Below are 57110 nucleotides of genomic sequence, written 5' to 3'. Positions count from 1 at the left end.
GGGGCATTTGATCCGGCTTTGCCAGTGTCACGAATATTGCCGCTCAGTCAATGGCTGAACGGCTACTGGCCGGCCTGAACGGGCGAATGGGTCTTAGCGATTTTGAGCTATGATTTTGCGATTAACTGGATGACCGTAATCGGCCAGAAGCCGCCGCCAAAAGCGGACAGCAATATTGATAAGAAGGCTCCAAGAATAAATATCGTGCCCGTCGATCAAAATACGCTCGCTCATATAACAAATGCATTTCCCTCACATTTGAGGGAATACGCGGCATTGTTTGTGGAAAGAACTCTCCCAATAACTTTCTCAAGTGGATCTTTAATCGAGGTAAAGATCGCGGGAGAGAATCTCGAACTTCCTGTCCGGATTTATCAGCAAGTCGACGAGCGGGTGTTCAAGAGCCTTCCTGTGGAAGCAGGTACTTTGTACACATGCATACTAACGCGACACCACGATGGTTATCTTCGACAGCGTCAGCTGGCGAATCTTTTCAATCAGAGCCAACCGTGGATCGTTCCGTTTGTAATTTTGTTGGCAAGTGAATATGTCATCGAAATGCTTTATGACATAGAAAAGAATTTTGATCACTTCGATGCTGGAATGTATGCCCAATTCTTGAGAGAAAACCCGGCGTTTTATGCAAAGGCAAAAGCTAGAATGATTAGCTACTGGGATTGCTACTATCGATGGATCTTTAAATATAAGAACGACTACGTTGGATTCCGATTGTTTTCTCGCTGGGATAGGCTTCTCGAAGAGCCTAAAAAGATATTCGAATGACTGCGTCCGGCCAGAACAGGACATAGGCGTAACGGCGATGTGCGTTTTACCAAAACGTAGGGACGTGCAATACTTGCGGAACTCCGCGAAAAACGGTCCAGGATTTGGTTCTTTAACCACAACTCCGACGACCGCATACACGTCAACCAGCACCTACGGTTGACCAGCGTTTCCCCGACCTCTGTCGGATTTATTACGGACTGTCGTGCTTTGGCGCGACTCGCCGTATTGATAGGAACGCGCTATGTGCAAATCTCCCGGCTTATCAAAGTCAGCATTAAATTCTCGAATCGCAATCGTAGGTGCGGGCCTGGGCGGATTGACGCTCGCGCGTGTTCTGCACATCAATGGAATCCGAGCGACCATTTACGAAGCAGAGACATCGTCGCGTGAACGTGACCAAGGTGGATTACTTGATATTCACGAATACAACGGTCAATTGGGATTAAAAGCCGCAGGACTTTACGAAAAATTCCTTAGCCTCGTTCTTCCCGGTGAGGATGCTAAAAGAGTGGTCGATAGACACGGGAATGTTCTGCTTGATAAGCCCGGTTCAGGTGGTATCGCCAGGCCGGAAGTAGATAGAGGAGAACTTCGCCAGCTTCTCATTGAGTCATTGCCTGCAGATGCCATCAAGTGGAACCACAAAGTCGCAAAAGCCAAGCATTTGCGTGACGGGCGGCATCAACTGACATTCTCCAATGCTTCTTCCGTAACTGCTGACCTTGTGGTGGGCGCCGACGGCGCATGGTCAAGAGTGCGGCCGCTTCTTTCTTCTGCACAGCCTGCGTACATAGGTACCACGTTCATAGAAACCAAGCTTTTCGATGGTGACACTCGACATAAACCAAGTGCAGAAGCAATTGGCACCGGGACGCTGATGGCTGTAGAACCAGGAAAAGCCATCCTGGCACATCGTTACGCGAGTGGAAGCTTGCACGCATACATTGCGTTCAATAAGCCCGAGGCATGGATTAGCGGGATTGATTTCAGCAATGCGATAACGGCACTGCAACGCATTGCCGCTGAATTCGATGACTGGGCGCCGCAGCTGAAAGCACTGATTACGGATGGTGAAACAAGGCCGGTTGTGAGACCGATATATGCCCTACCAATCCAACATAGATGGGAACGCATACCTGGCGTCACGTTACTGGGTGACGCAGCGCACCTGATGTCGCCGTTTGCGGGGGAAGGAGCCAACCTTGCCATATATGACGGAGCAGAACTGGGTAAAGCCATTTCTGCCAATCCTGATGACATTGAGGCGGCGCTAGCAGAGTACGAGCAAGCATTGTTTCCACGAAGCGAAGCTGCCGCAGACCAGACGTTTCGGAATCATCAGCGCTTTTTCGGACCACATGCACCTCAAAGCGTCGTAGAAATCTTTTCCGGGCACTAGTTTTCTTCAATGTCTGCTTTGATCGCAGACCTCCGCTACCGGCCAGAAACCGATTTCTCGTAGAGTGAATCGACATGGTCGCCATGTTCGAGTTTGGGGCCGAATCCTGCTCGGATGAAACCAAGCGACTCATAGTAGGCACATAGCCTGGTGTTTCTCGAATCGCAGTCCAGTCGGACAAAACTTCGGCCCAGACTGCGCACCTGATGAGCGCACCAATCGATCATAAAATTTCCAAGTCCAAGTCCGTTAAATCCATTCTTCACGGAAAGACCATGCGCATAGCCCGCGATCGGTTCTTGCGCGCCCCAGTGGGTTTCATCATCCCAATCCAGAGAAAACGTCGCCACGGGCAAACCTTCTTGCTCGACAACATAGACTTTTCTTAGAGAGAGGCTGTTTAGCACCCATCCTTCGGAAAATCCGTCGCCTTCCTGGCCCCATGCGTAATCACCGTGAGCCACCTTTTTTGCGTGAGCATCGTTCCGAATCTGAGTAAGAATCGGTACATCTTCTGCGCTTGCTCCGCGAATGCTTCTCAAGGCCATTGTTCTGCTCTCCATTGGGTTGAGGACACGGCGTGCGAAATTTCGCGGGGTCTCAACAGGTATCTGCGGAACGAGGAACGTCCGACCAGCTGTGATGAATTTTAAACCCGATGCGGAATCAATCACTCAGCTCATAACACGCTGGTCTCCATCGGCCGGTTGCTGTGAGGGGGTACACGCCAAAGGTGGATCAGTTTTGAATGCAACTCAAAAGCCATCAAGGACATTAAGTAGAGCAAAACGTGAACGCAGACCAAATTCATTATCAATACAAAAGTCCGCGCTATTCCTATAGCATTACTTCCGTGTCATTAAAGGACTGGCACGCTGATTTAGCAGATAGCTGGTGGTTTAAATAATCCACCAAGGTTTGATATTGGCTCAATATTCATAGAAAGTTTAGTTACTCTTTCCCCTCTATCGTTAGATGAAACGTCGCATGGAAGCAGGGCAACAACGGATCGACCTTCAATACTCCGATCTTGTTTTTTCTCGTCATCGATATCCGGATCGCTACAGACGATACCAAATGGTTTTATCTGGCTAGTAATATCACTATAGTGAAACACAGGGCCACCACTCATTCCAGAGTAGACCGGGATACTTGTCTCAACGCATGGCCCCTTACACAAGCGATGACCGTTAGGGTAATAGGCCAATACACGCCCAGCACGCAAAATAACGCGTCTTTGCACTTCAAAGCTAGCCGACTCGGGTTTTGTCTCCTCCCGAGTTGATACGCTCATGCGATCAAAACTTAAGATAGATATTAAATCACCTACTTCTGGAGTTCGTTCGCTTAAAACAAATTCGGTATCAAAAAAAGACGGATGACTCAAATCTTGCAGAGTTATATTGAACACAGCTATATCGCTTTGCTCATTGAACATGTAGCCGTTTACTCGGGCAACTCCCACTCTGGCCCCATCTAATCCAAAGGCAATTACCTTATTGGTGTTTAACTCAATTTCTTTAGGTAGCGGAAGGAATTCTTGCAAAGTTGAGGCGCTGTGGCGTGTTGGTGAACTCTGCAATTTACGAATTTCACTGAAAACATGTGCAGCCGTCACGCACGTCGCGGTATGTCCTCCGCCAAGAATTATGAAACCTGTACCTATAGCATGCATGCGATTTTGTTGATCAATCGCCACAATAGTGACAAGCCCCTTATTGAATTCGCCATTGAAATCAGCTTGATTCCAACAGAAATTAAAGAGTGGAGGTACCCTGCTATTCTCCATCGTATCCAGTTGAGTTGATTAGTTGGTAGTTAGTGGGCCATGATAGAGCGTCAGGCCTGCCTTATTCACGAACATCTATTCCAGCATCACATATTTGTGGAGCATCAACAAGGCAGTAAATATAAGCTAGATACGCTTCGTCGCTAAACAAAAAGCCGTTCAGTTAATACCTGATCGGCTTTTTGTTTAACGGTCAAATTGTGATTTACAAAAGTGCAATTTCAACTGCAAACGAGTTCAAAGCTACGTGCAAAGTTAGCGCTTAAAAAGCATTTGTGGAGCCAAGCGCATCACCGAATTCCGGACGCACAAAAGAAAACGCCCGCTTGCGCGGGCGTTTTCTTTTTTCCTGGCGTCCCCAGGGGGATTCGAACCCCCGTACTCACCGTGAAAGGGTGATGTCCTAGGCCTCTAGACGATGGGGACATATGTCCGGCACTGCTTGATACCTGTACTACTTTGAATCCGACGCACAGATATCTGAAATCTGGCGTCCCCAGGGGGATTCGAACCCCCGTACTCACCGTGAAAGGGTGATGTCCTAGGCCTCTAGACGATGGGGACTAACAGTACTGCAACTTCTTTTCTTCGCTTTGCTTAAGTCTTCCGACTTAATAACCACACTAGCTGGTGTGTGGTCGCTGGTGGAGGTAAGCGGGATCGAACCGCTGACCTCTTGCATGCCATGCAAGCGCTCTCCCAGCTGAGCTATACCCCCCTTGCGAAGAAGCGAGATTATGCAATAGTCATTTCCAAAGATCAAGCCTATTTTTAAAAATAAACCGTTTTTTATTACAAATAATTTTTCAGGCGTTGCTCGACCGTTGCGCGGCCGAACAATTGCAGCACGACGTCGATGGCCGGGGTCTGTAATTGACCTGCAACGATCAGGCGCAGCGGCATTGCCAGTTGCGGCATCTTCAATTTATGCGCGGCCAGCACTTCCTTGATCATCGGTGCGATGGCTTCCTTGGTCCACTCCACCGTCGCGCAGCGTGCGGCAAAATCGGCCAGCGCCGGTTTGATGGCGTCGGTGATGTGCTGTTCGACCAGCGCAGCCTCAGGCGCCGGCTGGCGATAGAACATCAGCGCGGCAGTCGCCAGTTCGTTGATGGTGTTGGCGCGCTCCTTGAGCAAGCCGATCACGGCCGGCAGATCGGGCGCATGGTCGAACACTGCGCCATCCTTTTCCAGCAGCGGACGCGCCAGATCGGCCAGACGCGCGTTGTCGGCCAGCTTGATGTAATGATTATTGAGCCAGGCCAGTTTTTCCGGATTGAACTGCGCCGGCGATTTGGAGAGGTGATCCAGATCGAACCAGCCGCAGAACTGTTCCATCGAAAAAATCTCTTCGTCGCCGTGACTCCAGCCCAGACGCGCCAGATAGTTCAGCATCGCTTCCGGCAGGAAACCCTGGGCCGGATAATCCATCACGCTGACCGCGCCGTGACGCTTGGACAGCTTCTCGCCGTCGGCGCCGAGAATCATGGGCACGTGGCCGTATTCCGGCAGCACGCCGCCCAGCGCCTTCAGGATGTTGATCTGGCGCGGGGTGTTGTTGACGTGGTCATCGCCGCGGATCACGTGGGTGATCTTCATGTCCCAGTCGTCCACCACCACGCAGAAGTTGTAGGTCGGCGTACCGTCCGGGCGCGCGATCACCAGATCGTCCAGCTCGCGGTTGGAGATGGTGATGGTGCCCTTGACCACGTCGTTCCAGCTGACGTCGCCGTCCAGCGGATTCTTGAAGCGCACCACCGGCTTGCGGCCTTCGGGAATCGCCGGCAAGGTCTTGCCCGGCTCCGGACGCCAGGTGCCGTCGTAACGCGGCTTTTCGCCGGCGGCGCGTTGGCGCTCGCGCATCGCTTCGACTTCTTCCGGCGACGAGTAACAGTAGTAAGCGGTGCCCTGCTCCAGCATCTGCGCAATCACTTCGCGATAGCGGTCCATGCGCTTCATCTGATAGAACGGACCTTCGTCGTGATGCAGACCCAGCCATTGCATGCCGTCAATGATGGCTTGCACCGCTTCCGGCGTCGAACGTTCCAGATCGGTGTCTTCGATGCGCAGGATGAAGGTGCCGCCGAAACGGCGAGCAAACGCCCACGAAAACAGCGCGGTGCGGGCACCGCCCAGGTGCAGATAGCCGGTAGGGCTGGGAGCGAAACGGGTACGAACGACAGGAGTTTGAGCAGTCATGATCTTCAGTAAAAACCAAAACGGCCTTGGAACGCCAAAGCCGTTGAAGGATAAAAATGCGAAAAGCGGTATTTTACCGGTTTGAAGCGCGCCACGCCATGCAGGGGCGCCGCGGGGGGGCCGGCTGAAACGCTGGTGAACCGGCTGAAAAACAAGCTGAATGAGAGGCCGCACAGGCGATACCCGCCGGCCTTCTTTGCAACTGGTTCAGCTCAATCGTTCTGCACCACGATGCTGGGGAATTTGTTGGTCATGTCGCGCGCCTTCTCCGCCACCTTGACCGCCACCCGGCGTGCAATGCTCTTGTAGATTTCCGCAATCTGGCCGTCCGGCTCCGCCACCACCGTAGGCCGGCCGGAATCGGCCTGCTCGCGGATCGACATGGTCAGCGGCAAGGCGCCGAGGAAATCCACGCCGAAGTCGGCGCACATCTTTTCGCCGCCGCCGACGCCGAAGATAGGCTCGGCATGACCGCAGTTCGAACAGATATGCATGCTCATGTTTTCGACAATGCCGAGAATCGGGATGCCGACCTTCTCAAACATCTTCAAGCCCTTGCGCGCATCCAGCAGCGCGATGTCCTGCGGCGTGGTGACAATCACGGCGCCGGTCACCGGCACCTTTTGCGACAGCGTGAGCTGGACGTCGCCGGTGCCGGGCGGCATGTCGACGATCAGGTAGTCCAGATCGCGCCAGTTGGTCTGATCCAGCAACTGCTGCAGAGCCTGCGTCACGATCGGGCCGCGCCACACCATGGGTTCGTCGGGATTGATCATGAAACCGATGGAGGACACTTGCAGGCCGTGGTTTACCAGCGGCTCCATGGTCTTGCCGTCCTTGGTTTCGGGCTGGCCGCTGATGCCCATCATCATCGGCTGCGAAGGGCCGTAGATATCCGCATCCAGAATGCCGACCTGCGCACCTTCGGCGGCCAGCGCCAGCGCCAGATTGACGGCGGTGGTCGATTTGCCGACGCCGCCCTTGCCGGACGCCACGGCGATGATGTTCTTGACATTGCTCTTGAGCTTGACGCCGCGCTGCACAGCGTGAGCAACGATCTTGAAGAAGACGTTGGCATTGACTGCCGTCACGCCCGGCAGCTTACCCAGCGCGCCGGACACCAGCGCGCGGATCGGCTCGATCTGGCTGTTGCCGGGATAGCCCAGCTCCACGTCCAGCGACACGACGCCGCCTTCCATCCTGATGTTGCGGGCGGATTTGCCGGCGATCAGGTCCTTGCCGGTATTGGGGTCGATCACCTGCAACAGGGTGGCCTTGATGTCATCCACGGTAATGCTCATTGAATCTCCTAGCTTGAATCCCGCAAGTCTAAACCAATCGCCTGCCGCCCGCCTCTGCCGCGCGGTCTCGCCCTTTCACAAAATTATTACTCTGACATCAGAACAGGCAGGCTTCGACCGCCCGCCGCCGGCATCGCTCGTCCTCATTGGCTGCGGCTGCTAGAATGTGTGCCTTTCCCATTTTGACTTCGTTCAACCTGCATCGCCAATGAGCACCTCATCAGCCCCAGCACGCCAACTGTTCGTCACCACCGCCCTGCCTTACGCCAACGGCGCGTTCCACATCGGCCACATCATGGAATATATCCAGGCCGACATCTGGGTCCGGTTCCAGCGAATGCAGGGCCATGAGGTTCATTTCGTCGGAGCCGACGACGCCCACGGCGCGCCTATCATGATTGCCGCCGAAAAAGCCGGCGTCACGCCGCAGGCGTTCGTCGCCAATATCGCTGCCGGCCGCAAGCAGTACCTGGACGGCTTCAACATTGCCTTCGACAACTGGAGCTCGACCGACAGCGAAGAAAACCATCAGCTGTCGCAGGAAATCTATCGCGCGCTGCGCGACGACGCCAAGCTGATCACTACCAAGACGATCGATCAGTTCTTCGATCCGGTCAAAAGCATGTTCCTGCCGGACCGCTACATCAAGGGCGAATGCCCGAAGTGCGGCGCCAAGGATCAATACGGCGATTCCTGCGAAGTCTGCAGCGCGGTGTACGCGCCGACCGACCTCAAGAATCCCTACTCGACCCTGTCCGGCGCGACGCCGGTGATGAAATCGTCGGAACACTTTTTCTTCAAGCTGTCCGATCCCAAGTGCGTGGCCTTCCTGCGCGAATGGGCGCTCGACCACCAGCGCCTGCAACCGGAAGTGGCCAACAAGTGCCGCGAATGGCTGGACGGCAAGGATGGAGAAAACACCGGTCTGGGCGACTGGGACATCAGCCGCGACGCCCCTTATTTCGGCATCGAAATCCCTGATGCCCCGGGCAAATACTTCTACGTCTGGCTGGACGCGCCTATCGGCTATCTGGCCTCGCTGAAAAACTATTTTGCCAAAACCGGTCGCGACTTCGACGCCTTCATGGCCGACGAAAAGACCGAGCAGTACCACTTCATCGGCAAGGACATCACTTACTTCCACACGCTGTTCTGGCCTGCCATGCTGAAGTTCGCCGGCCGCAAGGTGCCGACCAATGTGTTCGCGCACGGCTTCATCACCGTCAGCGGCGAGAAGATGTCGAAGTCGCGCGGCACCGGTATTTCGCCGCTGCGCTATCTGGACATCGGCATGAACCCGGAATGGCTGCGCTATTACATTGCCGCCAAGCTCAACGCCAAGGTGGAAGACGTCGACTTCAACCCGGACGACTTCGTTGCGCGGGTCAACGCCGATCTAATCGGCAAGTACGTCAATATCGCCAGCCGCGCCGCCGGCTTCATCGCCAAGCGTTTCGACGGCAAGCTGTCGACCGCCTGGGCCACCGCTGACGACGCCTTCCTGAGCAAGTTGCGCGCGGTCGCGCCGGAAATCCAGGCGCTCTACGACCAGCGCGAATACGGCAAGGCGCTGCGCGCGGTGATGGAACAGGCCGACGTCATCAATGCCTACGTCGATGCCAACAAGCCATGGGAACTGGCCAAGGACAGCGCCAAGGATGCGCAGCTGCATGAAGTCTGCAGCCGCCTGCTGGAAGCCTTCCGCGTGCTGAGCATTTATCTGAAGCCGGTGCTGCCGCAACTGGTGGCGCAGGTGGAAGCTTTCCTCAATGTCGCACCCTTCACCTGGTCCGATATTCAGACTGCATTGCCGGATGCTCACCTCATCAACGCTTACGCCCACCTGATGCAACGGGTTGATCCCAAGATGCTGGATGCGCTGTTTGATGCGCCCGCACCTGCAGCGGCCGCGGCTGAAGCCGCCGCACCGGCGGAAGAAAGCAAGGATGCCGGTATCGAAGAACTGGCGCCGGAAATCAGCATCGACGACTTCACCAAGATCGATCTGCGCATCGCCAAAATTGTGAACTGTGAAGCGGTCGAAGGCTCGACCAAGCTGCTGCGCCTGACGCTGGACGCCGGCGAAGGCCGCCTGCGCAATGTGTTCTCGGGCATCGCCTCGGCTTACAAGCCGGAAGAACTGGTCGGCAAACTGACCGTGATGGTCGCCAACCTGGCGCCGCGCAAAATGAAGTTCGGCGTTTCGGAAGGCATGGTGCTGGCGGCTTCGGCCAAGGATGAAAAATCCAGGCCGGGCATCTACATCCTCAACCCATGGCCGGGCGCAGAACCGGGCATGCGGGTACGTTGATCTGAATGAACCGGAGCGCCGCCATGGATTTGCTGATACGTGAAGCTACTGCTGAAGATGCCTTGCTGATCGCCGAACTCACGCGCGGCAGCTGGGCCAACAAGGTTGCGCCCAGCTCCAGCGGCCACCGGGAAGAACCGCAACACGTAGAAGAAGATCTGCAGCGCGGCGGCGGTTTCGTGCTGCTGCGCGACGAAGTCCCGGCCGGCTCGGTGCGCTGGCTGCCTCTGGACACCGAAGAAGACGTCTGGGAAATCCGCCGCATGGGCATCTCGCCAGACTACCGCGGCGAGCGTCTGTCGCAACATCTGATGGAAGCCCTGATCCACCGCGCCCAAAGCGCCGACGTGCGCGAACTGCGTCTGGCAGTGCGTACCGATCAGGCGCAACTGGTCGATCTGTACGCGGCCTTCGGCTTTGAAATCGCGCCGGAGCTGGAATACACGCGCGCCAATCCGAACGAAGCACCTCCGATTGTCATGCGCAGGATGGTGAGGCACTGAGGCTGGATTTTCAGACTGTGTTGCTTTGCTGATTGCCGGCGCTGCTTTTCGACCTCGATTTCACCTCGATTTCACCTCGATTTCACCTCGATTTCACCTCGATTTCACCTCGATCTCAGCTCGATTTCTCCCTCGCTCTCTGCTTTTAGCCGCGCTCTCCGCACTTGCCTGTCTTCTCATCCGGCGCTGCATACTCCGGCAGCTTCGGCTGATATTGCCTCCCCCTCCTCTTTGCACTTCCCTATTGAACACCGGGCACGCCGCGTCCTGAAGCGAGCATGGACGCGAGGTCGTTTTCCAACAGTCATCCCTCTTATACACAAAACAATATAAAAAAATAGTTTCTGCTGCGGCCATAAACGCAGCGGACCAGGCCTGTCCCAAATACCCCGTCCGGCCTGCATTTCAGCATGAACACTCGTTCATCAGCCTGTAACAAATGACCATTAAAGTAGACCCGCATGCTGCAAAGGCACATCTTTACTGCTTGCACGCTCGATTTATTTCGATTAACGTACAAACGTCCAAACACTATGATCATTTGTTCAGAAAGAAAAAATGGCTAACGGGGATCGTCAAGACACCGCCTACACCGCCGTCCGGGTAGCGCGTCTGTACTACTTTCAGAACATGACGACCGCCGCCATTGCCGAGGAAATCGGCACCTCGCGCGCCACGGTTTCGCGCCTGCTGTCCTATGCCATGGACCACGGCCTGGTGGAGATCCGGGTACACGATCCGCAGGAACTGTCAGGCAATCTCGAAGCAGCGATCAAGGCGCACTACGGCGTGCGCTCGATCCAGGTGGTCCCGGTGCCGGCCGCTGCCAGCGAGAAAGAGGCGATGGAACGCGTTGCCGCGCATGCCGCCGCCTACGTCAATTCGCTGGTGGTGCCGAAAACCGTGATCGGCCTGGCCTGGGGCAACACGCTGGCGGCGATTGCCGACAACCTCCTGCCCAAGCATGTGCACGACGTCGACGTGGTGCAACTGAACGGTTCGGGCACCGGCGAACACATCGTCAACACGTTCGGCGAATCGCTGGTGGCGCGCTTTGCGCAGAACTACGGCGCACGCGCCCACAGCTTTCCGGTGCCGGCCTTTTTCGACTACGCCGACACCCGCACCGCGCTGTGGCGCGAGAAGAGCATCAAGTCGCTGCGTGCGCTGCAGGACCGCGCCTCGATTCTGCTGTTCAGCATCGGCGCGGCAGAAACCGGCAGCCACGTACACACCGGCGGCTATCTGGACAAGCAGGACGTGCAAGGCATACGCAAAGACGGTGTGGTGGGCGACATTGCCACGGTGTTCTTCCGCAAGGACGGCAGCTGGCACGATGTCGCATTGAATGCCCGCAGCAGCGGCCCCGATCTCGACCTGTTCCAGCGCGCCGCGCACTCGATCTGCGTAGTCTCCGGCAAGGGCAAGATTCCCGGCCTGCAGGCGGCGCTGGTGGGTGGCTTCATCAACGAACTGGTGATCGACGAACCGAGCGCACGGCTGCTGGTGGAACAGCAGAAGACCGCGGCGCCGGCCCTCAACAAAGCAGGCAAACAGACACGATGAACGCGACTACTCCTTACGACCTGCTGATCATCGGCGGCGGCATCAACGGTGCCGGTGTAGCGCGCGACGCCGCCGGCCGCGGCCTGAAGGTAGCGCTGTGCGAACAGAACGACTTCGCCGGCGCCACCTCCTCCGCCAGCACCAAGCTGATCCACGGCGGCTTGCGCTATCTCGAATACTACGAATTCCGTCTGGTGGCAGAAGCGCTGGCCGAGCGCGAACACCTGCTCAATATCGCGCCGCACATCAGCTGGCCGCTGCGTTTCGTCATGCCGCACGTAAAAGGTCTGCGCCCGCGCTGGATGATACGCCTCGGCCTCTGGCTGTACGACCACATCGGCGGTCGCATCAGCCTGCCGTATTCGGCGGCCATCGCACTTGACCGCATGCAGCATCCCAGCGGCCTGCGCACCGACATCACCAAGGGCTTCGCCTATTCCGACGCCTGGGTCGATGATGCCCGGCTGGTGATCCTGAACTTGCTCAGCGCCCAGGAACACGGCGCCGAGATCATGGCGCGCACCCGCCTGGCCGATGCCCGTCGCGCCGGCGCCCACTGGGAGTGCACGCTGCAAGACATGAAGAGCGGCGAGCAACGCCAGGTGCAGGCGCGCGCCATCGTCAATACCGCCGGCCCCTGGGTGGCGCAGATGGATCGCCAGCTCAATGCCGGCGCCGCATCCGGTGGCGGCGAAAGCCGTCACGCCGCGGTGAAGCTGGTGCGCGGCAGCCATATCGTGGTGCCGCGCCTGTTCGACGGCGAGCACGCCTACATCCTGCAGAACAACGACAAACGCATCATCTTCATGATCCCTTACGAAGATGCGTTCACGCTGATCGGCACCACCGACGTGCCGCAAGAGAACATGGAGCATGGCGCGCAGATCAGCGAGGTGGAAGAAAAATATCTGCTGCGTGCAGTGAATGCCTATCTGGAAAAACCGATCAGCGCAGCAGACATCGTCTGGCGCTACGCCGGCGTGCGTCCGCTGTTCGACGATGAGTCGGACAACCCTTCCGCCGTCACCCGCGATTACACGCTGATCCTGCAGGATGCCGGGCAACTGCCCTGCGTCTCGGTCTACGGCGGCAAGATCACCACCTATCGCCGGCTGGCGGAATCCGTCATGGACAAGCTGGAGCCCTGGGTCAAGGAGCGCTCGCGGCGCGCTAGCTGGACCAACAAGGAGAAACTGCCCGGCGGCGGCTTCGACCGCAAGGAGCGCGCACAGGAGCTGGCGCGTCTGCAGCAGAAATATGCGCAGCTCGATGCACATTTCCTCGACAAGCTGTTCGCACGCCATGGCCTGAATGCGCACCTGATTCTGCGCGAAGCGCAAAGCCCGGCGGAGCTGGGCATCGACTTCGGCGGCGGCCTGAGCCAGCGTGAAGTGGAATATCTGGCGCTGGAAGAATGGGCTTGCGAAGCCGATGACGTGCTGTGGCGCAGAACCAAATGCGGTCTGCACATGAGCCCGGAGCAACGCGCCGAGTTCAAACGCTGGTTTCTGCAATTCAGCGACAAGCATTTCTGCAGCAGCCGCATGCGGAGCGCCGGCTGAAGCAAGGGCAGCACGCAACATCAATAGAAAATTACAAAAGCGCAACGAGACGAGACAAGGCAAGACAGGCACACGGGACAAGCCGGCGCGGACACACCCCGCATCAAGACCGGCTCCCTTTTTGAATCTTCCGGATCGTCTTTTCTGATTCGACCGAATCGACCAATCAGGCAATTGGATCGATTCGACTGATTCTTCTGATTATTTTCTGACCATCGAGGGGACCGCGAAAATGGCATCCATTTCGCTTAAAGGCATTACCAAAAACTGGGGTGAGGCCCAGGCCGTCAAAGGCATCAATTTCGACGTCAAATCCGGCGACTTCACCGTCCTGCTCGGCCCTTCCGGCTGCGGTAAGTCGACTACGCTGCGTCTGATCGCCGGCCTCGATACGCCTTCCGGCGGCAGCATTCACATCGGCGAACGCGACGTCACCCACCTGCCGCCGGCGCAGCGCAAGATCGCCATGGTGTTTCAGTCGTATGCGCTGTTCCCGCATCTGAACGTGCGCGACAACATCCTGTTCGGCGTGCGCGTGCGCAAGGAGCCCAGCAAGGATTTCGAATCGCGTCTGAAGCGCGTGGCCGACATTCTCGGGCTCTCGCATCTGCTGGATCGTCGCCCCGGTCAGTTGTCGGGCGGCCAGCAACAGCGCGTGGCGCTGGGCCGCGCCATCATCGCCGATGCGCCGGTGTGCCTGATGGACGAGCCGCTGTCCAATCTCGACGCCCAGCTGCGCCAGGAAATGCGTCGTGAAATCCGCGCGCTGCAGCAGCAACTCAACATGACCATGATCTACGTCACCCACGATCAGACCGAAGCCATGAGCATGGCCGATCAGGTGATTCTGCTGCGCGACGGCAAGATCGAGCAGAACGCGCCGCCGGCCGAGCTGTATGCGCAACCGGCTTCGGTGTTTGCGGCGCGCTTCATCGGTACGCCGCCGATGAACATCCTGCCGCTGGCCGCCGGCGACGCCGGTCAGATCATCGAAGGCAGCAGCGGCCCGGTGATTCTGCCGCGCGCCGATGGCGACGCCTGGCAACTCGGCATTCGTCCCGAGCATGTGCGACTGGCCGAGCGCGGCATTGCCGCCCGCGTCGAGAGCATCGAATACTTCGGCGCCGACACCATCATCGGCGCCCGCATCGGCAATGCGCCTTTGCTGGCGCGCGTGCCGGGACAATTGTCCTTGAAGGTCGGCGACCAGATCCAGCTCGGCTGGGATGAAGCGAACCAGTATTTCTTCGACCGCCAGAGCGGGCTGCGGCGCCATCTGGCGTAAGCAGCGCGCCTGAGCGCGCATCGTTTTCAGCAGCACGATCCGGCAGTAGCAAGCAGGCTGGCGGCAGTCCATGGCGGTGCAGCAAACCAAGCCGGGACTGCGGGCCAGAATCGGTAACCAAGAACAGCAATCTTCAATTGCGGTGCAAGTTTCAACCAATCTCAGGGAGACTCAACATGCGTAGAACCATTTTAAAATCCGTGGCCGCTCTGGCCGTCAGCGCCGCGTTCGGCAGCAATGCCTTCGCCGCCCAGCCGGTCGAGATCAGCTTCTACTATCCGGTCGCCGTCGGCGGCGCGGTGACCAAGACCATCGACACCATGGTGGCCGACTTCGAAAAGAGCAATCCCGACATCAAGGTCAAGGCGATCTACGCCGGCACCTATCAGGAAAGCATCGTCAAGGCGCTGACCGCATTCAAGAGCGGCACGCCGCCGACGCTGGCGGTGCTGCTGTCGACCGACCTGTTCACGCTGATCGATGAAAACGCAATCGTCCCGATCGACACGCTGGCCGGCAGCGCCGACGACAAGAAGTGGATCGACGGTTTCTACAAGGGCTTCATGGAAAACAGCCAGTCCAACGGCAAGACCTGGGGCATTCCCTTCCAACGCTCGACCATCGTCATGTACTGGAACAAGAAGCTGTTCAAGGAAGCCGGTCTCAATCCTGACAAGGCGCCGGGCACCTGGGCGGAAACCGTGGAATACGCCAGGAAGCTGACCAAGAGCGACGCCAACGGCAACGTCGCGCAATGGGGCATCAAGATTCCCTCGACCAGCTTCACCTACTGGATGTTCCAGGGCCTGACCACGCCCAACGACACCATCCTGATGAATTCGGCCGGCACCAAGACCTATTTCGACAAGCCGGGCGCAGTCGAGGCGCTGCAATACTGGGTCGATCTGGCCGCCAAGCACAAGGTGATGCCAAGCGGTTCCATCGAATGGGGCACCACACCGAAGGATTTTCTGGAACAGAAGGCGGCCATGATCTGGACCACCACCGGCAACCTGACCAATATCCGCAGCAACGCCAGCTTCCCGTTCGGCGTGGCGATGCTGCCGGCCAACAAGCATCCGGGCAGCCCGACCGGCGGCGGCAATTTCTACGTGTTCAACAAGACCTCGCCGGAACAGCAGCAAGCGGCGATGAAGTTCATCCGCTTCGCCACCGAACCGGCGCGCGCGGCCCAATGGTCGATCGCCACGGGCTACGTGGCGCCGCGCCAGGATGCCTGGGATACGCCGGAAATGAAGAAATATCTGCAAGACGTGCCGGCCGCCGGTGTGGCGCGCGAGCAGATGAAATACGGCGTGGCGGAATTGTCGACGCATGACAATCAACGCGTGACCAAGGCGCTCAACGACAACCTGCAGGCAGCCTTGTCCGGCACCAAGACGCCGGAAGCCGCACTCAAGGATGCGCAACGCGAGTCGGATCGCATCCTGCGTTCTTACGGTCGTTGATCGGTCTTGTGGCTTGAAGCGATGGCCGGTGCACACCTGCCATCGCTCATGGCTCATGGCTGAGTTCGTTCAGCCGTTTTTGTTTTGCATGGAGCGCGCTCCGTATTGCGCGCGCCTCAGTTCCGGCCCCGTATTCGCCGTCCGACGGCAAAAGGTTTTTTCATGAATCGCACTCACTCTTCTCTGACGCCCTGGCTGCTGCTGATGCCGGCGATGGTGCTGCTGGTCGCCTTCACGCACTATCCGGCGGTAGCGACCATCTGGCACAGTTTTTTTTCCACGCCCAAGGGCGCCAACCCGTCGGTCTTCGTCGGCATGGAAAACTATGCACTGATGGCCGACGACCCGGTGTTCTGGCGCGCCCTGTTCAACAATCTGTGGTTCGCGCTCGGCACCATTCCGGTCTCGATTGCGCTGGCCATCATGATGGCGCTATGGGTCAACGAAAAGCTGTTTGGCCGCAGCCTGCTGCGCCTGGCCTACTTCACGCCGACCGTGCTGCCGATGATCGCGGTGGCCAATATCTGGCTGTTCTTTTACACCCCGCAATACGGTTTGCTGGAGCAAGTGACCAACGCGCTCGGCCTGCCCTCGCACAACTGGCTGGGTAATCCCGATACCGTGCTGGGCGCCATGATGGTGGTGGCGATCTGGAAGGAAGCCGGCTTCTTCATGATCTTCTATCTGGCCGCGCTGCAGCAGATTTCGCCGGTGCTGGCCGAGGCCGCCGGGCTGGAAGGCGCATCGCGCTGGCAGTATTTCTGGAAGGTGCAGTTCCCGCTGCTGATGCCGACCACGCTATTCGTGCTGATCAATGCGCTGATCAATTCCTTCCGCCTGGTCGACCACATCGTGGTGATGACCAAGGGCGGGCCGGACAATGCCAGCTCGCTGCTGCTGTATTACATCTATGAAGTCGGCTTCAGTTTCTGGGATTCGTCCTACGCCGCCGCGCTGACCGTGGTGCTGCTGCTCATGCTGGCCGTCATCGCCTTCGTCAAATTCCGTATTCTCGACCGCAGGACTCACTACCAATGATCTCGCACACCACCAATCCCTTCGGCGAACGAAGCAAGTTTCTCGAAACCAGCGCCGCCTGGGTGCTCGGCATCCTCTGGCTGCTGCCGCTGATCTACGCCTTGTGGACCGCCTTCCACCCGGCCGAATTCGCCACGCGTTTTTCGCTGACGGCGCCGCTGACGCTGCAGAACTTTGCCAATGCCTGGAATGCCGCGCCCTTCCCGCGCTATTTCCTCAATACCTTTTTGCTGGTGAGCATGATTCTGGTGGCGCAGATGGTGCTGGCAACGATGGCGGCGTATGCCTTTGCGCGTTTCGAATTCCGCGGCAGCAACATCATGTTCATGCTGGTGCTGATGCAGCTGATGGTGATGCCCGACATCCTCATCGTGGAGAACTACAACACCATGAATCTGCTGGGTCTGCGCGACACCATTCTGTCGATCGGCCTGCCCTATTTCGCCTCGGCCTTCGGCATCTTCCTGCTGCGCCAGACCTTCAAGACGGTGCCGCGCGAGCTGGATGAAGCCGCCACCGTGGAAGGCGCCAGCGCCATGCAGACGCTGATGCAGGTCTACGTCCCGCTGGCCAAACCCATCTATCTGGCCTTCGGACTGGTGTCGATCAGCACCCACTGGAACAATTTCCTGTGGCCGCTGATCGTGACCAACTCGGTCGAGTCGCGTCCGCTCACGGTCGGCCTGCAAGTGTTTTCATCGACCGATCAGGGGGTCGACTGGTCCATCATCACCTCCGCCACGCTGATGACTTCAGCGCCGCTGCTGCTGGCCTTCCTGCTGTTCCAGCGCCAGTTCGTGCAGTCCTTCATGCGCGCCGGCATCCGCTGAAAGGGAAACATTCATCATGAAACTACTGAGCTGGAATATTCAATGGTCGCGCGGCATCGACGGCAAGGTCGATCCCAGGCGCATCCTGCGCGATGCCCGCAACATGGGCGACTTCGACGTGCTGTGCCTGCAGGAAGTGGGCGCCAATTTTCCGGCGCCCGGTCTGGCCGGCAGCGCCGGTGAAAATCAGTTTGAAGACTTCGCGCGTCTGTTGCCCGACTTCACGCCGGTGCCGGTGGCAGGCGTCGATGTGCTGGGGCCGGACGGCGGCCGCCGCTGCTTCGGCAACATGATTCTGTCGCGCTATCCGGTGCTGCGGGTACTGCGTCATCAATTGCCGTGGCCGTTCGACGCCAGCGTGATCAGCATGCCGCGCACCTTGCTGGAAGTGACCCTCGATACGCCGCTCGGTCCGATCAGGGTGATGAACACGCATCTGGAATATTATTCCGCGCTGCAACGCAAGGCGCAAGTCGAGGCGATCCGCAGCTATCACGAAGAGACCTGTCTGCGCGCCGCGCATGAGCGCGTCAAGGACACGCGCGGCTCGCCGTATCACGCCTTTCCCCACGCGACCAAAACCATTCTGACCGGCGATTTCAACTTCCGTCCGGAAGACGCGATGCATGCGCGATTGCGCGATCCCTTCCGCGCCGCCGACGGTTCCGCGTCGCCGCATGTGCCGCGCCTGCACGATGCCTGGCAGCACCTGCACGGGAACCAAGCCCATCCGATCAATGTCGGTTTATATGACCGCAAACAATGGCCCGAGGCATTTACCTGTGACTTCATCTTCACCAGCGAAGACCTGTTGCCACAGATCAGATCGTTCTCGGTCGACAGCCATACGCGATCCTCCGACCACCAACCACAATTACTGGAGTTGCAACAATGAAGCCCCTGACCCAGATGCCTCGCGCTCAGGTCACCACCGTCTTTACCGACATCGATGACACACTGACGACCGAAGGAAAACTCAGCGCCACCGCCTACGATGCGCTGGAAGCATTGCAGCACGCCGGCTTGCGCGTGATCCCCGTGACCGGCCGCCCGGCCGGCTGGTGCGACCAGATCGCGCGGCTGTGGCCGGTGGACGGCATCATCGGCGAGAACGGTGCGCTGTACATGTGGCACGACCATGCGTCCAACAAATTGCGCACCCGCCATCTGCTGGATGAAGCGCGCCGCGCCGACAATCGCGCGCGCCTGATTGAAGTACGTGAGCAGATTCTGCGCGAGGTGCCCGGCTGCGCCGTGGCCTCCGATCAGTTCTGCCGCCAGTACGATCTGGCCATCGACTTTTGCGAGGACGTGGCGCCGCTCGCCAGGGACGAGATCGACCGCATCGTGAAAATCATGGAAAATGCGGGGATGACAGCAAAAATCAGTTCCATCCACGTCAACGGCTGGTTTGGCGACTACGACAAACTCAGCATGGCGCGCCTCATGATGCAGGAGCGCTACGGCGTTGATCTCAGCGATGACGACGAAATCAATCGTTGCGTGTTTGCGGGCGACTCGCCCAACGATGCGCCGATGTTCGCCTACTTCCCCTTGTCGGTCGGCGTCGCCAACGTCATGGAGTTCGCCGACCGGCTGACGCATGCGCCCCACTTCATCACCGCTCAGCCCTGCGGCGCCGGTTTCGCCGAGCTGACCCAACATTTGCTGGCGCGCCAATGATCACACTGCTGCATCTGATGTCGGCGCTGGCATTGCTGGTGTGGGGCACGCATATTGTCCGCACCGATGTGCTGCGCGTGTACGGCGCGCAGCTGCGCCGTATTCTGAGCACCAGCATCACCCGCCGCAGCATGGCGTTCACCGCCGGCGTCGGCGTCACCAGCCTGGTACAAAGCAGCAACGCCACCGCCGTGATCGTCTGCTCGTTCGTCGCACAGGGATTGGTCGGACTAACGCCCGCGCTGGCCATCATGCTGGGCGCCGATGTCGGCACCGCGCTGATGACCGGCGTTCTGAGTTTCGATCTTTCATGGCTGTCGCCGCTGCTGATTTTCTCCGGCGTGGTGGTGTATCTGTCGCGCCGTCATACCTCCATCGGACGTCTGGCGCGCGCCGTGATCGGCCTCGGTCTGATCCTTCTGGCGCTGGAAATGATCAGCGCCGCAACACGGCCGATGATGGCGGCAGCCGGCATCAAGGTGCTGTTCTCCTCGCTGACCGGCGACATCATGCTCGATGCCCTGATCGGCGCGCTGTTCGCGATGCTGACCTATTCCAGTCTGGCCGCGGTGCTGCTGGCGGCGACGCTGGCCACCTCCGGCGTGATTTCGCTCAAGGTGGCTTTATGCCTGGTGATCGGCGCCAATCTCGGCAGCGGCATCATGGCGCTGATCAGCGCCGCCAGCCAGAATGTGGCGGGCCGCCGCGTAGCGCTGGGCAGCATGCTGTTCCGCCTGAGCGGCGCCGTCATCGCGCTGCCGCTGATCAATTTCCTCGAAGTCTGGATTGCCTATCTGACCACCGACCTGCGCTTCGGCGTGGTGGCCTTCCACGTGATTTACAACACCGTGCGCTGCTCGCTGCTGCTGATGCTGGTGGAGCCGATGTCGCGCCTGTGCGTGCGCCTGCTGCCGGATCGAGAGCTGGACGACGACGGTGTGCATGCGCGCCACCTCGACCCGGCCGCCATCGATACGCCGACGCTGGCGCTGGCGAATGCCTCGCGCGAAGTGCTGCGCATCGGGGACATCATCGAAAAAATGCTCAACAGCCTTTTGCTGGTGATTCGTGAAAACGATACCATCCGCGCCACCCAGATCCGCAAGCTGGATGACGACGTCGACAAGCTGTACACCGAGCTGAAAATGTACCTGGCGCGCGTCTCGCGCGAAGAGCTCAACGCCAAGGAAGTGCGGCGCTGGACCGACATCATCACGCTGACCATCAATCTGGAACAGGCCGGCGACATCATCGTGCGCATCGTCAAGGGCGTGGAAAGCAAGAAGATTGCGCCGCAGCGCACCTTTTCGGCGGCCGGCATGCAGGAAGTCTGCGAGATGCACGCGCGCCTGGTGACCAGCCTGCAGCTGGGCTTGTCGGTATTTCTGGAAGGCGATCTGCGCAGCGCGCAAAAATTGCTCGCGGAGAAGGAATCCTTCCGCGATCTGGAGCGTGCCTACGCCAAGACTCACCTGGTGCGTCTGGCCGGCCAGACCCAGCAAAGCATAGAAACCAGCTCGCTGCATCTGGACCTGATCAGCGACATGAAGCGCATGCATTCGCTGTTCTGCTCGACCGCCTATTCGGTGCTGGACGAAGCCGGCATGCTGCGCAGAAGCCGCATGGATCCCGGCAGCAGCGCCGCCGAAGTCATGCTCGATGAGCGCAGCGGCGACTATTCGCACCCACCTTGAATTGCCCTGTTTTTTGAAGGAAGCCTTGCGCCAACGCAGGGCGGGATGAGACCGCAATTGCCAGCCGCTTACTTAAGGCAAAGCCCCGATCAATGTCCCGAAATTTCGGAAATCGAGGTTCTTGCGACCTGTGTGCTGTTCAGGTCGAAATGCACGTTGAACAGACGTTGCTCGTGGACGTCGATATATTTCCAGTCCCAGACTTCTTCATTCTTGCGCGCGAACTGCATCACGCTGCGCGGCCGGCCCAGCAGACGCCGCACTTCGGCCTGACTCATGCCCGGCAACACTTTTGAAAAGTTGTCGCTCGTCAACACCTGGCGGTAATCGATCAGCGTACCCAGCGGGTTGATGGCGAACATCCAGGTGCGCACGCCCTCCGGCCCTTTCGGGTACTCCAGCGTGTGGGCGCCGTGGCCATCGTCCCAGACGGTATCGGGCTCGCCCATGATCTTGCGCACCTCGGCTTCGCTCGAAACACCCTTCTGCAACTGGTCCAAACCGAACTCCTCTATGGGGTTGCCGTTGCGGTCGCAACCGAACATTGTCACAGCGGCAAGCACAGCGCCGGCTGCCGAAAGCGTTTTTCGAATAAGGTCAGGGAGCTGTATATTCATGGCGGCTTGATTATCACCGATAAAGACAAGGTAAAATAAGGTCCGTTTCAATCCAGGCCTGAAAATATCATGTTCGCCAAGAAGATCACCTACGTATCCGAGATCACTCAGTTCATCGCCGAACTGAAGCAAAAGAATCCTTCGCTGGAAGAACAGCAACGCGCCGGCCGCGCCCTGCTGTGGGACAAGGCTCCGATCGATCTGGACAAGAGCGCCCGCGACAAGGACTCACGCGTGGCGCAACAGCCCTACGTTTATCAGAACCACTAAGACCTCCCAGGCATGACCGCACACGCCGGACATTCTTCCGACGCCTCCAGCATTTCCCCTGACGGACATCCGGACACCACGCCGGATGTCATCGATGGCGTCGCGCTCGCCAAGCTGTATGGCGAGCCGCTGTTCCAGATGCCCACCGATCTGTACATCCCGCCGGATGCGCTGGAAGTCTTCCTCGAAGCCTTCCAGGGTCCGCTGGATCTGCTGCTCTATCTGATCCGCAAACAGAACTTCAACATTCTCGACATCCCGATGGCGCAGGTCACCCTGCAGTATCTGGAATACGTGGAACAGATCCGCAAGCAGAATCTGGAACTGGCGGCGGAATATCTGCTGATGGCCGCGATGCTCATCGAGATCAAGTCGCGCATGCTGCTGCCGGCCAAGAAGGTCGACGCCGGCGAAGAGGCGGAAGATCCGCGCGCCGAGCTGGTGCGCCGCCTGCTGGAATACGAACAGATCAAACTGGCCGCGCAGGAACTGGATGCGCTGCCGCAGGTCGGCCGCGACTATGTGCGCACCCAGATCTATGTCGAACAGACCGTCGTCACGCGCTGGCCGGACGTCGACATGGACGACCTCAAATCGGCCTGGGCCGACGTGCTCAAGCGCGCCAAACTCACCGCGCACCACCACATCAGCCGCGAAGAACTCTCCGTGCGCGAGCACATGACCGGCATTCTGCGTCGTCTGCAATCGGCGCGCTTTGTCGAGTTTTCCGACCTGTTCGATCCCATGCGCGGCGTACCCGTGGTCGTGGTCAACTTCATCGCCCTGCTCGAACTGGCGAAAGAAACCCTGATCGAAATCACCCAGGCCGAGGCCTTCGCGCCCATCTATGTCAGACTTTCCTACTCGCCGAGCTGAGCGAGCGCCTGTCGGCATATCAGCCTGTTGCAGCCTGCCGAGCACGGCGACTGATACAGCCTGACCATCACCTATCCGAATACTCAAGAGACAGCAGAGACTCGCATGAAAATCATTTCCTCCATTGAAGAACTCCGCGACCATCTGCGCGGCCAGCTGCGCACCGCCTTCGTCGCCACCATGGGCAATCTGCACGAAGGCCATCTGTCGCTGATGCGCCTGGCGCGCACCCACGGCGATCCGGTGGTGGCTTCGATCTTCGTCAATCGCCTGCAATTCGGCCCCAACGAAGACTTCGACAAGTACCCGCGCACCTTCCAGAACGACGTCGAAAAACTGGAAAAGGAAGGCGTCTACGTGCTCTTCGCGCCGACTGAAAAAGACATGTATCCGGAACCCCAGGAATACCGCGTGCAACCGCCGGACGGCCTCGGCAACATCCTCGAAGGCGAATTCCGCCCGGGCTTCTTCACCGGTGTCTCGACCGTGGTGATGAAGCTGTTTTCCTGTGTGCAGCCGCGTGTGGCGGTGTTCGGCAAGAAGGATTATCAGCAGCTGATGATCGTGCGCAACATGGCGCGGCAGTTCGCGCTGCCGACCGAAATCATCGGCGCCGAAACCTTCCGCGCCGATGATGGCCTGGCGCTGTCCTCGCGCAATGGCTATCTGTCCAGCGACGAACGTGAAGAAGCACCGGCGCTGTACCGCGCATTGAATCAGGTCGCCGATGAAGTACGCGGTGGTCGCCTCAACACCTCCGACATCGAAAAAGCGGCGATGGACGTGCTGGCGCAGCGCGGCTGGCAACCGGATTACATTTCCATCCGCAAGCGCATCGACCTGCAGCCGCCTTCGGCCGGGGACATGGCGCAAGGCGAAAAGCTGGTGGTGGTGGCCGCCGCCAGGCTGGGCAAGACCCGCCTGATCGACAATCTGGAAATCTGATGCCGACGCCGGCCTTGCTCCGGCTTCAGTCCGCATCCGGCGGGCTGCGCACATCAGTTCAGCCGACTCTCCGCTGCTTGTTCAAGGCTTATTGGCGCAGGTCGCGCAGGTTGGCGCTGACACTGCTCTGTCTGACGAGCATGCTGGCAATGCCAGGTGCATGGGCTGAGACCGCGCCCATCGTGGTCACGGATGACCAGGGCAATGAAATCCGCTTGCCGCAAGCCGCGCAACGCATCGTCAGTCTCTCGCCGCACACCACCGAAATGCTGTTCGCGGCAGGCGCCGGTGCGCGTCTGGTCGGCGTCAGCAATTACAGCGACTATCCGGCCGCCGCCAGACAGATCGCCTCGGTCGGCAGCATCAATGCGCTCGACCTGGAAAAAATCCTCACCTTGAAACCCGACCTGGTGGTGGCCTGGCACAGCGGCAACAAGGCCAGCCAGGTGGCGCGCCTGCGCCAGTTCGGCATCCCGGTCTTTGAAAGCCAGCCACAGGATTTCGAGACCATCGCCAGCTCGCTGGAGCGCCTCGGCCGGCTGAGCGGCACGCAGGCGGAAGGTGCAACAGCCGCTGCCGGATTCCGCCGCCGCTGGCAAGGCCTGCGTCAGAAATACGCGGAGCGGCGCCCGGTCAGCGTGTTCTATCAGATCTGGAGCCAGCCGCTGATGACGCTCAACGGCCGGCACATGGTGTCCTCGGTCCTGCGCCTGTGCGGCGGCAGCAACATCTTCGCCGAGCTGCCGCAACTGGCGCCCACCATCAGTGTGGAAGCGGTGCTGGCGGCCGATCCCGAAGTCATCCTCACGCCCAGCGACGCCAAGGATCAGCCACTGGAACGCTGGCGCCAATACGGCCGCCTGCAAGCGGTTACCAAACAGCATCTCTATGTCGTGAATGCCGACTGGCTAAACCGCGCCGGGCCACGCATTCTGGATGCCACCGAGCAGGTTTGCGGTCTGCTGGAGAAGGTGCGCTAGGTCGGATTGCCCTGCAATCAGCGAGCGAGATAGACGGCTCCCTGCACCGTCTCCACGCGCTCAAACCCGCTACCGAAAACGCGCTCCAGATTGGCGACATTAAGCACATCCGCAACCCGGCCCTGCCAGCACTCGCCCTCGCCCAGCAGCAGCGCATGCGTGGCGAAACGCGCTGCGAGGTTGATGTCGTGACAACTGGCGATCAGCGCCTTGCCTTGCTGTTCGGCCAGCGTGCGCAGGAAGCGCATCATCGTCATCTGCGCCGGGATGTCCTGATGCGAGGTCGGCTCATCCAGCAACAATAGCTCCGGCGCTTGCGTGAGCAAAGTCGCCAGAGCGACGCGCTGGCGCTCGCCGCCGGACAAGTGCAGCACGTCGCGTTGCGCGTGCTGCTGCATGTTGAGCGCGGCCAGGGCGGCCAGCGCGACGCGGCGATCCTGCTCGTTGTTGCCCCAGGACGAACTGTCGCGCCAGGGAAATCGGCCGGCCAGCACGGTGTCGATAACCGAACTGGAAAAAGTATCGATCTGATGCTGTTGCAAGAGGCCACGCACACGCGCCAACTCGTGCGGCGTGATGGCGTCCAGCGCCTTGCCATGCAAATGAATGCGGCCGCCGGCAGGCTGAGCCAGGCCGGCCACCACATTCAGCAGACTGGTCTTGCCGGCGCCGTTGCGGCCGAGCACGCACCAGAACTGGCCGGCACTGACCTCCCAGTTCAAGGCCTCGATCAAGGGGCGCTGTGCGTGCTGAATGCGTAATTGCCCGGTGCGCAAAAGTGCAGTCTGGTGAAACTTGCTGGCGGAATTTATAACGGTGTTCATGCGCGGCTCCTCGCCAGCAGCCACAAAAACAACGGCACGCCCACCAGCGCGGTGATGACGCCCACCGGCAACTGCGTGGGCGCAACCACGGTGCGCGCGAGCAAATCGGCCAGCGTCAATGCGGCGCCGCCGCCCAGCACCGCAGCCGGCAGCAACAAGCGCTGATCATTGCCGACCAACAGCCGCAAAGCATGCGGTACCACCAGACCGACGAAGCCGATGGTGCCGGCCATGGCGACTGCGGCAGCGGTCGCCAGCGAGGCAATACACAGGCTCATCACGCGCAGGCGCAGGACCGGCACGCCGAGCAACTGGGCGAAACTCTCGCCGCGCGCCAGCAAATTCAGTTGCGCCGCATGCAGCACCGCCCAGACCAGCGCCAGCAGCAGCACGACGGCGGCAATCGGCAGCAGGCGCGCATCGTCCAGATCGCCGATCAGCCAGAACACCATGCCGCGTAGCTGACTGTCCGGCGCAATCGACAGCGCCAGCGAAATCAGGGCGCCGAAGCCGGCCGCCAGCATGACGCCGGTCAGCAGCAGGCGCTGGCTGCTCAGCAAAGGGGAAAGCGCCAGATGCCGCAAGGATTGACGCACCAGCCCGAACAGCAACAGCACCGCCAGCGCCGCGCCGATTGCGGCGCCGACGGCGGCAATGCCATTGCTGGAAATGCCCAAGCGCGCTGCCGCCAGCAAGGCCAGCAAAGCGCCTGCGGCGGAACCGCCCGACAAACCCAATACATAAGGATCGGCCAGCGGATTGCGCAGCAGCACCTGCATCAGCGCACCGGCCAGCGCCAACAGCGCGCCGACGGTGAATGCAGTCAAGGCGCGCGGTACGCGCAGGGACAGCAGCAAGCCGATCGAATCGGCTGACGACGACGGCCGCAGACATCCGGTGCTGCCGCATAGCGCGGCGGCACTCAAGGCCAGCAAAGCCAGCAACAGCAGCAGAGACAGCAGCCATATCATGCGTCGCATCGTGGGCCGATCATGGTGAAGGGGAGGATGAATGGCTGAAAGTCGGATGCTCGCCGACGCGGCGTGCGTGTGGAGACAATCAGGAGTCATCGCGGGCGCTGAATTTTACCGTGTGCCCGCTTTACGGATAAATGCTGGCGCGGCATGCGAAGGCCTGAGAATAACTGCTGCGGGCTCTCAGATAAGAAAAGTCTCGTGCCTGTCTTCCCGTCAATGGGCATGCTTCTTGCAAATGACTTCTTTGCAATAACTTGCCATTTCGACAGTGGTATCCGGGATGGTTTGCCAGCGCCGCGGCTGTCGATCGCAAAATGGCCGCCGGCATCAAAACGGCGCCATTGTATGCAACTGCCCAGACAGGAGCAACTGGACGGGCAATTGCCGATGGCAAAATGAAGTGCCATACAGTAATATTGCCCGCTACAAATATTCGAATACATTTGAGGGGTCGATTGCCGGGTAAATCGGAACAAATGGGGAAATTCAATCGCTTTTTACCCGATAGGGGCTTCTGGTCGCGGCTTATACTCCTCGCAACAGGATCGGTCCGCCCTTTTTTTGCTTCCCCGGGATGCGGCAACGCGCCATCGGGCAAGGTCGTTCCCAAATGTGCTTCAGACTTGGGAAGATTCTGCCGTTATGCATGTAATCAGTGAGTTCAGCCAGAAAGGAACTACCGCCCCAGCCGCCTCATAAGCCCATGCATTCCAAGTGACGACGACCATTTCCGCCGCCGGCGCGAACATATATAACGCATCCACCCGTAGGGAGAAACAGAGATCATGAGCGACGATCTAGATTTAGAGGCCTTGTTCGACGAAATTTCCGCCAAGAGCATTCCGGCGGCCACTGCTGACGGTGCAGCTGCTGCAACTCCCGCTGCAGCAGCCCCTGCTGCCGGCGATGATGAAGATCTGACTGCAAAACCGATGTACGAACGCCTGGGCGGCATCGTGCGTCTGCTGCACGATTCGATGCGCGAACTGGGTTACGATCGCTCGCTGACCGACGTCGCGCTGCAGATCGGCGACGCCCAGGGGCGCCTGGAGCACATCGCCACGCTGACCGAACAAGCGGCCAACAAGGTGCTCAATGCCTTGGATTCTGGCATGCCGGCGCAGGATAAGCTGTCGGCCCATGCCAAGGACATCAACGATCGCTGGGCCCGCCTGTATGCCGGCCAGATGAACATCGACGAATTCAAGAGCCTGGCCGGCGATTCGCAAAAACTCTCTGTAGCCGTACTGGAATCGACCGAAGTCGAAAAAGCCCGCATGCTTGAAATCATGATGGCGCAGGACTTCCAGGACATCACCGGCCAACTGATCAAGAAAATCGTCGCCATCACCAATATTGCTGAGCGCGAGCTGGCCCAGTTGCTGCGCGACAACGCGCCGCCTGAAGTCAAGGCGCTGATGGAAGAGAAGGCCGAAAAACCGGTTGAACTGATGAACGGCCCATCCGCGCCTGGCGCGGCAATGGCTCAAAACGATGTGGATGACTTACTCGACAGCCTGGGGTTCTAATGGATGACGAAATGCTCAAGGATTTTGTCGTTGAGGCGTTGGATCTGGCGACCAACGTTGAAGAGCATCTGCTGACGCTTGAACGACATCCCGACGATCTGGAAATTCTGAATGCGGTTTTTCGCGCATTCCACACCATCAAGGGCGGCGCCGGTTTCGTGAACCTGCCGGCCATGGTTTCAGCCTGCCACCTGACTGAGAACCTGTTCGATGCACTGCGCACCGGCAAGGCTCAGGTCACGCCGCTGGCCATTGAAGCGGCGCTGCAAGCCAGCGGTTTCGTGGCTGACCAGCTGACCGAATTGTCCAACGGCGCCGATCCGGCCAGCCTGGCCTCGATGCCGGCCGACCTGAAAGACATCCTGACCCAGGCCATCGAAGGCAAGGCTGAAGAGGCTGCACCCGCTGCTGCTGCTCCTGCTCCTGCGCCGGTTGCCGCGGCTCCCGTCGCCGCACCGGTAGCATCGGCTACGGCGGCGGTTGCCGGCAATGGCCCTGCCAATAACGCCAGCGTCATGAAAGACGGTCAACTGGATTGGGATGCCTTGTATCAGGCTGTGACGCAAACCGGCAGCACCGACAGCGCGGTCGCGAATGTGATCGCCGCCGCCGAAGCCGCCGCCGCCGAACCGGCTGCAGCATCGGCTTCAGGTCATCCGAAATCCTTGCCGTCCGCCGATCCCAAACCTGCTGCAGCTGCAGCCCCCGCGGCGGCGCCTCCAGCACCCGCCCGCCGCGCCAGCGATAACGCACCCGGCAAGGAAGAAAGCATCCGGATTGATGCCGGTAAACTGGACGCCCTGCTGGAAGTGGCCGGCGAATCGGTGCAGGCCGCCAATCAGGCTGCCGTGCTGCTGGAAAAACTGCAGCAGTTCAAGTTCGAAGGCACAGCCGCCGCGCTGATGTCGACGCTGGCCGAAACGCTGGGCCGCGCCTCGCGCTACTCCAGCGAATTGCAGCGCGCGACCTTGTCGACCCGCATGCAGCCGGTCGGTCGTCTGTTCCAGAAATTCCCGCGACTGGTGCGCGAACTGGCCAAGGATCTTGGCAAGGACGTGGATCTGGCGATCTCAGGCGCCGAAACCGAAGTTGACCGCGTGGTGGTGGACAGCCTCTACGATCCGCTGGTGCACATGCTGCGCAACTCGCTGGATCACGGCATCGAAACCGATCGCATCAGCGCCGGCAAGTCGAATAAGGCGACCATCTCGCTCAAGGCATGGCAGGAAGCCAGCAGCGTCATGATCGAAGTGTTCGACGACGGCAAGGGCATGGATCCTGAAATGTTGCGCAGCAAGGCACTGGCCAAGGGTCTGATCGGCGAGCATCAGGCGCTGACCGCAGATGAGTCGCTGCAACTGGTGTTCCTGCCCGGCTTCTCGACCAAGGAAGTGGCTTCCAGCGTGTCCGGCCGCGGCGTCGGCATGGACGTGGTGAAGACTGCGGTGGAAAAGCATCGCGGCACCATCCGCATCGATTCCACACTGGGCGTCGGTACCCGTTTCTCTATCCGTCTGCCGATCGAACTGTCGATCATCCCGACCATGCTGGTGCGTTGCGCCGGCGCAGCGCTGGCGCTGCCGATGGCGGTGGTCGAGCGTGTGGTCGAGCTGCCGGACAACTTCGACGAAGTCGGCGGCGCCCCGGTGCTGCGCGACCAGGGTCGTCCGTTGCCGGTGCATTCGCTGGCCGGCGTGCTTGGCTACGAGCCGGGCAATGAACGCGTCGGCATCGTGATGGCGGTTCCGCATCCTTATATTCTGGGTGTGGAAGCGGTGGAAGGCACTGCCGACCTGGTGATCAAGCCGCTCACGGCCATCCATACCAACGGCATCACCGGCACCGCCCGTTCCGCAGAAGGCGAACTGGTGCTGGTGGTCGGCCTGTCATTCCTGCTGGACGGCTGCCGTGCAACCAACCGGGCGGCGGCGGTGGCGCAGGTCTGAACGAAATGCGCTCAGGCGCAATCGTCGGATCCGGCCAGCGCGCTCGCGCCCCCATGAACATCCCGCAATGGCTCAGGCGTTGCGGGATGTTTTTTTATATCGCCCACCAACAGACCTCGCTGCTGCGCGGCGCAGGCTTATGTCTGCTGGCGCTGAGCGCACACGATCTCCACGCGCAAACACAGTCCGAAACGCTGCGCCACATGCGCGAAACGCGCACCATCGTGCTGGCGTATCGCGAAGGCCTGTTGCCGATTTCCGGCATGGATGCCAACCGCCAGACCACCGGTTATGCCCTGGAGCTTTGCCTCAGAATTGCCGAAGCCACGCGTCTGCAACTGAAGCTGCCGCAACTCAAAGTGGAGTATCTCGCGGTAGACGGCAACAATCGCTTCACCGCACTGACCGAACGCCGGGCCGACATCGAATGCGGCAACACGACCAATAGTGCACAGCGCCGCGAAAAATATGCGTTCAGCCAGCCCCATCTGTTCGCATCGACGCGCATGCTGGTGCGCGCCGACAGCGGCATCCGCAACTGGCCCGATTTGCTGAACAGACGCGTGGCCGTGCTCAAAGGCGGCACGGCCGTGCCGCAGGTGCGCAGGCGCAGCGAACTGCGCGCGCTCAATATCACGCTGGCGGAGGTGAACTTGCTGAGCGAAGCCATCGCCATGCTGCAGGATGGCCGTGTCGATGCTGTGGTTGCCAGCGATGTATCGCTGCTGGGCCGGCGCGCAGAAATGCCGCGGCCGGAAACCTATATCGTGACCGGCGAAGCGCTGTCGGTGGAGCAATACGGTCTGATGATGCGCAAGGAAGATGTGGACTTCAAGCAGATCGTCAATCGCGAACTGGTGCGTCTGTTCGACAGCGGCGAGATCTATCGCATCTACGACCGCTGGTTCATGCAGCCGATAGACGCGCGGCATGCATCGCTGAATCTGCCGATGAGCCCGCTGCTCAAGCAGGCGATACGTTTTCCGAGCGACAAGGCGCTGGACTGAGACGGATGCCCGCTTCAGCCAGCCGACTTCCGATCGGGGTCTGATGGAGATGCAGGATCAGTTGCCGGCGGATGCGCATATTTAGTATGCGCGGCATAGCGTTCCGACAGCGCCTCATACAAAGGCGGCGCAAAGAAGCGCGACACGCGGCTCGCCAGCAAGGCGGTCGCCATCAAGGAGATTACCAGCGCGTGACCGTTGATCATTTCCATCACGATCACGAAAGCGGTAATCGGCGACTGCGTCACGGCCGCCAGATAACCGACCATCGCCAGCGCAATCAGCAGCGGCAGCGAGATGTCGCCGAACAGCATGTGCAGCACATTGCCGAAGCCAGCGCCGATCGACAAGGACGGCGCGAAAATCCCGCCCGGTATCCCCGGCAGATAAGAACCGATCATGGATGCCAGCTTGGCCAGCGGATACAGCGCCGACAGGTGCTCCTGTCCGGTCAGCAAACCCTTGGCTTCGACATAGCCGCTACCGAAAGTGGCGCCGCCGGCGATGACGCCGATCACCGCTACGATCAGGCCGCACAGCGCGCCGAAGAGCACCGGACGTTCAGCCCGCAAGCTGCGCAGCGGCGCCGGAATCCAGCGCTGCGTATTGAGCAGCAGCCAGCAAAAGATGCCGCCGGCCACACCCATCAGGATGCCGCAGGTCAGTACCGCGATCACCATTTCGCGCATGGTGTCGGGGCCGGCGGTGATGGCGCCGAAATAGGTGTAATTGCCGTTGAGGCCGAGTGCGACCACGCCGGCGAAGATGATGGTGGTGATGACGATGCCGCTGGCGCGCTGCTCGAAACTGCGCGACAGCTCTTCAATCGCAAACACGATGCCGGCCAGCGGCGTATTGAAGGCCGCCGACAGGCCGGCGGCGGCGCCGGCCAGGATCAGGCGTTTTTCAAGGATGGCGCTGGGGCGAGGGTAAAAGCGCCGCATGTTGTACATCAGGGCGGCGCCGACCTGCACCGTCGGGCCTTCGCGGCCGATGGTGAAACCGCCCAGAATGCCGAGGAAGGAAACGCCGATCTTGCCGGCCACGATGCGCAGCGACAGCAACTTCGGGCCCAGCGTCGAACTGCGTTCGCCCTGCTCGCCCAATGTCGCGATGACTTGCGGAATCCCGCTGCCCTCGGCGCCGGGGAAATACTTGCGGGTCAGCCATACGCACAGCGCGCTCATGGCCGGCGTCACGATCAGCGGCAGCCAGGAATGACGGTGTTCCATTTTCTGGAACAGCTCGAAGCCGAGATCGATCAGGCGTGCGTACATGACGGCGATCAGCCCCGTGATCACGGCGCCGGTCCACAAAATACCGTATTGCAACCAGAAACGGCGCGCATGGCGCAGGGTTTTGCCATGCAGGCCGAACAGCAGGTTCTTCATCAGTGCATCTTCCTTAACGCCTCCCGGGCCTGCCCGGGAGGATTCTCTACATTTACTGTGACTACAGTTCGTACATATCCTTCTCGCCTTCCATCACCTGCCCGATCAGCTTGCGGTTGAGGGTCGGCGCCAGCAATTCGATGAAGGTGTAAACATAACTGCGCAGATAGGCGCCCTGCTTGAGCGCCACACGCGAGACATTGGTGCCGAACAGATGGCCGGCGGTCAGCATGCGCAGATTGCGGTCGCGCTCGGCGTCGAAGGCCATGCCGGCGATGATGCCGACGCCCATGCCGAGTTCGACATAGGTCTTGATGACGTCGGCATCGATGGCTTCCAGCACGATGTCCGGTTTCAGGCCGCGCAGCGAAAAGGCATGATCGATCTTGCTGCGGCCGCTGAAAGCGGCATCATAAGTGATCAGCGGAAAGCTGGCGATTTCTTCCAGCGTCAGGGTTTTGGCGCTGAGCAAGGGATGATCAGCCGGCACCACCACCACGTGTTCCCACTGGTAACACGGCAAGGAAACCAGGCCTTCGCCCGAGGCCAGCGCTTCGGTGGCGATGGCGATATCGGCCTGGTCGTTGCGCACCATTTCGGTAATCTGCTTGGGATTGCCTTGCAGCAAGGACAAATGCACCTTGGGATATTTCTGGGTAAAAGCCTGCACCACTTTGGGTAGCGAGTAGCGCGCCTGGGTATGGGTGGTGGCGATGGTGAAGCTGCCGCTATCGTGCGCGGCGAATTCCTTGCCGATGCGCTTGAGGCCGTCGACCTCCTGCATGATCAGTTCGACCGACTTCAATACCGCGCGACCGGGTTCGGTCAGGCCGCGAATGCGCTTGCCATGACGTGTGAAAATGTCGACGCCCAGTTCTTCTTCCAGTTCGATAATCGCCTTGGAGACGCCCGGCTGCGACGTATACAGCGCCTTGGCGGCTTCGGTCAGATTGAAATTCTGACGTACCGCTTCACGCACGAAACGGAATTGATGGAGATTCATGAAAGTCTTTCGGTAGCCGATTGCTCAGCAGCATGGCTCAGCAATCTCATTTGCATATGCCATAGGCGCATATAAGCAAATAAATACTATGTAGTTTGGTTTGAAACATTAGTTTATTACGATTCAACGTCTTATGGGCGAGGTGTTATGACTGTTTCTTATGTAGTGAGCGGATTTGCTGTCGGATTACTGGTCGGATTGACCGGGGTCGGCGGCGGCTCGCTCATGACGCCCTTGCTGACGCTGCTGTTCGGCATCCACCCCAGCGTCGCGGTCGGCACCGATCTGGCGTTTGCGGCAGCCACCAAGACTGCCGGCACCTTCGCCCACCGTTTCAAGGGCACCGTACGCTGGGATATCGTGCGCGCGCTGTCTTACGGCGCCTTGCCGGCAGCCCTGATTACCACTTTGTCGCTCAAGCATTTCGGCGCGATCAGCGACGAGATCAGCGGCATCATCCGTTATTCGATTGCCATCTCGGTGTTCCTCACCGTGATTGCATTGCTGTTTAAAGCTAAACTTCAGGCTTGGCTGAATGCCCACCCGGAACGGCAACTGCAAGGCGCGCAACTGCGCAATGCAACCATTCTGGCCGGTGCAGTGCTCGGCACGCTGGTGACGATCTCTTCGATCGGCGCCGGCGCAGTCGGCGCAACCTTGCTGGTGCTGCTCTACCCCCGTCTTTCACCGGCTGAAATCGCCGGCACCGACATCGCCTACGCGGTGCCGCTGACGGCAATTGCCGCACTCGGCCACTGGTGGCTGGGATCGATCAACTGGGAGCTGCTGGCAATGCTGCTGCTGGGTTCACTGCCGGGTATCACCATCGGTTCGCTCGCAGCGCGGGCGGTACCGGAGAAATTCTTGCGTGGCCTGCTGGCAATTACGCTGACGAGCGTTGCCGTGAAACTGATTTGGTAGGCTGATTTTTCATCAATAGTGAGTCAGGCGTCAGCCCGCAACACAAGACTCCGCTAAGACGTTACAGGGACCTAAAGATGTACCGCTATGACCAATACGATCATCAGATCGTCAAAGAGCGCGTTGCCCAATACCGTGATCAGGTGCGCCGCCGCCTGTCCGACGAACTGATCGAAGAAGAATTCCGCATCCTGCGTCTGCAAAACGGTCTGTACCTGCAACGCCATGCCTACATGCTGCGCATCGCCGTGCCTTACGGTCTGCTGGCATCGAATCAGTTGCGCAAGTTCGCCGAGATCGCGGTCAAGTACGATCGCGGCTATGGTCACTTCACGACGCGCCAGAACATTCAGTTCAACTGGATCAAGCTGGAAGAATCGCCGGACATCCTGGCCGAACTGGCCAGCGTCGAAATGCATGCGATCCAGACTTCCGGCAACTGCATCCGCAACACCACTTCGGACGAACTGGCCGGCGTCGCCGCCGATGAAATCGTCGATCCGCGTCCTTACGCCGAACTGATCCGCGAGTGGAGCACCTTCCACCCCGAGTTCGCCTATCTGCCGCGCAAGTTCAAGATCGCCATCAGCGGTTCCGAGCAGGATCGTGCCGCCACTGCGGTGCACGACATCGGTCTGCACGTGATCCGCAACGAAGCCGGCGAAGTCGGCTTCCGCGTGATGGTGGGCGGCGGCATGGGCCGCACCCCGATTCTGGGCAGCCAGATCCGCGACTTCCTGCCATGGCAGCACGCCATGTCGTATCTGGAAGCGATTCTGCGCGTGTACAACCAGTACGGCCGTCGCGACAACATCTACAAGGCGCGCATCAAGATTCTGGTCAAGGCCATCGGCCCTGAAGAATTCGGCCGTCAGGTCGAGGAAGAATGGGCCCACATCAAGGACGGCCCGTCGACGCTGACCGAAGAAGAACTGCAACGCGTGGCGCAATACTTCACCGCGCCGGCTTACGAAACGCTGCCGGCCGGCGATGCCGAGTTCGAACGCCTGAAGGCAGAGGACAAGGGCTTCTCCAACTGGCTGCTGCGCAACGTCAAGCCGCACAAGGTGCCGGGTTACGCTGCAGTGGTGCTGTCGCTGAAGAAGACCGGCGTGCCGCCGGGCGATATCACTGCCGAACAAATGACGTTCGTGGCCGATCTCTCGGACCGTTACAGCTTCGGCGAACTGCGCGTGACGCACGAGCAGAATCTGGTGCTGGCCGACGTCAAGATCAGCGAACTGCACACGCTGTGGAAAGAAGCCAAGGCCAAGGGCCTGGCGACGCCCAACATCGGCCTGCTGACCGACATCATCTGCTGCCCCGGCGGCGATTTCTGCTCGCTGGCGAACGCCAAGTCGATTCCGATTGCGCAAGCCATCGCGGAACGCTTCGACAACATCGATTACCAGCACGACATCGGCGACATCGAACTGAACATCTCGGGCTGCATCAACGCCTGCGGTCACCACCACGTCGGCAACATCGGCATCCTGGGTGTCGATAAAGACGGCGCCGAGTGGTATCAGGTGTCGCTGGGCGGTGCTCAGGGCAATCAGTCCAGCATAGGCAAGATCATCGGTCCATCGTTCTCGGCGCATCAGATGCCGACCGTGATCGACCGCCTGATGCAGGTCTACGTCAAGCAGCGCACTGAAGATGAACGCTTCATCGACACCGTGCGCCGCATCGGCGTGACGCCGTTCAAGGAATTCGTTTATGCCACGCCGATCAAGGCGGATCACGCAGTAGGAGAAGACGCTCATGCCTGAGATCATCAAGAACAAGACCGTCGTCGGCGACGACTGGCAACTGCTGCGCCTGGCCGAAGACCAGACCCCTGACAGCGTGCCGCTGCCCGCAGGAAAAGTCGTCGTGCCGCTGAAGGTATGGGAAGCGCAACGCGCCGCCTTGCAGGGGCGCGCCGAGCTCGGCGTCTGGTTCGCCAGCGACGAGCGGCCGGAAGCGCTGAAGGACGATCTGGCGCACTTCAAGCTGATCGCGGTGGACTTTCCGAAGTTTGCCGACGGCCGTGGTTATTCCATCGCCTACAACCTGCGCGCCCGCCTCGGCTACACCGGCGAATTGCGCGCCATCGGCGATGTGTTGCGCGACCAGTTGTTCTACATGCAGCGCGTCGGCTTCGATGCCTTCGCGGTGCGCGCCGACAAGAACATCCACGACGCACTCAAGGGCCTGACCGATTTTTCGGAAAAATATCAGACCTCGTGGGACGAAAAGAATCCGCTGTTCCGCCGCGTCAAGCGCAGCGCGGTGACCGCGGACTGAAGTTCAGCAACACATAGCAACACCGTCATTTGCAGCAGCAATGCCTGCCGCCTCAGTGAACTGATGCGGCAGGCCGGAATAAAGAAAAAGGGCAACATCATGTCGAACCAGGCTTTGCAGGATCTCATCGCAAAAACCCAAGCGACGCTGGAACTGATCGCGGCGCACTACGCGCCCTCGGTGTTCGCTTCCAGCATGGCGGCGGAAGACATGGTGCTGACCGACCTGATCCTGCGCGGCAAGCTGCAGGACAAGATCAGCATCTTCACGCTGGAAACCGGACGTCTGCATCAGGAAACCCTGGGCATGCTGGACCGCATCCGCGAGACCTACGATTACGAAGTCACGCCCTATCGCCCGCAGCCGCAAGCGGTTGAGCAATATGTGCAGGCGCATGGCCGCAATGCGTTTTACGACAGCGTGGAACTGCGCAAGGAATGCTGCCACATCCGCAAGCTGGAGCCGCTCAATCGCGCGCTGAAAGGCAATGCTTCGTGGGTCACCGGCCAGCGCCGTGCTCAATCGGTGACACGCGCCGAACTGCATGTGCAGGAACGCGACGAGGCGCACGACATGCAGAAATTCAATCCGCTGGCGGACTGGTCGGAGCAGGACGTGTGGGACTACATCCGCGCCAACGACGTGCCTTACAACCCGCTGCACGATCAGGGTTTTCCCTCGATCGGCTGCGAGCCCTGCACGCGCGCGATTCAGCCCGGCGAAGATGTACGCGCCGGCCGCTGGTGGTGGGAAAACCCGGACTCCAAGGAGTGTGGTCTGCACGTGGTGGACGGCAAGCTGATCCGCATCAAGTCGCATGCGGCGGAAAGCGCCTGAAGCCTGCAAGCGTCAGCTATCTACAGCAATTAAAAGCAAGATCAAAAAGCCAATCGGCTATTCGCAATACAGAGAGCACACAGAGGTCGTTCTATGAACACAGTGGTAGAAAACATTTTCCTGGACAAGGCCAGCAGCCGCCATCTCGACTGGCTGGAATCGGAAGCCATTCACATCATGCGTGAGGTCGCCGCCGAGTGCAGCAACCCTGCCCTGCTGTTTTCCGGCGGCAAGGATTCTGTGGTGCTGCTGCGCATCGCCGAAAAGGCTTTCCGCCCGGGCAAGTTCCCCTTCCCTCTGGTGCATATCGACACCGGCCACAACTTCGCCGAAGTGATCGAGTTCCGCGATCGCCGCGCCGCCGAACTGGGCGAGCGTCTGGTGGTGCGCTCGGTGGAAGATTCGATCAAGCGCGGCACCGTGCGCCTGCGCAATCCGCAGACCGATTCGCGCAATGCGGCACAGGCCGTGACGCTGCTGGAGACGATAGACGAATTCAAGTTCGACGCCTGTATCGGCGGTGCGCGCCGCGATGAAGAAAAAGCGCGTGCCAAGGAACGCATCTTTTCTTTCCGCGATGAATTCGGCCAATGGAACCCGAAAGCCCAGCGTCCCGAACTTTGGGACTTGTACAACACCCGCGTGCATCCGGGTGAAAACATGCGGGTGTTCCCGATCTCCAACTGGACCGAGCTGGATGTCTGGCAATACATCGCCCGCGAAAAGCTGGAACTGCCCTCGATCTACTTTGCGCACGAACGCGACGTGATCCCGCGCAATGGCCTGCTGGTGCCGCTGACCGATCTGACGCCGGCGCGCGAAGGTGAAACCGTGGAACGCCAGGTGGTGCGTTTCCGCACCGTCGGCGACATCTCCTGCACCTGCCCGGTATCGTCGGACGCGGGCACGGTCGCGGCCATCATCGCCGAGACTGCCGTGACCCAGATCACCGAGCGCGGCGCGACCCGCATGGATGACCAGACCTCCGAAGCATCGATGGAAAAACGCAAGAAAGAAGGATATTTCTGATGAACGCCGCAGTCGCTGAACACAACCCGAATACGGCCGCCGGCGCCGATGCAAATCAAAACGAACGCGGCCTGCTGCGCTTCATCACCGCCGGTTCGGTGGATGACGGCAAGAGCACGCTGATCGGCCGCCTGCTGTTCGACAGCAAGGGCATCTTCGCCGACCAGCTGGACGCCATCTCGCGCGCCAAGCACAAGCGCACCGTAGGTGACACCGTCGATCTGTCGCTGCTGACGGACGGTCTGGAAGCCGAGCGCGAACAAGGCATCACCATCGACGTCGCCTATCGCTACTTCGCCACGCCCAAGCGCAAGTTCATCATTGCCGACACCCCGGGCCATGAGCAGTACACCCGCAACATGGTGACCGGCGCCTCCACGGCCGATGCCGTGATCATTCTGGTCGACGTCTCCAAGGTCAAACTAGGTGACGACGGGAGCGTCGAACTGCTGACCCAGACCAAGCGCCACTCGACCATCGCGCATCTGCTTCAGATCGAGCACGTGATCGTCGCGGTCAACAAGATGGATCTGGTGAATTATGACGAAACGGTCTACACCCGCATCGTCGGCGCCTATCAGGAATTCGCACAGCAATTGGGCCTGAAGGATGTGCATCCGATCCCGCTGTCAGCGCTGGTGGGCGACAACGTCGTCACCGAAAGCGCCAGGATGCCCTGGTACAAGGGCCCGACCCTGATCGAATTGCTGGAGTCGCTATCGGTCTACGAAGATGCGCATGAGGAGCCGCTGCGCTTCCCGGTGCAACTGGTTGCGCGCCACAACGGCCACGAAGCAAACGACTTCCGCGGCTACATGGGCCGCATCGAAGCCGGCAAGGTCAGGAAAGGCGACAGGATCAGCGTGCTGCCGGGCGGCCAGAGCGCCACCGTCAAGGACATCCTGACGCTGGACGGCTCGCTGGAATCGGCCCGGGCCGGCCAGTCGGTGACGCTGCTGCTGGACGAATACCTGGACATCTCGCGCGGCGACATGCTGGCTTCGGCCGAGCAGCCGCCGGCAGCGCTCAAGGCGATCACCGCCGATCTGTGCTGGCTGTCGGAAGACACGCTGGATCCGCGCCGCAAGTACTGGCTCAAGCACACCACCAAACAAGTGGCGGCGCGCGTGTCCAGGGTCGATACCTTGCTGGACATCAACACCCAGCAACGCCATCCGGCCGAGACGCTGAAGCTCAACGACATCGCCCGCGTGTCGCTCAATCTGCAGCAGGCGATTGCGGCCGATTCGTATGAAGCGATCCGCACCACCGGCGCCTTCATTCTGATCGACGAAGTCACGCATCAGACCGTGGCCGCTGGTATGATTCGCCTCGACTAAACTCTTACCTCCCCGGTCATGGCCACCGATCCGGCAGCACCCTCTGCAGCACACCAGGCGCACTTTCCTTCCGACACATCTTCCCCGGCACAACCGGGCAAGGTGTATCTGATCGGCTCCGGCCCCGGCGCCGCCGATCTGCTGACGGTGCGCGGCGCGCGCCTGCTGGCGCTGGCCGAAATCGTGCTGCACGATGCCCTGGTGACCGATGAAATCCTCGACTTGTGTCCGCAGGCCGTGAAGGTATCGGTCGGCAAGCGCAGCGGCCAGCGCTCCACCGCGCAGGTCGAGATCAATGAGAAGCTGGTCGCCAGCGCCCAGGAATATCGCATGGTAGTGCGCCTCAAGGGCGGCGACCCGATGCTGTTCGGCCGTGCCGACGAAGAATTGCGCGCGCTGGAAGCCCACAACATCCCCTACGAAATCGTGCCGGGCATCACCGCCGCGCTGGCTGCCGCCGCCTCGGCCAAACGTCCGCTGACGCGGCGCGGCGTCGCCCGCAGCGTGTCGCTGTTCACCTCCAGCACGGCGCCGGATCAGCCCAACGAAGTGATCATGCCCAACGGCGATACGCTGGTGCAGTACATGGGCGGCCGTGAAGCCACGGCGACCGCGCGACGTCTGCTGCAACTGGGTTATGCGCCGACCACGCCGGTGGTGGTGGTAGAAAACTGCAGCCGCGAGAATGAACACATCCTGCATCTGCAACTGAGCGGTCTGGAACAAGGCCTGATCCAATGCAGCGGGCCGGTGCTGGTGATGATAGGCGAGGCGCTGGCGGGTCGCGATTGAGCCGCGTCAGCAGGCCGAATCAACTTGCGCCGGGCCTGAACCCCGATCCACACGCGCACCGGCTCTTGCTATCATTCCGGCTTTGCATTCTCTTCAAAGCCCATCATGCATCTCCTGCACGACGTCAATGCGCCTGCCGCAGCCGCCACCGATTTCGATACCTTTCTGAAAGTCGATATCCGCATCGGCACCATCGTTTCCGCGGAAGCGTTTCCTGAAGCACGCAAGCCCGCCTTCAAGCTGAGGATCGATTTCGGTGCCGGCATTGGCATCCGTCAGAGCAGCGCCCAGATTACTGCGCATTACCAGCCGGAAGCGCTGATTGGACGCCAGATTGCAGCGGTCGTGAATTTTCCCCCGCGCCAGATCGGCAAGTTCATGTCGGAAGTGTTGACGCTGGGATTTCCTGACGCCGCAGGCGAAGTGGTGCTGTTCAGACCGGATCAGGCGGTGCCCAACGGCGCCAGGCTATTCTGAAAAACAGAGCGCAATTGAGATCTGACTTACTGGGTTCACTGCGCTCACTGCCAGTGCAGTACGCGCGCCAGATAGTCGAAGAACAGGCAATAGAGTGTGATCGGCAGCGGCAGGCCGATCAGCGTTCCCAGCAGATAGGGACGGAAGCCGACGCCGGACAGCGCCAGCGCATAGTTGATGGTAGGCATGGTCTGGAACACCACGCGCAGCGAAGAAATGCAGGTCACCGGATGGCTGTCGAGTATCTGCAGAATCCGGCGCGCGTAGCGATTCCGGATTTCATGCAAGAAATCGCCGCCGATCAGGCGGATCACGAAATAGGTGATCACACAGGACAGTGTTGCCGCCACATAGGTCACCATCCCGCCCCAGACTTTACCCAAGGCCAGCACTGCCGCCGCCAGAAAAATCCAGCCGGGAATGTGCAAGAGATTGCCGATGCAAAACAGCACGATGTAAATCGCCAGACCGCGCCACAGGTTTTCCTCCAGCAGGCGATGAATGTATTCGGCATTGAAATTGGCACGCATGCCGGACCATTCGAGCAGCCCCAGCAAAGCCGCCAGAAACAGCACCAGCAGAATGATCCGTTTGTAGCGCAAATCCTGCCTCCCTGATGGATGGGACCGACTAGCCGAGGTCGACCGCCGACACGCAGTATTGCGCAATCGCCTGCAGCACGGCGGCATTTTCGCCCACCGCTTCGCTGACGCGCATGGCCACGTCAGGATGCGCCAGCTTGACCTGCTCGACCAGCGCCGGCAGATCACGGCGCACATGTCCGCCCTGCCCCAGAAACACCGGTACCAGCGTGATGTCTTCCACGCCCTGGGCCACCATCTGCGCGCTCAATGTGTGCAGATCGGGCTGCATCAGTTCAAGAAAAGCCAGTGCCACCTGCATCTGCGGCAAGGCAGTCTGCGTAAGTTCGCGCAGGCGTTTGAAGGGCTCGGCCCAGGCCGGATCGCGCGCGCCATGGGCGAACAGGATCAGGCCGCGCAGCGGTGGGAAATGGGCATCAGGAAGCGGGCTGGCGGGAAGTGTCATGATGGCCGCCTCAATTGCGCTCGACCCAGCGCAGCGCCACGATTGCCATCAGCATGAACAACACGCTGGGCAATGCGGCGGTGACCAGGGCGGGCCAGGTGTTGAGCAAGCCGATATGCGAAAACAGGCTGTTGATCAGCTGAAAGGCGACGCCGATCATGATGCCGGTGAAAATCTTCAGGCTGACGCCGCCGGCGCGGAAATGCAGATAGGCGAAGGGCAAGGCCAGGGCCAGCATCACGAAAATAGAGAGCGGGTAGACGATCTTCTTCCAGAACGCGATTTCATAGCGCTCGGTGCGCTGGTTATTGGCTTCCAGATGCTTGGTGTAGGCGCGCAGATCATAGGCCGACATACGGTCGGGATCGGCAAACAGCACCGACAGAATCTCAGGCGTCACTTCCGAAATCATGTTGCGCGTGGCCAGCTTCTCGGTCTTGACCGGCTCGGTGATCTTGCGATCTTTATTGCCGTCGGCGAAGTCGCTCATCAGCACATTGCTGAGCTTCCATTCGTGATTGCCGAGATAATCGCCGCGCTCGGCGGTAATCATCTGCGCCAGATGGAACTCATTGTCCAGCTCGTAAATCTTGACGCCATCGAGGCGGCCATCCGGCTGCAGGGCCTGGATGTTGATGAAGCGCGTGCCGGTGACATTGCCCTCCATGCCATTGTCCTTGATCACATCCTTGGCCCACATGCCCGAACGGAACTGCGAGGACAGCGAGGAGCCCTGCGCTTCCAGCTTGAGTTTCTGCGCCAGCTCGGTGGCCTTGGGTGCGACCAGCTCGCCGAACAGAATCGTCATGATGGCGAAACCGATGCCGATGCGCCCCAGCACCTTGGCCGTCATGCGGGTCGACATGCTGGACACGCGCATGATGGTGAATTCGGAACGCGCCGCGAATTGCGACAAGGTGTAGATGGTGCCGATCAGCACGGCAATCGGCATCAGCTCATACACATTGCCGGGCAAACCCATCACCACGAACAGCACCGCCTGCTGCAATTTGTAGCCGTTGCGGCCTACCGATTCCAGCTGCCCCATCAATTCAAAGAAGGCGAACAGCGCCAGAAACGCGGCCAGTGCAAACAGCACCGAGCGCGTGATTTCAGTGGTGAAATAACGTTGTATGACTCTCATCTCAGGCCTGCCGCTTGAAAGAAATTGCACGGCGAAGGGCCGACCACAACACGCCCGGGTGATAGCGGCTGTTGATATTAAGACGCAGCGCGAACAGGGCGAACACCAGCAAGCCGACCATCAGGTGCACCGGCCACCAGGCCAGCATGAAGGACATGCGCTCCTGCGCCACCGATGCCTGGAACACGCTGACGGTATTGCTGTAGACCACGAACAGCAGCAGCGCCACCAGCAGACCGATGGAACGGCCGGCGCGCGGATTGACGAAGGACAGCGGAATCGCCAGCAGCATGAGCATCACGCCCATCAGCGGCAAGGCCAGACGCCACAGCAATTCGCCGCGCGCAAAACCGTCGTTCTTGGCCAGCAGTTCGTTGAGTTGCAGCGCGCGCGCCGACTTGTCGCCGGCGGCGGATTGCGACTGATTGCCGACCAGCAGACCGTATTTTTCAAACTCGACCATCTGAAAATCCGGCTGGCTCGGGGTGCCGTCGTAACGGCGGCCCTGGCTCATGACCACGAATTTTTCGCCATCCTTGTCGACCTGCATCTCGCCTTCTTTAGCCACCACGATGCTGTTCTTGCCCTCGCTGATGGTGTTGACGAAGATGTTCTTGACCTTGGAAGCGTCGCCCGAAATGCCTTCGACGAAGAAAATGCGGTTGGCGCTGGCCGATTCCTGGAACTTGCCGGGTGAAACGCGCGCGATGTCTTCGCGCTTTTCAAAGCGCTCGCGGAATTCCGAGCTTTGCTGATTGGCCCAGGGCGTCACCACAAAACTGAGCACGGCGGTTAATAGAATGATGGGCCAGCCGAAACGCAGCACAGGAGAAATCCAGCGCGTCAGACTGAGGCCGCAGGCGAACCAGACCACGATTTCAGAGTCCTGATAGCTGCGGGTCATGACCAGCAGCACGGAAATGAAGCCGGTCAGGATCAGAATGACCGGCATGTAATTGAGCGACTGAAAACCGATGAGCGCCAATACGTCCTGCGAGCCGACCTGGCCTCCGGCCGCCTGGCCGAGGATCTTGATCAGCATCACAGTGAGCGTAATGGTGAAGAGCGTAGTGAAGACAGCACCGGCGGTGCTCATCAATTCGCGTCGAAGTGCGCGCTGAAAAATCATTCGAAGCTTATAATCGCGAGGTAAATCAAACAAAGGATGAGCGATGGACTTTAGCATAAAAACATTGGACGCCAAAAACTCGGTAACTACCGTCAAAACTGGCGCTCTGGTCGTCGGCGTATTTGAAAACCGCAAGCTGACCGGCGCAGCACGCGCGCTCGACAAGCTGGGCGCGATCAGCAATGCGCTGAAATCCGGCGACATCAGCGGCAAACCCGGCTCCACCCTGCTGCTGCGTGGCGTCACCGGCGTCGCTGCAGAACGCATTGTACTGGTCGGTCTGGGAGCGGAAGAAACCATCGCCGACAAGAGTTTCGCGCTGGCGGCCCAGGCCGTGGTGCGCGTGCTCGCTACGCTGGGTTGCAATGATGCGGCGCTGGCCTTGCCGGCCGATCAGATCAAGGGCCGCGATTTGTCGTGGGCGCTGCGTTGCGTGGTGCTGGCCGGCCGTGACTTCATCTATCGCACGGATGTCTTGAAAAGCAAGAAAGATCCGGTGCCCACCGGCGTCAAGAAAGTCACCGTGCTGGTCGATGCGGCAGCAGCAAGCGCCGCCAAGGATGGTCTGGCCGAAGCCGTGGCGCTGGCCAACGGCATGGCGCTGACCAAGGACCTCGGCAACCTGCCGGGCAATGTCTGCACCCCGACTTACCTGGCCAACACCGCCAAGAAGCTGGCCAAGGAATTCAAGCTCAACGTCGAAGTGCTGGACCGCAAACAACTGCAGGCGCTGAAGATGGGCAGCTTCCTGTCGGTCAGCAACGGCAGCGACGAACCACCCAAGTTCATCGTGCTCAAGCACATGGGCGGCAAGTCCAAGGACGCGCCGGTGGTGCTGGTCGGCAAGGGCATCACTTTCGACACCGGCGGCATTTCGCTCAAGCCGGGTCTGAACATGGATGAGATGAAGTACGACATGTGCGGCGCCGCCTCGGTGCTGGGCACCTTCCGCACCATCGCCGAACTGGGCCTCAAGCTGAACGTGATCGGCGTCATCCCGACCTGCGAAAACATGCCATCGGGCACTGCCACCAAGCCGGGCGACATCGTCACTTCGATGTCCGGCCAGACGATTGAAGTGCTCAACACCGACGCGGAAGGCCGTCTGATTCTGTGCGATGCGCTGACCTACGTCGAACGCTTCAAGCCGGCCGCCGTGATCGACATCGCGACCCTGACCGGTGCCTGCATCGTGGCCCTCGGCCACCACAACTCGGGCCTGTTCACGCGCGAAGACGAAGCCCACGACCAGCTCGCCAACGATCTGCTGACAGCCGGCAAGTCCAGCGGCGACACTGCATGGCGCATGCCGATTCAGGACGTGTATCAGGAGCAACTGAAGTCCAACTTCGCCGACATCGCCAACATCGGCGGCCAGCCGGCCGGCAGCGTCACCGCCGCCTGCTTCCTGGAGCGCTTCACCCGCAAGTACACCTGGGCCCACCTCGACATCGCCGGCACCGCCTGGAAGAGCGGCGCAGCGAAAGGCGCCAGCGGCCGTCCGGTGCCGCTGCTGACCAGCTACCTGCTGGCGCAGGCGCGCAGCAAGTCGGCGCGCGGCTGATCGCAAGCCCATCGCTTGCAACATGCAGCATCCCGAAAGCCACCGCTCAGCCGGTGGCTTTTTTCATGGCCGCGAGGCCGACGTAAATATATATGCGAATAGCGGAGCGTCCTGCGCATGACACTATTGCCGCCATCACCATCCGCATCGCGCTGGAATTCGCTTGCTTCAGCGCTGCCGATCAGTTTCTTATTACTCATGTTTACCGCGCCGCTCGGCTTCGCGGCAGCTGATGAACCGCCCGCAGCGGATGCGCCTGCCATCGATACCGTCTATTTCCCGGCAGCCGATGGCAAGACCGAACTGGTCGGCTATGTTTTCCGGCCGGCGGGAGCCGGCCCCCATCCGGCCATCGTCATGCTGCATGGGCGCGCCGGGCCTTACTCCAGCCGCGTCAATGTCTCATGCACGCGCGTGGCGCGCGATCTGCCCTCACCCTGCAATGCCACTACGCTATCGCTGCGGCATGCGATGTGGGGCCGCTATTGGGCTGCCCACGGCTATCTGGCCTTGCATGTAGACAGCTTCGGCCCGCGCGGCATGGCGCACGGTTTCGGCCGCCATACGCACGGTGCAGCACAGCGTGCCGCAGTCAACGAACTGGATGTGCGCCCTGGTGATGCCGAAGCCGCGCTGGCTTATCTGAGCGCAAATCCCGATGTGCTGCCCAAGCGCATCATGCTGCAAGGCTGGTCGAACGGCGGCAGCACTGCGCTGAATGTGATGCTGCTGCAGGCTGCCGCCCACACCGCTGATGCTGCCGACGGACGTCCACGCTTCCGCGCCGCCTTGGCCTTCTATCCCGGCTGCGGCCCGGCGGCGGTGCTGAGCCGCGCATATCGGGCCGATACCGAGCTCTTCGTATTTCTGGCCGGCGACGATGAAGAAGTCTCGCCCGCGACCTGTCAGCGCTTACTAAGCAGCAGCTCAGTCTCGGCGGGCGGCCCGTCCCCGGTGGTCACGCTCTACCCGGGCGCCAGTCACGACTTCGACGATCCCGGTCGCCAGCGCCAGTCGCTGGAGGCCAATCGACTGGCCAGGGCCGACGTGATGCAGCGCGCAATAAAACTGCTTGATGCTCTGCCATCCGGCCCCACTTCTTCCCCAGGGCATTGATCTCAGGGTGAGAATTTTTCCGAAAAGCAAGTCCAGCGGCGTTCTGCATTAAAAATAATTCTCGACTAGACTGGTCGGGTTTTAAATCAAGCGCCGCGCAAGCCCGAGATAGCAAGGCACCTGCTTGCTTCCCTCGGCACAAGTTCCGAACGTGTTTTCGCTACGCATGATCTGCGGCGAAAACATGCATTTCCCGAAGACAACAACAGAAAGGAATTACATGAGCACTGCCAGCCAATCCAGCGATCTCTTCAAGCCAGTACAACTTGGCGCTGTCCAACTGCAAAACCGTATCGTGATGGCGCCGCTGACCCGCAGCCGCGCCCAGGCCGGCGACATCCCCAGCGAACTGGCGCCCGAATACTACGCGCAACGCGCCGGCGCCGGGCTGATCATCGCCGAAGCCACGCAGATTTCGCCGCAAGGCAAGGGCTATGCTTTCACCCCCGGCATCTACAACGATGCGCAGGTCGCCGGCTGGAAGAAAGTCACCGATGCCGTGCACGCCAAGGGCGGCCGTATTTTCCTGCAGTTGTGGCACGTCGGCCGCATCTCGCATCCATCGCTGCAGCCGGACGGTGCTTTGCCGGTAGCGCCTTCGGCGGTCAAGCCTGAAGGCAAGGCCTTCACCGAAACCGGTTTCGAGGATTTCGTCACGCCGCGCGCGCTGGAACTGTCGGAATTGCCGGCCTTGATCGAGAGCTACAAAACCGCAGCGCAACTGGCGATCAAGGCCGGTTTCGACGGCGTTGAAATCCACGCCGCGAATGGCTATCTGCTGGATCAGTTCCTGCGCGACAAGACCAATCTGCGCACCGACGCCTACGGCGGCAGTATCGAAAACCGCGCGCGTCTGCTGCTGGAAGTAGTGGCAGCCGTGACCTCGGTAGTGCCGAGCGAGCGCGTCGGCATCCGCCTGTCGCCGATCAGTCCGGCCAACGATTGCGCAGACAGCAATCCCAAGGAAATCTTCAGCTACGTGGTTGAACAACTGAACCGCTTCAAGCTGGTGTATCTGCACGTGGTGGAAGGCGCTACCGGCGGTCCGCGCGAAGTGCCAAACGGTTTCGACCTGCAAGTGCTGCGCGACCTGTTCAAGGGCTTCTACATGGCCAACAACGGCTACGATCTGGAGATGGCGCTCAAGGCGCGCTCGGCCAATCTGGCCGATCTGGTGGCTTTCGGCCGCCCCTTCATCGCCAATCCGGATCTGGTCGAGCGCCTCAAGCAAGGCGCCGAACTGGCGCAGTTCGATGCCGCCACGCTATACGGCGGCGGTGCCAAGGGCTATACCGATTACCCCAAGCTGAATCTGGCGTAAGCAAAGCCCTGCATAAAAAAAGCCGGCCGCGATTGATTCGCGGCCGGCTTTCTGTTTTCTAAAGCGTATTTCGTCAGTTGGCGATGCCGTAACAGCGCGCCGCCGTGCCGCCCCACAATTGCGCCTGCTCATCGGCCGACAGACGAGTCTCGGCCCACTCTTCCACCAGGCTCGCAACACGCGAATAGGAAGCCGCCAGCAGGCACACCGGCCAATCCGAACCGAACATCAGGCGCTGCGGGCCGAAAGCATCGAGCGCCGAATCCAGACACAGCCGGATATGTTCGAAGTCGCTCTGGCGCAAACCGCGCTTCCAGTCGGCCTCAGTGACCAGCCCCGACAACTTGCAGGCCACATGCGGCAATTGCGCCAGCGCAGTCAGCTGTTCGCGCCAGCGGGCGAAGGCCGGACTGCCCTTGCCGAATTCGCGCAAAGCCGGCTTGCCGAGATGGTCGAGCACCAGCCAGTGCTGGTCGTGCCGCGCGCAAAATGTCTGTGTCGCCGGCAACTGCGATTCAAACACCAGCACGTCATACACATATTCTTCACTTTGCAGCCAGGCCATGCCGCGATTGAAATCATCGCGCGCCAGAAAGGCCGCAACGTCTTCCTCATCCTGCAGCTGATGCCGCAAGCCGAGCAGCGCGGTGCCTTCCCATTCCTGCATGCGCGCCGCCAGTTCAGGCGCCGCAATATCTTCCCAGCCGACCACCCCGGCGATACGCGGATTGGTGCGCGCCAGCTCCAGCAAGAAACGCGTTTCCTCGCGCCCGGCGCGCGCCTGCACGGCGATCGAGCCGTCCAGCTTCTGCGCCTGCAGCAAGGGCTGCAGTTCAGCCGGCAATTTGTCTTGCGCCAGCAAATCCATGCACGCGCCTATCCAGGGATAATCCTCAGCGCGGTAGCGCCAGAAATGCTGATGCGAATCGATGCGCAACTGAGTCATTCAGTATTCCGATAATTCTGAAACCAATTTCATTTGAAAACAGGCCTGGCATCGAGACTATCAATGCGCGGGCCTGCGCTTGAGCCAATAAGCGAATGCTCAAGGCATGCGCAATCAGACCGCTCAGTCGTACAAGGCTGCCGCAACCTTAGGATCGGTCATATTGGTCTTGTCGTACCAGTAGAAGCCGGTGTCGATGATCTTCGGCAGAGTTTCACCCTTGAGCGCCTTGACCGCAGCTTCCACGGTCTTGTAGCCGATACCGACCGGATTCTGGGTGATGGCGCCGGCCATCAGGCCATCGCGCACCGCATCTTTCTGTTGCTTGCCCGAGTCGTAACCGATGATCACGATCTTGCGCTTCATTTCGCGTACGCCGTTGAGCACACCGATGGCAGAACCTTCATTGGTGCCGAATGCGCCCTTCAGTTTCGGATAAGCCTGCAGGATGGACTTCATCACTTCCGTCGACTTCAACTGGTCGCCCGCGCCGTACTGGATGCTGACGATCTTGATCTTCGGATAGGTCGACTTGATGCGATCGACGAAACCATCGCGGCGGTCGATACCGGTACGGCTGGTCTGGTCATGCGCAACCACGGCCACTTCGCCTTCCTTGCCGATCAGCTCGGCCATCTTGTCGGCGGCCAGTGCTGCGGCGGCCTTGTTGTCGGTGGTCGCGGTGGTCACCGGAATATCGCTGTCGACGCCGGAGTCAAACGCCACCACCGGAATCTTCGCGGCCTGCGCCTTCTTCAGCAAAGGCAGTGCCGCCTTGCTGTCGAGCGCGGCGAAACCGATCGCCTTGGGCTTCTTGGCCAAGGCCGCCGACAGCATGTCGATCTGCTTGTCGACCATGGCTTCGGTCTCAGGACCTTCGAAGCTGACCTTGACGTTGTAGTCCTTGGCGGCCTGATTGGCGCCCGCCTTCACCGCCTGCCAGAACTGGTGCTGGAAGCCCTTGGAGATCAGCGGAATATAGGTTTCCTGCGCCTGCGCCAGCCCGCTGACGCCGCTCATGCCGAGCGCGAAAGTCAGACCGAGGGCGATGTTCAATGTTCTTCTCTTTATCATTATTAAAGTCTCCTGATGGTTGATGTGAAGCATTACAGCGATTGCGGGGAAAACCGGCGCCGCAGGCAGCCGTCACGGAAGACGGCAAGGCGGACGCCGTGCAATGGGGTTAAAACGACTTATTGCTTGCGGCGGCGCAGAATATCCATGTAGACCGCCAGAATGATGATCACGCCGGTGACCACGGTCTGCCACTCCTGCGCCACCGACATGATGCGCAGACCGTTGGTCAGCACGCTCATGATGAAGGCGCCGATGATGGTGCCGAGTATGGTGCCGGCGCCGCCCGAGAGCGAGGTGCCGCCGATCACCACGGCGGCGATCGCATCCAGTTCATAGCCCTGGCCGAGAGCCGGCTGCGCCGAATTCAGACGCGAGGCGATCAAGAGACCGGCGATGCCGCAGATGGCGCCGCCGACCGAATAGACCATGACCTTCCAGTAGTCGACATTCACGCCCGACAGCCGCAGCGCTTCTTCATTGCTGCCCAGCGCGAAGGTGTAGCGGCCGAATACGGTCTTGTTGAGCAGCACGCTGGCGCCGATGGCGACCAGGAACAGGATCAGCACCGCGTTGGGAATCGGCAGCGCCGGGATCAGATCGCCAATGAAGGAGTCCTGCGAAATCATCGAGAAGCCCGGCGTATCGTTGAAGTAGATCGGACGCGTGCCGGAGATCACCAGCGACAGGCCCTTGAGCAACATCATCATGCCCAGCGTGGCGATGAACGGCGGCACCTTGAGCTTGGCGATCACCATGCCCGACGCCCAGCCGCACAGCGCACCAAAGAAGATCGCGGCGGCGATGCCGAGATAAATCGGCATGCCCATGTTGGTCAGCACCACGCCGGTCATCACGGCGCAGAAAGTCATCAGCGTGCCGACCGACAAATCGATGCCGGCAGTGATGATGACGAAGGTGCAGGCAATCGCCAGCACGCCGTTGACCGCCGTCGATTGCAAGATGCTGACCAGATTGTCGACTTCCAGGAAGTTGGAATTGGCGAAACTGAAGAACACCATCAGCACCAGCAGACTGGCGAAGGCCAGCAGCTTTTGCCGTGCGGCGGGATTGAACAGTCGGGCGCGCAGGCCGCCGGCAGCGGCGTCAGGCACGGCGGTGGCAGCTGCAGGAGTATTGGAAGCGGAAGATGGTGAAGTCATGGTGAGCTTGACCTGTGAAGGTGAATGAGGATGTTGGGCCATGATCGTCCTGGGACTGTGATCTCGGTTACGTGAATTTGTGAATATCTGAATACGTGAATGCGCCGGTTCACTGAGTGACGACGGATTCGCGCTGCGTCGCCAGCTGCATGATTTTTTCCTGTGTGGCTTCGGCTGCGCTCAGCTCGCCGGTGATGCGCCCTTCGCACATGACCAGCACGCGATGGCTCATGCGCAGCACTTCCGGTAGCTCGGAGGAAATCATCACGATGGCCTTGCCCTGCTCTGCCAGCGCGTTGAGCAATTTGTAGATTTCACTCTTGGCGCCGATGTCGATGCCGCGCGTGGGCTCGTCGAAAAACAGGATGTCGCAGTCGCGCAGCAACCACTTGGCGATCACGATCTTTTGCTGATTGCCGCCCGACAGCAAACGCGCCGGCTGATCGATGGACGGCGTCTTGATGCCGAGCTGGCGCACATAGCCTTCAGCCGTGCGGCGGATCGCCGCCTGATCGAGGAAGATACCGTTCTTCGCGAAACTGCCCAGACTCGACATTGCCACATTGGTCTTCACATCCAGCGACGTCGCCAGACCGAAATGCTTGCGGTCTTCCGACAGATAGCCGATGCCGTGCGCCACTGCATCGGCCGGCGATTTGATCATCGCGCGGCCGCCATGCACATGAATCTCGCCGGCATCGATGGGATCGGCGCCAAAAACGGCGCGCGCCACCTCGGTGCGGCCGGCGCCCATCAGCCCGGCAAAGCCGAGAATCTCGCCCTTGCGCAGCTTGAAACTGACGTCCTTGATCGCGCTGCCGCGCGACAGGCCTTTGACTTCCAGCACGACATCATTGGCCGAGGTATCTGGCACTTCGCCGCTGGCGCCTTCCAGCTGACGGCCGACCATCATGCTGATGATGGTGTCCATCGGCGTCTCGGCGGTCGGCACGGTGGCGATGTATTTGCCGTCGCGCATGACCGTGACGCGATTGGAAATCTGGCGCAGCTCATCCATCTTGTGCGAGATGTAGACGATGCCCACGCCCAGCGCCTGCAGATCGCGGATGATGCGGAACAGGTCGTCGATCTCGGCGTTGTTGAGCGCGGCGGTCGGCTCATCCATGATCAGCACGCGCGAATCGAAGGACAGTGCGCGCGCAATTTCGACCATCTGCTGGCGCGCCACCGTGAGCTGCCCGACCGGCGTACGCGGATCGAGATCCAGCCGCAGGCGCTCGAAGATGGCGGCGGTGCGACGATTGATGGCCTGCTCGTCCAGCAGCAGGCCGAAGCCGCGACGCGGCTCGCGGCCGATGAACATGTTCTGTGCGGCGCTCAGGTGATTCATCAGGTTCAGTTCCTGATGGATGATGGCGATGCCCAGACGCTGCGCGCTGCGCGGGTCGGGAATCTCGACCGGCTTGCCGTCCATCAGAATCTCGCCGGCGTCCTTTTGATACACGCCGGACAGAATCTTCATCAGCGTCGATTTGCCGGCGCCATTCTCGCCCATCAGCGCATGCACTTCGCCCGGCAGCAGATCGAGCTGGCAATTGTCCAGCGCCAGCACGCCCGGGAAGCGCTTGCTGACGTTCCTCAAGGAAATCAATGGCTGCACAGCGCCGTTCGATGTGGCTGCGTTTGTTCCTGATACTGCGGTGAATTCTGTTTGCTGCATGTCTGCCTCGTCTTTCTTGCCCTGCCGATCTGCCTGCCGATTCGTTGGCGGATCAAGGTTCATGGCTGTTACCTGCTGCGTCGCCTTGTTCTTGTTATGGCGTTCGCCGATTCACTACACCTCCACTGCACTTTCACTGCACTTTCACTGCGCCGACAGATCGAAGATCTTGTTCATCGGCGTCCACTTCTCGCCGGCTGGCGTCCATGGTGTCGGCGCCTGAAAGCGCCACATCAGTTCTTCCCATTCACGCACCTTGGGCTGATCCACCACGGCCTGCGCCATTTTGGCGGCGTCGTACACCGCGTCGTCGGTTTCCATCAGCATGGTCATGCGCGTGCCGAGCCGGTAAATTTCCATGCCGAGCACGCCATGCGCGCGCAGATGTGTGGCGATTTCCGGCCAGATCCGGCGGTGATGCTGCTCATAGCCGGCGATCAGCTCGGGCTCATCCTTCAGGTCAAGTGCCAGGCAATAGCGCATGGTGATCGCTCCTCAAACAGTGTTCTTGACTAGGAAAGAGCCCGATCCAGATGGGTATAACCGCCATCGACGAAGACCCATTGCCCGGTGGTGTGCGAAGCACGCTCCGATAGCAGAAAGACCGCCGTATCGGCCATTTCTTCCGAGGTCGTGAAGCGTTTTCCGAACGGGATTTTTGCGGTGATGGCCGCCAGCTTCTCTTCCGGATTCTCGAAACTGGAAATCCAGTTTTCATACAGCGGCGTCATCACCTCGGCCGGTATCAGCGCATTCACGCGCACGCCGTCGGCGGCCAGCGCCGCCGCCCATTCGCGCGTCAGCGAGAGTTGTGCGCCCTTGGATGCGCAGTAGCCGCTGGTGTTGCCTTGCCCGGTCACGGCCGTCTTCGATGAGACATTGACGATGGCGCCGCGACTCTGTTTCAGATGCGGCACGCAGTAATGCGCCATGACGTAGTAATGGATCAGATTTTTTTCCAGCGACAACACGAAGGCGTCGCGCCCGGCATCCAGGCCGATGTTGTCGTTGATGCCGGCATTGTTGACCAGACCGTCCAGACGGCCGAAGGCTTGCACCGTTTCAGCCACCGCTTCGCGGCATCTGGCATCGTCCATCAGATCAAGCAGAAAGAAACGCGCCCTGGCCTGCTTGTGCAACAGCGCCGCCTTGAATTCAGGATCGGGCTGGCTGCGCCCGAACACCACCGGAATCGCGCCCTCTTCAGCCAGTTGCATCGAGATCGCGCCGCCGATGCCCGAGGCGCCGCCGGTCACGATCACCACCTTGTCTTTCAGATGTAAATCCACGTCTTGTCTCCGTTCCGCTTTTTCTTTTTGTGCTGTCTGTCGCCGCTTCAAATATGACAGACGGCGCTGATTCCCTTCGGGATATCAGCCCTTGAATTGGTACTGCGCCAGCGACTCCGGCTTCATCGTGATCGAAAATCCGGGCGCAGTCGGCGGCATGTAAGCCGCATCCCTGATGACACAGGGATCGACGAAATGCTCGTGCAGGTGATCGACGTATTCGGTCACGCGGCCCTGCTTGCTGCCGGAGATGCAGACGTAATCGATCATCGACAGATGCTGCACGTACTCGCACAGGCCGACGCCGCCGGCATGCGGGCACACCGGCAAGTCGTACTTGGCGGCCATCAGCAGCACCGCCAGAATTTCATTGACGCCGCCCAGGCGGCAGGAATCGATCTGCACTACGTCGATCGCACCGCGCATGATGAATTGCTTGAACAGCACGCGGTTCTGGCACATCTCGCCGGTCGCGACCTTGACTGCGCCTATGCCTTCGCCAATCTTGCGATGGCCTTCGACGTCGTCCGGACTGGTCGGCTCTTCGATGAACCAGGGTCTGGCGAAGGCCAGCTCGTTGACCCAGGCAATCGCCTGATCGACTTCCCAGACCTGATTGGCATCGATCATCAGATGCCGGTCGGCGCCGATCACTTCGCGTGCAATCGTGACGCGACGCTTGTCGTCCGCTAGATCGCGGCCGACCTTGAGCTTGATGTGATTGAAACCGCCGTCTATGGCTTCCTGGCACAGGCGGCGCAGCTTGGCGTCGTCGTAGCCGAGCCAGCCGGCAGAAGTGGTGTAGCAGGGATAACCTTCCTGCTCCAGCAGACGAATGCGCTCGGCCTTGCCGCCTTCCTGCTTGCGCAGCAGCGCCAGCGCCTGCTCCGGCGTGATGCAGTCGGTGATGTAGCGGAAGTCGATGCTGCGCACCAGTTCTTCCGGCGACATGTCGGCCACCAGTTTCCACAGCGGCTTGCCTTCGGCCTTGGCCCACAGGTCCCAGGCGGCATTGACCACCGCGCCGGTGGCCAGATGAATTGCGCCCTTGTCCGGGCCGATCCAGCGCAACTGGCTATCCGAAGTCACATGGCGCCAGAAGCGGCCCATGTCGGCGCTGATCCAGTCCAGATCGAGACCAACCACCAGATGCTCCATGGCCTTGATCGCGGCACAGCAGATTTCATTGCCGCGGCCGATGGTGAAAGTCAGGCCGTGGCCTTCGAGGCCGGGCTGATCGGTTTCCAGCACCACATAGGCGGCGGAGTAATCAGGATCGGGATTCATGGCGTCCGATCCGTCCAGCGATTGCGAGGTAGGAAAGCGCACGTCCAGCACGCGCATGGAAATAATTTTGGTCATCGTCTCTGTTGCCGTCTATGCAGTTTGCAATCTGGTGGATCAGGCTCAGGTCCTGCATTCCACTGTGTATCCCATTCATCACGCCGGGCGGCGGTGCCGCTGCCCCGGCGCTGTATTGAGTTCGTCTCGTGCTGCCTTGTTTCTGGTTGTGCATCTCGCCGGCCTTGCCAGTCGCTATTGCTGCATTTCGATGGCGCCGGGCGCTCATCTGAGGTGCTGCTGTTTTGGCGTGTGGCGATTATTACACCGCAAAATGAATTCATCAATAAAATTTAATTTTATATTTAAGTTTTCCTTGCTAAGATCCGGATGCTTCTGAATCGGCTGAATTTGCCGCGAAACAAGGCATTGATAACCAAATTCACTAGAGAGATATCAAAATCAAGATGATTGATTACCAATGAATTGCTCGATACAAGTCGATATATTTTGAAATTAATTTTTATAAGTAAAATTTAAATTCACTTCAAGCAATAAAAAGGAGGACACGCTCTCATTCAGATCTGCCACGGGAAGGCCGGGCTTACACCGCCACCAGGCCGCAAGCATCACAAAACAAGCATAAGATTCGGAGACTCAGCATGAAAAAAAGCACAGCGCTGCCACAACGCAGCCATAAGAAACCACGTCCATCATCAAGCATGCGCGGCAGCCGTCTGCTGGCGGCCGGCGCGATCACTATCGCCACGGCGGCCACGCTGGCCTCCTCTGCGCAAGCACAGACCAGCGTCACCATCTACGGCCGGGTGGTTGCCGGTATCGACATTCAAAGCAATGTGCATCAGGCCAACGGCAACACCGGCACGCAG

The 57110-nt window shown here is 59.9% G+C and carries 51 protein-coding genes, 3 tRNA genes and 1 pseudogene; 32 read left to right on the top strand and 23 right to left on the bottom strand.

The window, feature by feature from the left end; all coding sequences use genetic code 11:
• The first annotated feature begins 129 nt into the window (after positions 1-129).
• Both PQR62_RS11580 and PQR62_RS11575 read left to right on the top strand, forming a co-directional pair.
• Positions 130-783: a hypothetical protein gene (locus PQR62_RS11580; RefSeq protein WP_408157993.1), complete on the top strand. Its 654-nt coding sequence runs from the start codon at positions 130-132 to the stop codon at positions 781-783.
• A gap of 244 nt (positions 784-1027) precedes the next feature.
• Positions 1028-2185 carry an FAD-dependent oxidoreductase gene (locus PQR62_RS11575; protein ID WP_408157992.1) on the top strand — a complete coding sequence of 386 codons (1158 nt, stop codon included), beginning with the start codon at positions 1028-1030 and terminating at the stop codon, positions 2183-2185.
• Between the two features lie 35 nt (positions 2186-2220).
• Here the strand turns inward: PQR62_RS11575 and PQR62_RS11570 are convergent, their stop codons facing one another.
• From PQR62_RS11570 to apbC, 7 genes are all read right to left on the bottom strand, one after another.
• Entirely contained in the window at positions 2221-2733 is a 513-nt protein-coding gene (locus PQR62_RS11570; RefSeq protein WP_408157990.1) for a GNAT family N-acetyltransferase, read from the bottom strand.
• 332 nt (positions 2734-3065) lie between these two features.
• Entirely contained in the window at positions 3066-3974 is a 909-nt protein-coding gene (locus PQR62_RS11565; protein ID WP_408157988.1) for a S1 family peptidase, read from the bottom strand.
• Positions 3975-4324: 350 nt separating this feature from the next.
• Positions 4325-4400, bottom strand: a tRNA-Glu gene (locus tag PQR62_RS11560).
• Positions 4401-4462: 62 nt separating this feature from the next.
• Positions 4463-4538, bottom strand: a tRNA-Glu gene (locus tag PQR62_RS11555).
• A gap of 78 nt (positions 4539-4616) precedes the next feature.
• Positions 4617-4692: transfer RNA gene (locus PQR62_RS11550), tRNA-Ala, on the bottom strand.
• Between the two features lie 74 nt (positions 4693-4766).
• Positions 4767-6173: a glutamate--tRNA ligase gene (gene gltX / locus PQR62_RS11545; protein ID WP_408157986.1), complete on the bottom strand. Its 1407-nt coding sequence runs from the start codon at positions 6171-6173 to the stop codon at positions 4767-4769.
• A gap of 212 nt (positions 6174-6385) precedes the next feature.
• Positions 6386-7474: an iron-sulfur cluster carrier protein ApbC gene (apbC, locus tag PQR62_RS11540; protein ID WP_408157984.1), complete on the bottom strand. Its 1089-nt coding sequence runs from the start codon at positions 7472-7474 to the stop codon at positions 6386-6388.
• 208 nt (positions 7475-7682) lie between these two features.
• On the opposite strand from apbC, the gene metG reads away from it, so the two are divergent.
• From metG to PQR62_RS11485, 11 genes are all read left to right on the top strand, one after another.
• Entirely contained in the window at positions 7683-9785 is a 2103-nt protein-coding gene (gene metG / locus PQR62_RS11535) for a methionine--tRNA ligase (protein ID WP_408157982.1), read from the top strand.
• A gap of 23 nt (positions 9786-9808) precedes the next feature.
• Positions 9809-10288 (top strand): GNAT family N-acetyltransferase, encoded by a 480-nt coding sequence (locus tag PQR62_RS11530; protein WP_408157980.1) that lies wholly within the window; start codon positions 9809-9811, stop codon positions 10286-10288.
• Positions 10289-10846: 558 nt separating this feature from the next.
• Positions 10847-11854 carry a sugar-binding transcriptional regulator gene (locus PQR62_RS11525; RefSeq protein ID WP_408157978.1) on the top strand — a complete coding sequence of 336 codons (1008 nt, stop codon included), beginning with the start codon at positions 10847-10849 and terminating at the stop codon, positions 11852-11854.
• Positions 11851-13416 carry a glycerol-3-phosphate dehydrogenase gene (glpD, locus tag PQR62_RS11520; protein WP_408157976.1) on the top strand — a complete coding sequence of 522 codons (1566 nt, stop codon included), beginning with the start codon at positions 11851-11853 and terminating at the stop codon, positions 13414-13416. Before PQR62_RS11525 ends, glpD begins: the two co-directional genes overlap by 4 nt.
• Before the next feature lie 232 nt (positions 13417-13648).
• Entirely contained in the window at positions 13649-14701 is a 1053-nt protein-coding gene (locus PQR62_RS11515; RefSeq protein ID WP_408157974.1) for an ABC transporter ATP-binding protein, read from the top strand.
• Positions 14702-14877: 176 nt separating this feature from the next.
• On the top strand, positions 14878-16170 hold the full coding sequence (locus PQR62_RS11510) for an ABC transporter substrate-binding protein (RefSeq protein ID WP_408157972.1): 1293 nt from the start codon (positions 14878-14880) through the stop codon (positions 16168-16170).
• A gap of 162 nt (positions 16171-16332) precedes the next feature.
• A complete protein-coding gene (locus tag PQR62_RS11505; RefSeq protein ID WP_408157970.1) occupies positions 16333-17208 on the top strand; it encodes a carbohydrate ABC transporter permease in 876 nt (291 codons plus the stop codon).
• On the top strand, positions 17205-18038 hold the full coding sequence (locus tag PQR62_RS11500; RefSeq protein WP_408157968.1) for a carbohydrate ABC transporter permease: 834 nt from the start codon (positions 17205-17207) through the stop codon (positions 18036-18038). Before PQR62_RS11505 ends, PQR62_RS11500 begins: the two co-directional genes overlap by 4 nt.
• A 16-nt stretch (positions 18039-18054) precedes the next feature.
• Positions 18055-18933 (top strand): endonuclease/exonuclease/phosphatase family protein, encoded by an 879-nt coding sequence (locus tag PQR62_RS11495; RefSeq protein ID WP_408157966.1) that lies wholly within the window; start codon positions 18055-18057, stop codon positions 18931-18933.
• Positions 18930-19721, top strand: coding sequence for an HAD-IIB family hydrolase (locus PQR62_RS11490; RefSeq protein WP_408157964.1), 792 nt, complete (start codon positions 18930-18932; stop codon positions 19719-19721). The genes PQR62_RS11495 and PQR62_RS11490 overlap by 4 nt, the downstream gene beginning before the upstream one ends.
• Positions 19718-21415 (top strand): Na/Pi cotransporter family protein, encoded by a 1698-nt coding sequence (locus PQR62_RS11485; protein WP_408157962.1) that lies wholly within the window; start codon positions 19718-19720, stop codon positions 21413-21415. Before PQR62_RS11490 ends, PQR62_RS11485 begins: the two co-directional genes overlap by 4 nt.
• Before the next feature lie 89 nt (positions 21416-21504).
• Here the strand turns inward: PQR62_RS11485 and bamE are convergent, their stop codons facing one another.
• Positions 21505-21960, bottom strand: coding sequence for an outer membrane protein assembly factor BamE domain-containing protein (gene bamE, locus PQR62_RS11480; protein ID WP_408157961.1), 456 nt, complete (start codon positions 21958-21960; stop codon positions 21505-21507).
• Between the two features lie 141 nt (positions 21961-22101).
• Here bamE and PQR62_RS11475 point away from each other — a divergent pair, with 141 nt between their 5' ends.
• From PQR62_RS11475 to PQR62_RS11460, 4 genes are all read left to right on the top strand, one after another.
• Positions 22102-22302: a DUF3460 family protein gene (locus tag PQR62_RS11475; protein ID WP_408157959.1), complete on the top strand. Its 201-nt coding sequence runs from the start codon at positions 22102-22104 to the stop codon at positions 22300-22302.
• Positions 22303-22314: 12 nt separating this feature from the next.
• Positions 22315-23178 carry a segregation and condensation protein A gene (locus PQR62_RS11470; protein ID WP_408157957.1) on the top strand — a complete coding sequence of 288 codons (864 nt, stop codon included), beginning with the start codon at positions 22315-22317 and terminating at the stop codon, positions 23176-23178.
• 105 nt (positions 23179-23283) lie between these two features.
• Entirely contained in the window at positions 23284-24123 is an 840-nt protein-coding gene (gene panC, locus PQR62_RS11465; RefSeq protein ID WP_408157955.1) for a pantoate--beta-alanine ligase, read from the top strand.
• A gap of 140 nt (positions 24124-24263) precedes the next feature.
• The gene (locus tag PQR62_RS11460) at positions 24264-25103 is read left to right on the top strand and encodes a cobalamin-binding protein (RefSeq protein WP_408157953.1); all 840 of its coding nucleotides are present in this window, start codon (positions 24264-24266) and stop codon (positions 25101-25103) included.
• Positions 25104-25120: 17 nt separating this feature from the next.
• On the opposite strand, the gene PQR62_RS11455 is transcribed toward PQR62_RS11460, so the two are convergent.
• Both PQR62_RS11455 and PQR62_RS11450 read right to left on the bottom strand, forming a co-directional pair.
• The gene (locus PQR62_RS11455) at positions 25121-25927 is read right to left on the bottom strand and encodes an ABC transporter ATP-binding protein (protein WP_408157951.1); all 807 of its coding nucleotides are present in this window, start codon (positions 25925-25927) and stop codon (positions 25121-25123) included.
• Positions 25924-26907, bottom strand: a complete 984-nt coding sequence (locus PQR62_RS11450; protein WP_408157949.1) for a FecCD family ABC transporter permease — start codon at positions 26905-26907, stop codon at positions 25924-25926. The genes PQR62_RS11455 and PQR62_RS11450 overlap by 4 nt, the downstream gene beginning before the upstream one ends.
• Positions 26908-27689: 782 nt before the next feature.
• Here PQR62_RS11450 and PQR62_RS11445 point away from each other — a divergent pair.
• The 3 genes from PQR62_RS11445 to PQR62_RS11435 all read left to right on the top strand — a co-directional run bounded on the left by PQR62_RS11445 (position 27690) and on the right by PQR62_RS11435 (position 31386).
• A complete protein-coding gene (locus PQR62_RS11445; RefSeq protein ID WP_408157947.1) occupies positions 27690-28433 on the top strand; it encodes a protein phosphatase CheZ in 744 nt (247 codons plus the stop codon).
• Positions 28433-30379, top strand: a complete 1947-nt coding sequence (locus PQR62_RS11440) for a chemotaxis protein CheA (protein WP_408157945.1) — start codon at positions 28433-28435, stop codon at positions 30377-30379. The genes PQR62_RS11445 and PQR62_RS11440 overlap by 1 nt, the downstream gene beginning before the upstream one ends.
• Positions 30380-30465: 86 nt before the next feature.
• Complete coding sequence (locus PQR62_RS11435; protein WP_408157943.1) at positions 30466-31386, top strand: amino acid ABC transporter substrate-binding protein; 921 nt, start codon at positions 30466-30468, stop codon at positions 31384-31386.
• A gap of 14 nt (positions 31387-31400) precedes the next feature.
• Here PQR62_RS11435 and PQR62_RS11430 read toward each other — a convergent pair whose 3' ends face one another.
• Together PQR62_RS11430 and PQR62_RS11425 are read right to left on the bottom strand one after the other, a co-directional pair.
• Positions 31401-32777 (bottom strand): chloride channel protein, encoded by a 1377-nt coding sequence (locus PQR62_RS11430; RefSeq protein ID WP_408157941.1) that lies wholly within the window; start codon positions 32775-32777, stop codon positions 31401-31403.
• 61 nt (positions 32778-32838) lie between these two features.
• The gene (locus PQR62_RS11425) at positions 32839-33780 is read right to left on the bottom strand and encodes a CysB family HTH-type transcriptional regulator (protein WP_408157939.1); all 942 of its coding nucleotides are present in this window, start codon (positions 33778-33780) and stop codon (positions 32839-32841) included.
• A gap of 147 nt (positions 33781-33927) precedes the next feature.
• Between PQR62_RS11425 and PQR62_RS11420 the strand changes: the two genes are divergently transcribed.
• From PQR62_RS11420 to PQR62_RS11385, 8 genes are all read left to right on the top strand, one after another.
• Positions 33928-34701, top strand: a complete 774-nt coding sequence (locus tag PQR62_RS11420) for a sulfite exporter TauE/SafE family protein (RefSeq protein ID WP_408157937.1) — start codon at positions 33928-33930, stop codon at positions 34699-34701.
• A gap of 77 nt (positions 34702-34778) precedes the next feature.
• Positions 34779-36473: a nitrite/sulfite reductase gene (locus PQR62_RS11415; RefSeq protein ID WP_408157935.1), complete on the top strand. Its 1695-nt coding sequence runs from the start codon at positions 34779-34781 to the stop codon at positions 36471-36473.
• Positions 36466-36990: a DUF934 domain-containing protein gene (locus PQR62_RS11410; RefSeq protein ID WP_408157933.1), complete on the top strand. Its 525-nt coding sequence runs from the start codon at positions 36466-36468 to the stop codon at positions 36988-36990. The genes PQR62_RS11415 and PQR62_RS11410 overlap by 8 nt, the downstream gene beginning before the upstream one ends.
• A gap of 99 nt (positions 36991-37089) precedes the next feature.
• A complete protein-coding gene (locus PQR62_RS11405; protein ID WP_408157931.1) occupies positions 37090-37827 on the top strand; it encodes a phosphoadenylyl-sulfate reductase in 738 nt (245 codons plus the stop codon).
• A gap of 93 nt (positions 37828-37920) precedes the next feature.
• Positions 37921-38856, top strand: a complete 936-nt coding sequence (cysD, locus tag PQR62_RS11400; protein ID WP_408157929.1) for a sulfate adenylyltransferase subunit CysD — start codon at positions 37921-37923, stop codon at positions 38854-38856.
• Positions 38856-40196: a sulfate adenylyltransferase subunit 1 gene (locus PQR62_RS11395; RefSeq protein ID WP_408157927.1), complete on the top strand. Its 1341-nt coding sequence runs from the start codon at positions 38856-38858 to the stop codon at positions 40194-40196. The genes cysD and PQR62_RS11395 overlap by 1 nt, the downstream gene beginning before the upstream one ends.
• A gap of 18 nt (positions 40197-40214) precedes the next feature.
• Complete coding sequence (gene cobA, locus PQR62_RS11390) at positions 40215-40988, top strand: uroporphyrinogen-III C-methyltransferase (RefSeq protein WP_408157925.1); 774 nt, start codon at positions 40215-40217, stop codon at positions 40986-40988.
• A 105-nt stretch (positions 40989-41093) separates the two neighbouring features.
• The gene (locus PQR62_RS11385) at positions 41094-41465 is read left to right on the top strand and encodes a tRNA-binding protein (RefSeq protein ID WP_408157923.1); all 372 of its coding nucleotides are present in this window, start codon (positions 41094-41096) and stop codon (positions 41463-41465) included.
• Positions 41466-41509: 44 nt separating this feature from the next.
• Here the strand turns inward: PQR62_RS11385 and PQR62_RS11380 are convergent, their stop codons facing one another.
• Genes PQR62_RS11380 through lptF form a run of 4 tightly spaced genes read right to left on the bottom strand, consistent with a single transcriptional unit; the run spans position 41510 to position 44785 of the window.
• Entirely contained in the window at positions 41510-42067 is a 558-nt protein-coding gene (locus PQR62_RS11380; RefSeq protein ID WP_408157921.1) for a TVP38/TMEM64 family protein, read from the bottom strand.
• 28 nt (positions 42068-42095) lie between these two features.
• The gene (locus PQR62_RS11375; protein WP_408157919.1) at positions 42096-42512 is read right to left on the bottom strand and encodes a sirohydrochlorin chelatase; all 417 of its coding nucleotides are present in this window, start codon (positions 42510-42512) and stop codon (positions 42096-42098) included.
• Between the two features lie 10 nt (positions 42513-42522).
• On the bottom strand, positions 42523-43656 hold the full coding sequence (gene lptG, locus PQR62_RS11370; RefSeq protein ID WP_408157917.1) for an LPS export ABC transporter permease LptG: 1134 nt from the start codon (positions 43654-43656) through the stop codon (positions 42523-42525).
• 1 nt (position 43657) lies between these two features.
• Positions 43658-44785, bottom strand: coding sequence for an LPS export ABC transporter permease LptF (lptF, locus tag PQR62_RS11365; protein WP_408157915.1), 1128 nt, complete (start codon positions 44783-44785; stop codon positions 43658-43660).
• 43 nt (positions 44786-44828) lie between these two features.
• Here lptF and PQR62_RS11360 point away from each other — a divergent pair, with 43 nt between their 5' ends.
• The 3 genes from PQR62_RS11360 (at position 44829) to PQR62_RS11350 (ending at position 48786) form a co-directional block, all read left to right on the top strand.
• A complete protein-coding gene (locus PQR62_RS11360; RefSeq protein ID WP_408157913.1) occupies positions 44829-46349 on the top strand; it encodes a leucyl aminopeptidase in 1521 nt (506 codons plus the stop codon).
• Positions 46350-46547: 198 nt separating this feature from the next.
• Positions 46548-47465: a dienelactone hydrolase family protein gene (locus PQR62_RS11355; RefSeq protein ID WP_408157911.1), complete on the top strand. Its 918-nt coding sequence runs from the start codon at positions 46548-46550 to the stop codon at positions 47463-47465.
• 220 nt (positions 47466-47685) lie between these two features.
• Positions 47686-48786 carry an alkene reductase gene (locus PQR62_RS11350; protein WP_408157909.1) on the top strand — a complete coding sequence of 367 codons (1101 nt, stop codon included), beginning with the start codon at positions 47686-47688 and terminating at the stop codon, positions 48784-48786.
• A gap of 73 nt (positions 48787-48859) precedes the next feature.
• On the opposite strand, the gene PQR62_RS11345 is transcribed toward PQR62_RS11350, so the two are convergent.
• The 7 genes from PQR62_RS11345 to PQR62_RS11315 all read right to left on the bottom strand — a co-directional run bounded on the left by PQR62_RS11345 (position 48860) and on the right by PQR62_RS11315 (position 56301).
• Positions 48860-49732: an L-fucono-1,5-lactonase gene (locus tag PQR62_RS11345; RefSeq protein WP_408157907.1), complete on the bottom strand. Its 873-nt coding sequence runs from the start codon at positions 49730-49732 to the stop codon at positions 48860-48862.
• A gap of 123 nt (positions 49733-49855) precedes the next feature.
• Positions 49856-50806, bottom strand: coding sequence for an ABC transporter substrate-binding protein (locus tag PQR62_RS11340; protein ID WP_408157905.1), 951 nt, complete (start codon positions 50804-50806; stop codon positions 49856-49858).
• Between the two features lie 119 nt (positions 50807-50925).
• Positions 50926-51969, bottom strand: a complete 1044-nt coding sequence (locus PQR62_RS11335; protein ID WP_408158534.1) for an ABC transporter permease — start codon at positions 51967-51969, stop codon at positions 50926-50928.
• Positions 51970-52078: 109 nt separating this feature from the next.
• Positions 52079-53650, bottom strand: a complete 1572-nt coding sequence (locus PQR62_RS11330) for a sugar ABC transporter ATP-binding protein (RefSeq protein ID WP_408157904.1) — start codon at positions 53648-53650, stop codon at positions 52079-52081.
• A 144-nt stretch (positions 53651-53794) separates the two neighbouring features.
• Complete coding sequence (locus tag PQR62_RS11325; protein ID WP_408157902.1) at positions 53795-54133, bottom strand: L-rhamnose mutarotase; 339 nt, start codon at positions 54131-54133, stop codon at positions 53795-53797.
• 29 nt (positions 54134-54162) lie between these two features.
• Positions 54163-54939 carry an SDR family oxidoreductase gene (locus tag PQR62_RS11320; protein WP_408157900.1) on the bottom strand — a complete coding sequence of 259 codons (777 nt, stop codon included), beginning with the start codon at positions 54937-54939 and terminating at the stop codon, positions 54163-54165.
• Between the two features lie 84 nt (positions 54940-55023).
• Positions 55024-56301 (bottom strand): L-fuconate dehydratase, encoded by a 1278-nt coding sequence (locus PQR62_RS11315; protein WP_408157898.1) that lies wholly within the window; start codon positions 56299-56301, stop codon positions 55024-55026.
• A gap of 581 nt (positions 56302-56882) precedes the next feature.
• Here PQR62_RS11315 and PQR62_RS11310 point away from each other — a divergent pair.
• Positions 56883-57110: pseudogene (locus PQR62_RS11310) on the top strand (hypothetical protein); the annotation flags it as partial.

This window comes from Herbaspirillum lusitanum (assembly GCF_046025995.1).
GTDB lineage: Bacteria > Pseudomonadota > Gammaproteobacteria > Burkholderiales > Burkholderiaceae_D > Herbaspirillum > Herbaspirillum lusitanum_A.
The sequence above is the reverse complement of the archived record's forward strand: the minus strand, read 5'-3'. Positions and strand labels throughout refer to the sequence as shown.

Excerpts from the sequence above, each read along its gene's own strand:
- PQR62_RS11350 (WP_408157909.1), top strand. The coding sequence starts at position 47,686 with ATGAGCACTGCCAGCCAATCCAGCGATCTCTTCAAGCCAGTACAACTT.
- PQR62_RS11500 (WP_408157968.1), top strand. The coding sequence starts at position 17,205 with ATGATCTCGCACACCACCAATCCCTTCGGCGAACGAAGCAAGTTTCTC.
- PQR62_RS11475 (WP_408157959.1), top strand. The coding sequence starts at position 22,102 with ATGTTCGCCAAGAAGATCACCTACGTATCCGAGATCACTCAGTTCATC.
- PQR62_RS11355 (WP_408157911.1), top strand. The coding sequence starts at position 46,548 with ATGTTTACCGCGCCGCTCGGCTTCGCGGCAGCTGATGAACCGCCCGCA.
- apbC (WP_408157984.1), bottom strand. The coding sequence starts at position 7,474 with ATGAGCATTACCGTGGATGACATCAAGGCCACCCTGTTGCAGGTGATC.
- glpD (WP_408157976.1), top strand. The coding sequence starts at position 11,851 with ATGAACGCGACTACTCCTTACGACCTGCTGATCATCGGCGGCGGCATC.
- PQR62_RS11415 (WP_408157935.1), top strand. The coding sequence starts at position 34,779 with ATGTACCGCTATGACCAATACGATCATCAGATCGTCAAAGAGCGCGTT.
- PQR62_RS11435 (WP_408157943.1), top strand. The coding sequence starts at position 30,466 with ATGTTTTTTTATATCGCCCACCAACAGACCTCGCTGCTGCGCGGCGCA.
- PQR62_RS11340 (WP_408157905.1), bottom strand. The coding sequence starts at position 50,806 with ATGATAAAGAGAAGAACATTGAACATCGCCCTCGGTCTGACTTTCGCG.
- PQR62_RS11530 (WP_408157980.1), top strand. The coding sequence starts at position 9,809 with ATGGATTTGCTGATACGTGAAGCTACTGCTGAAGATGCCTTGCTGATC.
- PQR62_RS11455 (WP_408157951.1), bottom strand. The coding sequence starts at position 25,927 with ATGAACACCGTTATAAATTCCGCCAGCAAGTTTCACCAGACTGCACTT.
- PQR62_RS11495 (WP_408157966.1), top strand. The coding sequence starts at position 18,055 with ATGAAACTACTGAGCTGGAATATTCAATGGTCGCGCGGCATCGACGGC.
- PQR62_RS11410 (WP_408157933.1), top strand. The coding sequence starts at position 36,466 with ATGCCTGAGATCATCAAGAACAAGACCGTCGTCGGCGACGACTGGCAA.
- PQR62_RS11460 (WP_408157953.1), top strand. The coding sequence starts at position 24,264 with ATGCTGGCAATGCCAGGTGCATGGGCTGAGACCGCGCCCATCGTGGTC.
- PQR62_RS11445 (WP_408157947.1), top strand. The coding sequence starts at position 27,690 with ATGAGCGACGATCTAGATTTAGAGGCCTTGTTCGACGAAATTTCCGCC.
- PQR62_RS11580 (WP_408157993.1), top strand. The coding sequence starts at position 130 with ATGACCGTAATCGGCCAGAAGCCGCCGCCAAAAGCGGACAGCAATATT.
- cobA (WP_408157925.1), top strand. The coding sequence starts at position 40,215 with ATGGCCACCGATCCGGCAGCACCCTCTGCAGCACACCAGGCGCACTTT.
- PQR62_RS11525 (WP_408157978.1), top strand. The coding sequence starts at position 10,847 with ATGGCTAACGGGGATCGTCAAGACACCGCCTACACCGCCGTCCGGGTA.
- PQR62_RS11440 (WP_408157945.1), top strand. The coding sequence starts at position 28,433 with ATGGATGACGAAATGCTCAAGGATTTTGTCGTTGAGGCGTTGGATCTG.
- PQR62_RS11450 (WP_408157949.1), bottom strand. The coding sequence starts at position 26,907 with ATGCGACGCATGATATGGCTGCTGTCTCTGCTGCTGTTGCTGGCTTTG.
- PQR62_RS11330 (WP_408157904.1), bottom strand. The coding sequence starts at position 53,650 with ATGCAGCAAACAGAATTCACCGCAGTATCAGGAACAAACGCAGCCACA.
- PQR62_RS11420 (WP_408157937.1), top strand. The coding sequence starts at position 33,928 with ATGACTGTTTCTTATGTAGTGAGCGGATTTGCTGTCGGATTACTGGTC.
- PQR62_RS11515 (WP_408157974.1), top strand. The coding sequence starts at position 13,649 with ATGGCATCCATTTCGCTTAAAGGCATTACCAAAAACTGGGGTGAGGCC.
- PQR62_RS11325 (WP_408157902.1), bottom strand. The coding sequence starts at position 54,133 with ATGCGCTATTGCCTGGCACTTGACCTGAAGGATGAGCCCGAGCTGATC.
- PQR62_RS11430 (WP_408157941.1), bottom strand. The coding sequence starts at position 32,777 with ATGAAGAACCTGCTGTTCGGCCTGCATGGCAAAACCCTGCGCCATGCG.
- PQR62_RS11510 (WP_408157972.1), top strand. The coding sequence starts at position 14,878 with ATGCGTAGAACCATTTTAAAATCCGTGGCCGCTCTGGCCGTCAGCGCC.
- PQR62_RS11360 (WP_408157913.1), top strand. The coding sequence starts at position 44,829 with ATGGACTTTAGCATAAAAACATTGGACGCCAAAAACTCGGTAACTACC.
- PQR62_RS11405 (WP_408157931.1), top strand. The coding sequence starts at position 37,090 with ATGTCGAACCAGGCTTTGCAGGATCTCATCGCAAAAACCCAAGCGACG.
- PQR62_RS11375 (WP_408157919.1), bottom strand. The coding sequence starts at position 42,512 with ATGACACTTCCCGCCAGCCCGCTTCCTGATGCCCATTTCCCACCGCTG.
- PQR62_RS11490 (WP_408157964.1), top strand. The coding sequence starts at position 18,930 with ATGAAGCCCCTGACCCAGATGCCTCGCGCTCAGGTCACCACCGTCTTT.
- PQR62_RS11565 (WP_408157988.1), bottom strand. The coding sequence starts at position 3,974 with ATGGAGAATAGCAGGGTACCTCCACTCTTTAATTTCTGTTGGAATCAA.
- metG (WP_408157982.1), top strand. The coding sequence starts at position 7,683 with ATGAGCACCTCATCAGCCCCAGCACGCCAACTGTTCGTCACCACCGCC.
- PQR62_RS11335 (WP_408158534.1), bottom strand. The coding sequence starts at position 51,969 with ATGACTTCACCATCTTCCGCTTCCAATACTCCTGCAGCTGCCACCGCC.
- lptF (WP_408157915.1), bottom strand. The coding sequence starts at position 44,785 with ATGATTTTTCAGCGCGCACTTCGACGCGAATTGATGAGCACCGCCGGT.
- PQR62_RS11385 (WP_408157923.1), top strand. The coding sequence starts at position 41,094 with ATGCATCTCCTGCACGACGTCAATGCGCCTGCCGCAGCCGCCACCGAT.
- PQR62_RS11570 (WP_408157990.1), bottom strand. The coding sequence starts at position 2,733 with ATGGCCTTGAGAAGCATTCGCGGAGCAAGCGCAGAAGATGTACCGATT.
- PQR62_RS11575 (WP_408157992.1), top strand. The coding sequence starts at position 1,028 with ATGTGCAAATCTCCCGGCTTATCAAAGTCAGCATTAAATTCTCGAATC.
- bamE (WP_408157961.1), bottom strand. The coding sequence starts at position 21,960 with ATGTTCGGTTGCGACCGCAACGGCAACCCCATAGAGGAGTTCGGTTTG.
- cysD (WP_408157929.1), top strand. The coding sequence starts at position 37,921 with ATGAACACAGTGGTAGAAAACATTTTCCTGGACAAGGCCAGCAGCCGC.
- PQR62_RS11470 (WP_408157957.1), top strand. The coding sequence starts at position 22,315 with ATGACCGCACACGCCGGACATTCTTCCGACGCCTCCAGCATTTCCCCT.
- PQR62_RS11315 (WP_408157898.1), bottom strand. The coding sequence starts at position 56,301 with ATGACCAAAATTATTTCCATGCGCGTGCTGGACGTGCGCTTTCCTACC.
- PQR62_RS11345 (WP_408157907.1), bottom strand. The coding sequence starts at position 49,732 with ATGACTCAGTTGCGCATCGATTCGCATCAGCATTTCTGGCGCTACCGC.
- PQR62_RS11485 (WP_408157962.1), top strand. The coding sequence starts at position 19,718 with ATGATCACACTGCTGCATCTGATGTCGGCGCTGGCATTGCTGGTGTGG.
- gltX (WP_408157986.1), bottom strand. The coding sequence starts at position 6,173 with ATGACTGCTCAAACTCCTGTCGTTCGTACCCGTTTCGCTCCCAGCCCT.
- PQR62_RS11395 (WP_408157927.1), top strand. The coding sequence starts at position 38,856 with ATGAACGCCGCAGTCGCTGAACACAACCCGAATACGGCCGCCGGCGCC.
- lptG (WP_408157917.1), bottom strand. The coding sequence starts at position 43,656 with ATGAGAGTCATACAACGTTATTTCACCACTGAAATCACGCGCTCGGTG.
- PQR62_RS11505 (WP_408157970.1), top strand. The coding sequence starts at position 16,333 with ATGAATCGCACTCACTCTTCTCTGACGCCCTGGCTGCTGCTGATGCCG.
- PQR62_RS11425 (WP_408157939.1), bottom strand. The coding sequence starts at position 33,780 with ATGAATCTCCATCAATTCCGTTTCGTGCGTGAAGCGGTACGTCAGAAT.
- panC (WP_408157955.1), top strand. The coding sequence starts at position 23,284 with ATGAAAATCATTTCCTCCATTGAAGAACTCCGCGACCATCTGCGCGGC.